The sequence below is a fragment of the Salmonella sp. SJTUF14076 genome (assembly GCF_015534835.1).
In the GTDB taxonomy this organism is placed as follows: Bacteria; Pseudomonadota; Gammaproteobacteria; order Enterobacterales; family Enterobacteriaceae; genus Salmonella; species Salmonella enterica.
Map to the genome: position 1 here is coordinate 973,511 of NZ_CP064674.1, position 57,671 is coordinate 1,031,181.

Genomic DNA, 57,671 nt, shown 5'->3' on the forward strand with positions numbered 1-57,671 from the left:
TTCATAATTCGTGTAGCTGCTTACCGATTCATCAATAATAATATGGCCGGAAAGGGATGAGTACTGGTTAGTATCATTATTTCCTCCTCCGGGTATTACCGAAACTGTAAGATTTTGCTGGTTAATGGTTATTCCGTTCTGTTTGGTAAGTAAGGTGAGGGGAAGTGAAAATGATTTATCCCATACACAAATTGCGCTGTTAGTTGCCTGATTAGCCGTACAGCTGGCATGTGCCGTCGCTTTTACCGCTTCACCAGTAAAACTATAAGTGATACCGTTATCGACAGCGGTTGTATTGATGAAAGAAGTTGATGGATCAAACTCAAGAGTGGATTCAAGTCCATCAGGCAATGTACCTGGAATACAACCCCCCCCTCCACCTGATCCACCTGACTTAGTGCACGATGAAAGGATATGAATGTTTGTTGGTAATGGGGTATGGATGGTATCGAATGTAGGATCGCCAGCCAGTGCGCTAATACTATCAAACTGTGAAATAATTTGAGAATTATATTTTATATCCGTTCTTACTTCAGCGCATTGTAGCGCAATACACCAAAAAGTGGATGTTATTAGTAGCGATGTTTTTAAAAAATTTGTACACATTTGTTTTCCTTGGTCAATAATTTTGCTAAATTTTAAGTGAGGCAGGTTTTTTAGGAGCAGTAAAGTGAACTAACCAATAATCCTGTATACAGCATTGGGATAGTGGTAAGCCGTCTGTATAACTCCTTATCCTGACTTTTCTGTACTGTTTTTTCAGCATTCTTCGCTTAACTCGCGAAAGAAATGGTAGCCGTTCATGGCTCGCCTCTTTTGTTCGACTATTATTTTGGTTAAATGATCTGATCGCGCAACTGGAGCAGAGCCCCTCACTGAAGGCCGAAAAATTTTTCGGATAAGTAATCTACTGTTTTGCGAGATTATTTAGGGTTCCGAGTATTTTTTCTAAGCATTATTCATAGGGAAGCAATACTGTAATCGCGCATATAGTGTCGACATTAACCCGGCCCCATGTCCCGAAGATCTCTGCAATTTTCCATGTTTCATCACTATCACATTGGTCATTACCTGTATTGCACATATTGGTTGTGATAGTAATATTATGATCACCACACGATGTTGAAACGTTCGCGTTAGCTAATATTTGACCACAAATACTATCTGCCGTTTGCGGCTGGCAATGCTGTAGTCCATAGTTTAGATAGATTTCTGCCAGTAGTTCATTATTACCAGAACCCGTAAATTCTTTGCCGGCAGATGTGATGGAAAATTCTGTTTTCGAAAAAGAGGCATCAAGTTGTTCAGGATATAAAGAAACTGTGGTCGCTACGTTCCCGTTCAGATTGAGGCGTCCCGGCAGGGCGCCTGTCGCCGGGCCTGTCTGTGTACCAAAGCTTGATTGGACGATATTGTATTTAGCATAAAAATTAACGTAGGCTAAGACGTCAGGAGTATATCCTTGATTATACACTGCGTAGTCAGAAGGCTGGTAGATTAAGTCGCCGCTGATATTGATTTGCTGTAGAGAAGGTGATGCATTATTCGTAGGCTCGATATGGAGAGTCAGAGATTGTCTTTCAATTGAGGAGATGTTTGTAGAAGGTGAAAAAAACAAGTTAATGTCGAAGTTACTTTCCCAAATACAATCCATCGTATTACTATTTTTCGCTGTACAGCGAGCACGCCTTTTTTCCTGAAATGCAGAAGAACTCAAATTGCCCATATTTGTCAAATTCATGAACGTATGACTGTCCGCAGATATTACAACTTCGATATCTACCCATTGACCGGCAACGCAATCAGCCTGGCTTGCACTGAATTTTCCTCCTGAACATACCATATAAAGCGTCTTTGGCATTATCCCTCCGTTAGAGCGGAGATCGCCATTTAATTCATAATCTGTGTTGGGAGTTCCTTGAAGTGCAATATTGATAGCGCTTGCTTTTACCGGGGAAGAGTCAGATACAGCATCAAACGTGCTGATTAAAAGTATGGTTAAAATGAGCATGTCAATGATGATTCCTGACAAGCGTATATTTTTTCTAACCAAGATGCTTTTTTTTATTTCCATTGCGTTGTAACTCCTTTTTATTCTGGCCAGAGCATCAATGCCTTTTTGTTAAATAACATTATTGGTATTCAAAATTAACCATTGCGCTGGCGTTAAATTCCCCAGGCATAATATTTTCCCCTGATGTTTTTTGTAGCCATGCCTGGAGATTGATAATGGTATTTCCCTCTGCCAACATAAATTCCGTACCTTGAGAAGCGTTGATAATTAACGGGTGCTGATCTGCGGTCTCAATCCCTATAGCAAAACCGTTAGCAATAGAAGACGATTCGAGCGCCAGCAGTCCGGGCAGGGTACTGTCTTCAACACCCTGAAAGGTCACCACCACGCCGTTGGCTAGCGCTGTTTTGCAATCCTGGAGGCTAAGTGTGAATGGAACAGGAGTCGTTTGCCCGCTGGCGTCGAAATTGTCACTGCCAATAGTATGAAAATCCACCGTCGCCATCGTGTCATTATCCACTACCAGGTTACAGGCTCCGGCAACCAGCTTACCGCTGTAGTGCACATTAGGCGTGGCAGCAGGTAGCGTATTGCAAACCGCCCATAACATTACGCCTCCGATCAAATGCCCGGTAGTTTGAAAAATACGGTTCATTGGTAATCCACCTGTAACGTGGCAAAAGCTTCAAAATCGCCTTCGGCAGGCTCTTTACCGGGCTGTTTTACCGGCACGGCTTTTAGTGTGGGAAGCGATGACTCATTGATGGTTAGCGACGTGCCGGGAGGAAACACCGTGCCGTTCTGCTGAAGTTCAATGCCCAGCCCAGGGACATTGGTGGTTAAGGCTTTTGCGGAGTAAGGCGTCGCCGTGCCCAGATAGCTCAACGTAAAAGTTAATGCGTCATCGCGAAAGCTGCTGTCGCAGGTAAGGGTCCACGGGATCTCGGTCAGGTAATTGACGCCGTCAATATTATCAATAATCACGCTACCAAAACTGACCTCCAGCGTTTCACCATTATTGATAGTACAGGCGGGCGGGTTTATCAGTTTGCCGTGAAAGGTTAAATTGTCGGCGCAGGCAAACTGGGTGATTAAAAGCGTCAGGATAAGCACCCTTTTCACTATGAATCTCTCCATCACTGGTAATCCACGACTAACGTCGCACTGGCGTTAAAATCGCCACCCGCTAACTGCGTGGTGGGCTCTTTAACCGGTACGGCTTCCAGCTCCGGCCCATTGCTGCCGCTCAGGGTGAAGTTCAGCCAATCCGTTATGCCAACCGGAACCAGTTGCTTATTGCCCGCCTGCTGAATACGGATGCCTAACCCCTGCACCGAAGTTTGCAGAACCTGCTCCCCGCTGATGGTGGTGGTGGTCCCCTGAATTTGTAGCTTCAGATAGTCGCTCGCTCTGCCATCGCAGTTCAGGCTGTAGCCCACAGGTTTCGTTTGAGAAACATCGCCAACTTTGGTGGTCAGGACATCGCCAAATTCTACGGAAGCGCCGCCTACCGTACAGGGCGGTGGTTGAGTGACGACCAGATGCAGCTCCAGTTGCACGGTTTTTGTGCCGGCAGCCTCGGTGCCGGCAACGAATCCACCGCACAGCAGCACCAGCATTTTCCAGCGAGTCAACATCGTCATGGATCTCTTTCGCACAGGATTACTTATTCGCTTTCTTCTCAGCGTCACGGGTTTTTTCCTCATTGACCTTGCAGGTATTCCCTGAGCAGGTAAAAACCAGCAGGCGATGGCCGCCGTAATCATCGACGTAGCCCACCACCGGCGAGCTGCCGAGCGAGGCACCTTTGATGGGAGAGGTCACTTTTTCACGCGGGGCAATCAGCAGGTTTTTAAAGCCGGAGGCGGTCTCGTTCTCTTTGCTACCGGCATTGCTGATGACGAGGTAAAATGGTGTGGGGTTGTCGAAGATCACACCATCGCCCTGGTAGGTCAGCGTGAGCTTCGTTTGCCACGGGTGCGTCTTATCCACCTGCCGGGCTACGGCTACCGGGCGGTAGAAAAACTTAATACGCGTTTGCAGCGCCAGCTGGAGCGTATTGGGCTTATCGCTTTTCGGCGGAATTTCCCGCACGTTGAAATAAAACAGACTTTCCCGGTCCTGCGGTAGGCTAGCCGCGGCTGGTAACGGCTGGACTTTAACCTGCCCGTCAGATTTTGGCTCAATACGCTGCAGTGGCGGCAGGGCGGTAAAATAGCGGGTATCTTTGGCGAACTTATCGTCTTCCAGCCACGCCTGTGCGAGGTAGGGCAGAGTGGCGTTGCCGTTTTTCAGCGTGACGGTGATTGAATTTTCATTGCCGTTAAAAATAACGCGGGTACGATCCGGCACAATCGCGCTGTGCGATACCAGCGGCGCAGCCAGTAATACCGAAGCGATAAGCGCCTGGCGCTTAAAATGGTTGGTCTTGTTCATTACGGGTTCCCTTTATTCCATATCCTTGCGATTCACCGCATGGTTGTCAGCCAGCGGTATGGGCGGGGTTTGAGTGGTTGTCGCCACCGGCGCGGCCGGTTGGCCATCGGTTTGCGTGTGTTCCTGGATTAGCGGTTGCGCAGGCAGCGGCGCGGCTTTCTGCGGTGCGGTGGGGGGCTGACCTTCCAGCATTTTGCACGGCAGCAATAGCGCGTTGGCCAATAGCTCCGGTGTAAACGTGGGCGGGAGTGATGCTTCACACTGCGCCGCGCCATCCCAGAAGACTTTCAATGTTTCCCCGGCTTTTACGCCCGCCAGCCAGGCGTTGCCGTCATCGGCCACCAGGCCCAACTGCTGCTGGCGCTCGTTTTTCACTTCGGCGCCGAACGGTGGGAAGTCGCCGTCTGCCAGCCGGAAAACCGCCATCATTTTCTCGCCGCTGACCACGTCAAAGTGACGGTAGCCGATGGCGCCTTCGGTGAGCGTGATCTGCACAACCGACTTAGTAGCTTCCGCCTTCTCCGGCAATTTGTTCAGATCGATACGCGCCAGGCTGCGCGAATAGCTTCCGACATCCGCAATCACGGCCTTGCCGAAAATGTTGGTTGAGGTTGGCGAGCCGTTACCGCTAACGGGGACGTCCGCAATGCCGTCGGTATCAACCAGCAAACGTGTGCTGCCCGCTAAACTTCCCCGGTGTAGCGCGCCGCCCTGGGTGGTTAGCGTCATGCCGCCGCGCAGCGACATGCCCAGCGAACGGTACGATCCTTCTTCATAATCCGCGCTCAGATCGATGTCCGTCAGCGCGCCCTGATGGCTGTAATAACCGTCTGCCTGCGCGCCTTGTTCATCCTGCCCGACGTGAAGCTGCCAGTTATCGCCGTTCTGGCTGTGGCCGGAATAGCCGAGCTGATTACGGTGTTGACTACCGTTAAACGTACCGTTGTAGCTGATGGAATCATTGCCCCAGGGAACAGACAGCGAGATATAGACGCCATCATCTTTATCACCGTTATATTCGCTGCGATAGCCGTTCAGCGACGCACTGAGATTTTTTATCGACCCTAAGTCGAAGTACCAGGAAAGAGACAGGTTATAGTTACTCTGATCCGGGCTGTCCCAGAAGGTACTGCGTGAGTAGCTGAAATAGGCGCTCATGCCCTGTTCACGGAAGTTCTGGTTATAGGTGACCGTATAGCGTTCTTTTTCGTGACCGGCATTGAGATGATGATAGGTTTTCGCATCCAGATAGTCGCTCATGCTCATAAAGTTCTTTTCTGAGAAGCGGTATCCGGCAAAGGTTAGTCGGCTGTCGATTTCATCAAAGTCACGGGAGTAGCTGATGCGATATGAGTTACCCTGCAGCGTTTCGCCGTCAAACCCGTCGTCTTGCGGCATGTGGGCGATGGAGTGCGTAATGTCGACCGCCACCGCGCCCACCACGCCAAGATCCTTACCGCTTCCCAGCGCCACGGCCTGATAGTTGCTTTCTCCAATTGCGCCGCCATAGAGCGACCAGCCGTTGGTGACCCCCCACGAAGCTTCCGCCGAGGCGAATGTGCCGGTAATAGGGTGATGATCCCAGTCCTGCGGGCGGCCCAGCGCCATCTTGTAGCGCACCATGCCGGGGCGCGTCAGGAAGGGAACCGATGCGGTGTTAACGTCAAACTCCTGGGTCTGACCGTTCTGCTCTTCCACGGTGACGTGCAACGTACCGGAAACGGACTGGTTGAGATCCTGAATACGGAACGGTCCTGCGGGCACCTGCGTTTCATACAGTACGCGCCCCTGCCAGGAGACTTTGACTTTTGCATTAGAGCGCGCAATGCCCACGATCTCCGGCGCATAGCCGCGCAGTTTCGGCGGCAGCATCTGATCGTCAGAAACGACGCTGGCACCGATATAGTTAAAGCTGTCGAAAACATCGGACTGGAGATAGCTTTCGCCCAGCGTAAGTTTGGCCCCGAGCGTCGGTAGTGCGCGATAGGCGTAGTAGCGGCTCCAGCTCTGATCGTGGAGGGTGGAAGTGCTCTCGTCATCGTCACGATGGTCGTAGCTGGCCTGCCAGTCGGCCCGTAGTCGCCATGCGCCCAGGTTCGCGCCTAACGTCCCGTTGCCGCTGATGCTTTGCTCTTCGCTGCCGCTTTCTTGATCGTGGCGGAGCTGATTATTAATGTTGTAATCCAGAATGATGCCGGGAATACCATTATCCCAGCGGGCGGGTGGGTCCCAGTCGACATCGCTGTATTCCATATACGCCTGGGGTAAATTCACCAGCAGCGTGGAGTGTCCCAGGTCAGCCTGAAAATCCATGCCTTTCAGTGAATCTGGCGCCAGACATTGTCGTTCACCGTGCGTTATCCAGACGAGTTTTTCCGCGAGTTCCGGCTTTATACCCAATTGCGTAACTAATTCTGGTTCTGCGCAAACCTCACTTCCTTGTGGATCATGTTCTGGAATAACCCAGTTAACAGGAAATTCCTGCGGCAGAGTCTGTCCGTTAATTTTAATTTGTAAAAGGTAGACGCCTGGCAGGATAAAACCCTTACGAGAAAACTGTGCAATGTTGACGTTATCGCGATTTTTTACATCGAGGAAATCGGTATTAAATTCGATGTCTTTGCCTGACGCGCTATAAGGGGAGGCGCTTAGAAGCATTCCCACTCCACACGCTATTGGGCAAAGAACACTTTTCCATGTGTTATTCATCAAATATATTCCGCAATAAAACTCAACAGGAATACCCTACCTAAAGCGGCAGGGTATTATCGTCGTGAATCTGTTAACTGAATTACAGGTAAGAGATAGTGACGTTGGCGGCGCTGCTGAATTCACCTGTGCCTACGGTGCCGGTTGCTGCGCCAACCAGCCAGGCGGTGAAATTCAGGCTTTGCTTCTCATCAAGAATGGTATCTCCGTCCAGGTCCGCAATGGCCTGTGTATAGGTATCGCCCAGTTTGATATTGTTTTTGCCAGCATCGCCGATTGCCAGGCTTACATTGCTAATAGCGCCGGTGCCGTCAGTCTTCATCAGCGCGAGATTATCCGTGGCGCCTGTAGCCGCTGTGGTTCCACTACCTGTAGTGAATACCACATTCATATTTTTCTCGGTAGCCCAGGTACAACCCTCAAGATCGATATGAAAGGTACGGGCATTGTTGATGGTCGTTTTACCATTACTCAGCGTGCCATTACCGATACTTGAGCCCATATTGACTGTTTGATCTTCCGTATCCAATGTGACAGAGCAGGGGGAGTCAACAATATTACCAAGGAAAGTGACCTTTGCTGTGTTGCTGCCCGCGGCTTGAGCGCCGGAGACAATTCCCATAACTAAAGATGCAGTTACTGCCAGTTTACAAAAATGAGATGACTTCATCGTGTTATCCTTAATTAACGTGTTTTATGGCAACATTTTGTACGCGTATACCAAGGGATATGCGGCATAGAGCCATGCTGCGGGCTTTGGGTAAAAAACAGGTCATAATAAAAATATTATATTTCTACATTTTTATGAGTATATTCTTATGAGCTGAATGATCGTACCTGCTCATTGAATATTATATGTAATACTTTCAATATATTTATTTCATGTATGTTCCAGAAAAAAACAAAAAAAAGCGGTCTTTTTTGAATATTAAACTGGCGTGCATGCTACTCGTTTTTCCGTAAAAGTGAAATAATTTATTTTTTTTTGAAAGGGAAGTCTCTTTGGGTGGGGTGCTTATAGTGTTTGCATAATTTTTTTACTTAATTGATGTTATTTATAATGTCTGGTGCAAATATCTGTTTTTTTAATAAATTAGTTATATGATTATTATATTGTTGTGTATCGATTAATAATTTTAAAGTTATACGGGAAAGGTAGCATTCAACACCTGTTAACAATATATTTTATTATATAGGCGTTGTCGTAGTGTCTCTGTGCGTGAATGGTTAAGAATAATACGTTACAATTGTCGCTAGTATTTACAACCGATTAAAAACCATGACAACTAACCATCAAATTGACCGTCTTCTCACCCTCATGCAGCGCCTGCGTGACCCGGAAAACGGCTGCCCGTGGGATAAAGAGCAGACCTTCGCCAGCATCGCGCCTTATACGCTGGAAGAAACCTATGAAGTACTGGATGCGATTGCGCGTGAGGATTTTGACGATTTGCGCGGCGAACTGGGCGACCTGTTGTTCCAGGTGGTGTTTTACGCGCAGATGGCGCAGGAAGAAGGCCGCTTCGATTTTAATGATATCTGCGCTGCCATCAGCGACAAGCTGGAGCGCCGCCATCCGCATGTTTTTGGCGAGCTTTCCGCGGATAATAGCGAAGAAGCATTAGTTCGCTGGGAACAAATCAAAACGGAAGAGCGCGCGCAAAAAGCGCAGCATTCCGCGCTGGACGATATTCCGCGTAGTTTACCGGCCTTAATGCGCGCGCAAAAAATCCAGAAACGGTGTTCAAACGTGGGCTTCGACTGGACGACGCTGGGGCCGGTCGTCGATAAGGTCTATGAAGAGATCGATGAGGTGATGTTCGAGGCGCGGCAGGCGGTTGTTGATCAGGCTAAACTGGAAGAGGAAATGGGCGATTTGCTCTTTGCCACGGTCAACATGGCGCGTCATTTAGGTACGAAAGCGGAGCTCGCTTTGCAAAAAGCGAACGATAAATTTGAACGTCGTTTTCGCGAAGTTGAACGTATTGTCGCAGCCAGAGGCCTGGAAATGACCGGGGTGGACCTGGAAACAATGGAAGAAGTTTGGCAGGAAGTAAAACGCCAGGAAATTGATCTCTAAAGGTTTTAGGCGGTCAAGAGCGATTTGTGTGATTTTTTAAATAACAAGCGCTTGATTTACGTCAAAAACATTTACCTCAAAGGGGCTATTTTCTCCCTCCCTGTGTGAATGTCAGCCTGACGAAGAGGAGGAATAATGAAAGTTTGTGGCGTAGGTCATGTTCGGGTATACTGCTTTCCCGTCCTGGTTATTCCATCGTCTTTTAAACCTAACTTCTCAGGTTCCGCATGACAACGAACTATATTTTTGTGACCGGCGGGGTCGTATCCTCTCTGGGTAAAGGCATTGCCGCAGCCTCCCTCGCAGCCATTCTGGAAGCCCGTGGTCTCAACGTGACCATCATGAAACTGGATCCGTACATCAACGTCGATCCGGGTACTATGAGCCCAATCCAACACGGGGAAGTGTTCGTTACTGAAGACGGCGCTGAAACCGACCTGGACCTGGGGCACTACGAGCGTTTCATCCGCACCAAGATGTCTCGCCGCAACAACTTCACGACTGGCCGCATCTACTCCGACGTTCTGCGTAAAGAACGCCGTGGCGACTATCTGGGCGCAACCGTACAGGTAATCCCTCACATCACTAACGCGATTAAAGAGCGCGTGCTGGAAGGTGGCGAAGGCCACGATGTGGTACTGGTGGAAATCGGCGGTACCGTCGGTGATATCGAATCGCTGCCGTTTCTTGAGGCGATTCGTCAATTGGCGGTAGATATCGGTCGTGAACACGCGCTGTTTATGCACCTGACGCTGGTACCTTACCTGGCGGCTGCGGGCGAAGTGAAAACTAAACCGACTCAGCACTCCGTGAAAGAGCTGCTGTCTATCGGTATTCAGCCCGATATTCTGATTTGTCGTTCCGATCGCGCGGTTCCTGCCAACGAGCGTGCAAAAATTGCATTGTTCTGTAATGTGCCGGAAAAAGCCGTTATTTCAATGAAAGATGTCGATTCCATTTATAAAATTCCAGGCCTGTTGAAATCTCAGGGGCTTGATGATTATATTTGTAAACGATTCAGCTTGAACTGTCCGGAAGCTAACCTGTCTGAATGGGAACAGGTCATTTACGAAGAAGCGAACCCGGCAGGCGAAGTGACTATCGGCATGGTCGGCAAATATATTGAACTGCCGGATGCCTATAAGTCAGTGATCGAAGCGCTGAAACACGGTGGTCTGAAAAACCGCGTTACCGTCAACATCAAATTGATCGATTCGCAAGATGTTGAAACGCGCGGCGTCGAAATTCTGAAAGATTTGGACGCTATCCTGATCCCCGGCGGCTTCGGCTATCGTGGCGTTGAAGGTAAAATCGCCACTGCGCGCTATGCGCGTGAAAACAATATTCCTTATCTGGGCATTTGCCTGGGGATGCAGGTTGCGTTGATTGAGTTCGCTCGTAACGTGGCCGGCATGGACAACGCCAACTCAACGGAATTTGTGCCAGACTGTAAGTACCCGGTTGTGGCGTTAATTACCGAGTGGCGCGATGAAGACGGTAACGTTGAAGTCCGTAGCGAGAAAAGCGATCTGGGCGGCACCATGCGCCTGGGCGCGCAGCAGTGCCAGCTTAGCGATGACAGTCTGGTACGTCAGTTGTACGGCGCGTCGACGATTGTTGAACGTCATCGCCATCGTTACGAAGTCAACAATATGTTGTTGAAACAAATTGAAGCAGCGGGTCTGCGTGTCGCAGGCCGTTCCGGTGATGATCAGTTAGTCGAGATCATTGAGGTACCGAATCATCCGTGGTTCGTGGCCTGTCAGTTCCATCCGGAATTTACTTCCACGCCGCGTGATGGACATCCGTTGTTCGCCGGCTTTGTTAAAGCCGCCAACGAGCATCAGAAACGTCAGGCGAAGTAAAAAAGTTAGAACGGCGGTGCACCCTCAGCGGTGCACCGTTTGTCTGAAGTTTTAGTTTAACTAGTGACTTGAGGAAAACCTAATGTCCAAAATCGTTAAAGTCATCGGTCGTGAAATCATCGACTCCCGTGGTAACCCGACTGTTGAAGCTGAAGTACACCTGGAAGGTGGTTTCGTAGGTATGGCGGCGGCTCCGTCAGGTGCTTCTACTGGTTCCCGCGAAGCGCTGGAACTGCGCGATGGCGACAAATCCCGTTTCCTGGGTAAAGGCGTAACCAAAGCTGTTGGCGCGGTTAACGGCCCGATCGCTCAGGCTATTCTTGGCAAAGACGCTAAAGACCAGGCTGGCATCGACAAAATCATGATCGACCTGGACGGTACTGAAAACAAATCTAACTTCGGTGCAAACGCCATTCTGGCTGTCTCTCTGGCTAACGCCAAAGCTGCTGCTGCCGCTAAAGGTATGCCGCTGTACGAGCACATTGCTGAACTGAACGGCACGCCGGGCAAATACTCCATGCCGGTTCCGATGATGAACATCATCAACGGCGGCGAGCACGCTGACAACAACGTCGACATCCAGGAATTCATGATCCAGCCGGTTGGCGCGAAAACGGTTAAAGAAGCCATCCGTATGGGTTCTGAAGTTTTCCATCACCTGGCAAAAGTGCTGAAAGGCAAAGGCATGAACACCGCTGTGGGTGACGAAGGCGGCTATGCGCCGAACCTGGGCTCCAACGCGGAAGCGCTGGCGGTAATCGCTGAAGCGGTTAAAGCGGCTGGTTACGAGCTGGGTAAAGACATCACCCTGGCGATGGACTGCGCAGCATCTGAATTCTACAAAGACGGTAAATACGTTCTGGCTGGCGAAGGCAACAAAGCGTTCACCTCCGAAGAATTCACCCACTTCCTGGAAGAACTGACCAAACAGTACCCGATCGTTTCCATCGAAGATGGTCTGGACGAGTCTGACTGGGACGGTTTTGCCTACCAGACCAAAGTACTGGGCGACAAAATCCAGCTGGTTGGTGACGACCTGTTCGTAACCAACACCAAAATCCTGAAAGAAGGCATCGAGAAAGGCATCGCTAACTCCATCCTGATCAAATTCAACCAGATCGGTTCTCTGACCGAAACTCTGGCTGCAATCAAGATGGCGAAAGACGCTGGCTACACTGCTGTCATCTCTCACCGTTCTGGCGAAACTGAAGACGCTACCATCGCTGACCTGGCTGTTGGTACCGCTGCAGGCCAGATCAAAACCGGTTCTATGAGCCGTTCTGACCGTGTTGCTAAATACAACCAGCTGATTCGTATCGAAGAAGCTCTGGGCGAAAAAGCACCGTACAACGGTCGTAAAGAGATCAAAGGCCAGGCGTAATCCTGCTTTTACCTCTTAACGTAAAAACCCGCTTCGGCGGGTTTTTTTGTATCTGTTCAATAGCGCAGCCGCTGTGCATGACCGGGCAGACGAAATCTGCAATAATTAACGATTATCCCCTTAACAGAGAACGCTATGCAGTACCCGATTAACGAGATGTTCCAGACCCTACAAGGCGAGGGTTACTTTACCGGCGTCCCCGCTATTTTTATTCGTTTACAGGGATGTCCGGTCGGCTGTGCCTGGTGCGATACCAAACACACCTGGGATAAACTTAGCGATCGGGAAGTGTCCCTGTACAGTATTCTTGCAAAAACCAAAGAGAGCGACAAATGGGGGGCTGCGAGCAGTGAAGATCTGCTGGCGGTGATTAATCGTCAGGGCTATACCGCGCGTCACGTTGTCATCACCGGTGGCGAACCCTGTATTCACGACCTCATGCCGCTCACCGATCTGCTTGAAAAGAGTGGTTTTAGTTGTCAGATTGAAACCAGCGGGACGCACGAAGTGCGCTGTACGCCTAACACCTGGGTCACGGTTTCACCAAAAGTGAATATGCGCGGAGGATATGACGTGCTTTCCCAGGCGCTGGAGCGCGCCAATGAAATCAAGCATCCCGTTGGGCGAGTTCGTGATATTGAGGCGCTGGATGAACTGTTAGCCACGTTGAGCGATGATAAACCGCGCGTGATTGCTTTGCAGCCCATTAGCCAGAAAGAAGACGCGACGCGTCTGTGTATTGAAACGTGTATTGCGCGTAACTGGCGGCTGTCTATGCAAACGCATAAATATTTAAATATTGCCTGATGCTCTATCAATTTTACGGACGGCCTGCCGATGCCGTCTGTGACTTATCCATTACCTTGCATTGTTTATTTTCTCTATGTGAATTTCGATGAGTGTATAAAAGCGCGGATAAATTTTTCCATAGCGATGCATGGATCACGCTATTTTGGTAAATTTAAAGAAAAAATCATTCTATGAACTTTTTTGCATCAAAATCAGTAAATTAGCTGTTCTTTAATAATTTAAATTGTTGCTATTATGTTGGTGGAATGTGGTGCTGATAAAAAATAGTTTATAAACAATGATATACGTTTAGTGTGTTCCCCGCGCCAGCGGGGATAAACCGTGTAACCACTGCGATATGGGCGATGACACAAAGTGTTCCCCGCGCCAGCGGGGATAAACCGCGGGAAGCGCAGCAGAACGCCCGGTCGCAGCGGTGTTCCCCGCGCCAGCGGGGATAAACCGATCACCGGCACGCGCGATAACGGGTCTGATTAGTGTTCCCCGCGCCAGCGGGGATAAACCGCCGAAAATTACCGGGCAGTCACCGTGGGGGCAGTGTTCCCCGCGCCAGCGGGGATAAACCGACGATCCAGATATTTGGCTGGATGCAATCGGTGTGTTCCCCGCGCCAGCGGGGATAAACCGCCCCATCGGTAACCTCTCACTATCGGTGTGTCGTGTTCCCCGCGCCAGCGGGGATAAACCGGCTTTTATGTCTGGTGGATATAACGCACTGAAGTGTTCCCCGCGCCAGCGGGGATAAACCGCAAAAACAGGTAAATTTGTTCGCTTCGTCAAGCGTGTTCCCCGCGCCAGCGGGGATAAACCGCGTATCCCGAAATCACGTTCAAGAAAAATCCGGTGTTCCCCGCGCCAGCGGGGATAAACCGCCGTTGATCAGAACGGCAACGAACGCACGTACGTGTTCCCCGCGCCAGCGGGGATAAACCGTCAGCGTAGGTTGTTGACGTCCCCACCAGCCCGTGTTCCCCGCGCCAGCGGGGATAAACCGCCATTTTTGATCATCTCCTCCAGCCTGCTGAGGTGTTCCCCGCGCTAGCGGGGATAAACCGCACTGGAGATATAGCTGCTGTCGTCATCGGGTGTGTTCCCCGCGCTAGCGGGGATAAACCAGTCAAATAAATATGAGTGAAGAAGCCAAAGCCGTGTTCCCCGCGCCAGCGGGGATAAACCGCCATAAGAGCATCCCCGCCATCCGGAGGGGAAGTGTTCCCCGCGCCAGCGGGGATAAACCGTGGGACATTCTCGCTAGTCACGGTCATGTCATGTGTTCCCCGCGCCAGCGGGGATAAACCGTGCGCCAACGACTGGAATTTTTGCGTGTAGCCGTGTTCCCCGCGCCAACAAGGATAGCCGTTGCATAATCATAATCTGTGTACCAGTAATGGCTGCTACAAACCTGTAAAGTAAAAAGGCCGCGTTTTCCCGGGGAGGCTTTTATACAGGAGAAGGCCATGGCGTTAAGGATCAGGGTATTGCTCGAAAATCATAAGGGAGCTGGAGCGGATAAATCGTTGAAGGCCCGGCCAGGATTAAGCTTGTTGGTCGAGGATGAGTCTACGTCTATCTTGTTCGATACCGGCCCTGATGGCAGTTTTATGCAAAACGCGTTGGCGATGGGGATCGACCTGTCCGATGTGTCTGCTGTGGTGCTTTCGCATGGTCATTACGATCATTGCGGCGGCGTGCCGTGGCTTCCTGATAACAGTCGAATCATCTGCCATCCCGATATTGCGCGCGAACGTTATGCGGCAATGACTTTTCTCGGTATTACCCGAAAAATAAAAAAATTGTCGTGTGAGGTGGACTATTCACGCTACCGAATGATGTACACGCGTGACCCCCTGCCGATTGGCGAAAACTTTATCTGGTCAGGGGAAATACCGGTGGTCGCGCCTGAAGCCTACGGTATTTTTGGCGGCCACGATGCGGAGCCGGACTCTATTTTGGATGAGGGCGTACTGATTTACCAATCGACAAAAGGATTAGTCATCATTACGGGATGCGGGCATCGGGGGATCGCAAATATTGTCCGGCACTGTCAGAATATTACTGGTATAAAGCGGATTTACGCGCTTGTCGGCGGATTTCATCTCCGCTGCGCATCACCGTTCACGCTGTGGCGAGTCAGGCGCTTTCTGCAAGAACAAAAACCTGAAAAACTATGCGGTTGTCACTGTACAGGGGCCTGGGGGCGGTTGTGGCTACCGGAAATAACCGCACCTGCAACCGGTGATGTGCTGCGCTTTTAACACCGCGCTGGACAATGTTTTCACTGATAAAACGTCGTGTGGATAGGCTGGAATCAATTTGACATCCAGCCCACGCGTTAATAAACCTTATTCGCCGCGATAGACGCAGCCGGCTGTACAGGTCTCTTTCACCATCACGGCGCTCAGTAGCGGCACGACGGGCTTAACCTGATCCCAAATCCATTTTGCCAGCACTTCGCTGGTGGGATTGGACAGCCCTGGAATATCATTCAGATAGTAGTGATCAAGACGATCGTAAGTCGGTTTAAACGCCGCTTTGAGATCCGCGAAATCCATAATCCAACCGGTATGCGGATCGACTTCACCGGTAATTTCGAGACGCACCATAAACGAGTGTCCGTGCAGGCGGCCGCACTTATGCCCTTCAGGCACGTGAGGCAGGCGGTGAGCGGCTTCAAAGGTGAAATCTTTATACAACGTGGTGGACATGATGAACTCTCAGGCAATAAAAAAACCGCCGTAGGGTACCGGAAAGCGCATTTTTTATCATTAACTAAAACCATTCTCCGCCTTGTGACGGGCAATTAATTTAAGAATTTCCAGAAAATTTAATAATTATCAATCAATTATAAAATCGATTTTGGCGTTAATAACGATAACTAAAACAGGTTAGTTCATTTGGTTATTTGTTATTTCCAACCCTTCTTTAATTGTTATTCCTCTCACCGTTAACCTTATCCTCAGTTTGGGATTTATCGCTTATACATTTCATCTTTCAAGCCGCATCTGTGTTGACTGCGTTTACTCACCCCAGTCACGTATTTATGTACGCTCCTGGGGCGCGCTCAGCTTGCGGCGAACTTGAATGATTTTGTGTATAGATCCGCTTTGCTTACTGGAACATAACGACGCATGACGACACCGGCTCCACTGACTGGGTTGCTTCCGCTTAATCCGGAGCAACTGGCGCGCCTTCAGGCCGCGACAACCGACCTTACTCCCGAACAGCTTGCCTGGGTCTCCGGCTATTTTTGGGGCGTACTGAACCCGCGCTCAGGCGCTGTTGCCGTCACGCCTGTTCCTGAGCGGAAGATGCCGGGGGTTACGCTTATCTCCGCTTCGCAAACCGGCAATGCGCGTCGTGTGGCGGAAGCGCTGCGTGATGATCTGCTGGCGGCCAACCTTAATGTGACACTGGTGAACGCCGGCGACTACAAATTCAAACAGATTGCCAGTGAAAAACTGCTGGTGATAGTGACGTCCACCCAGGGAGAAGGCGAGCCGCCGGAAGAGGCCGTCGCGCTGCATAAGTTCCTGTTCTCGAAAAAAGCGCCGAAACTGGAAAACACCGCTTTTGCCGTGTTTAGCCTCGGCGACACCTCTTATGAATTTTTCTGCCAGTCCGGAAAAGATTTCGACAGCAAACTGGCCGAACTGGGCGGTGAACGTCTGCTCGACCGTGTCGATGCTGACGTTGAATATCAGGCAGCTGCCAGCGAATGGCGCGCCCGCGTGGTTGATGTTCTGAAGTCCCGCGCACCTGTCGCGGCACCTTCGCAATCCGTCGCTACTGGCTCGGTAAACGACATCCACACCAGCCCCTATACCAAAGACGCGCCGCTGGCCGCGACCCTCTCCGTGAATCAGAAAATCACCGGTCGCAACTCGGAAAAAGATGTGCGCCATATTGAGATTGATTTAGGCGACTCCGGTCTGCGTTACCAGCCGGGCGATGCGCTGGGCGTCTGGTATCAGAACGATCCGGCTCTGGTGAAGGAGCTGGTTGAGTTGCTGTGGCTGAAAGGCGATGAGCCGGTGACGGTTGATGGTAAAACCCTGCCGCTCGCCGAAGCGCTGGAGTGGCACTTCGAGCTGACGGTGAATACCGCCAACATTGTTGAGAACTACGCGACCCTGACGCGCAGTGAGTCGCTGTTGCCATTAGTGGGCGACAAAGCGCAGCTCCAGCACTACGCCGCGACCACGCCCATTGTTGATATGGTGCGTTTCTCTCCGGCGCAGCTCGACGCTGAAGCATTAATCGGCCTGCTGCGTCCGCTGACGCCGCGTCTGTACTCCATCGCCTCCGCGCAGGCGGAAGTTGAAAGCGAAGTGCACGTGACCGTCGGCGTCGTGCGCTACGACATCGAAGGCCGTGCCCGCACCGGTGGAGCCTCCAGCTTCCTTGCCGACCGCGTGGAAGAAGAGGGCGAAGTGCGCGTGTTCATTGAGCACAACGACAACTTCCGCCTGCCGGCGAACCCGCAGACCCCGGTCATTATGATTGGCCCAGGCACCGGTATCGCGCCGTTCCGCGCCTTTATGCAGCAGCGCGCCGCCGACGGTTCGGAAGGTAAGAACTGGCTGTTCTTCGGTAACCCGCACTTCACCGAAGATTTCCTCTATCAGGTTGAATGGCAGCGCTACGTGAAAGAAGGCGTGCTGAACCGGATCGATCTGGCCTGGTCCCGCGATCAAAAAGAAAAAATCTACGTACAAGACAAACTGCGCGAACAGGGCGCGGAGCTGTGGCGCTGGATTAATGACGGTGCCCACATTTATGTCTGCGGCGACGCCAATCGCAGGCGAAAGACGTTGAGCAGGCGTTGCTGGAAGTGATTGCTGAATTCGGTGCAATGGACATCGAAGCGGCGGATGAATTTTTAAGTGAGCTGCGCGTTGAGCGCCGTTATCAGCGAGATGTCTACTAATGAGCGAAAAACACCCAGGGCCTTTAGTGGTCGAAGGCAAACTGACTGACGCCGAGCGCATGAAGCGTGAAAGTAATTTCCTGCGCGGCACCATCGCGGAAGACCTTAACGACGGCCTGACCGGCGGCTTCCACGGCGATAACTTCCTGCTGATCCGTTTTCACGGCATGTACCAACAGGATGACCGCGACATCCGCGCCGAGCGCGCCGAGCAAAAGCTGGAGCCGCGTCACGCGATGCTGCTGCGCTGCCGTCTGCCGGGCGGGGTGATCACCACTACCCAGTGGAAGGCCATCGATAAATTCGCCGCTGACAACACGATTTACGGCAGCATTCGTCTGACCAACCGTCAGACCTTCCAGTTCCACGGCATTCTGAAGAAGAACGTCAAGCCGGTGCATCAGATGTTGCACTCCGTCGGGCTGGACGCGCTGGCGACCGCCAACGACATGAACCGTAACGTGCTGTGCACCTCCAACCCGTATGAGTCCGAGCTGCACGCCGAGGCCTACGAGTGGGCGAAAAAGATCTCTGAACATCTGCTGCCGCGTACCCGCGCCTATGCGGAGATCTGGCTCGATCAGGAGAAGGTCGCGACCACCGACGAAGAACCGATCCTCGGCGCAACCTATCTGCCGCGTAAATTCAAAACCACGGTGGTGATCCCGCCGCAGAATGATATCGATCTGCACGCCAACGACATGAACTTCGTGGCGATTGCTGAAAACGGCAAGCTGGTGGGCTTTAACCTGTTGGTCGGCGGCGGTCTGTCTATTGAGCACGGTAATAAGAAAACCTATGCGCGTACGGCAAGCGAGTTCGGCTTCCTGCCGCTGGAGCATACCCTGGCCGTGGCCGAAGCGGTGGTGACGACCCAGCGTGACTGGGGTAACCGTACCGACCGTAAAAACGCGAAAACCAAATATACGCTTGAGCGCGTCGGTGTCGACACGTTCAAAGAAGAAGTTGAGCGTCGCGCAGGGATCACATTTGAACCCATTCGTCCGTATGAATTTACCGGGCGTGGCGACAGGATTGGCTGGGTGAAAGGCATTGATGATAAATGGCACCTGACGCTGTTTATCGAAAATGGCCGTATTCTGGACTATCCGGGGCGTCCGCTGAAAACCGGCCTGCTGGAGATCGCGAAGATTCATCAGGGCGAGTTCCGTATTACCGCTAACCAGAACCTGATTATTGCCAGCGTGCCGGAAAGCCAAAAAGCGAAGATCGAGACGCTGGCGCGCGACCACGGGTTGATGAATGCCGTGAGCGCGCAGCGTGAAAACTCAATGGCCTGCGTGTCGTTCCCGACCTGCCCGCTGGCGATGGCGGAAGCCGAGCGTTTCCTGCCGTCGTTCACGGACAAAGTGGAAGCGATTCTGGAAAAACACGGTATCCCGGACGAGCATATTGTGATGCGCGTGACCGGCTGCCCGAACGGCTGTGGCCGCGCGATGCTGGCGGAAATTGGCTTAGTAGGGAAAGCGCCTGGTCGTTATAACCTGCATCTGGGCGGCAACCGCATGGGGACGCGTATTCCGCGTATGTATCGCGAAAATATTACGGAATCAGAAATTCTCGATTCTGTTGACGAACTGATTGGGCGCTGGGCGAAAGAGCGTGAAGCGGGTGAAGGCTTCGGCGACTTTACGGTGCGTGCGGGCATCATTCGCCCGGTGCTCGATCCCGCGCGTGATTTCTGGGAATAACCTGAATTGCCGGATGGCGTCTGTGTAGGCCTGATAAGCACAGCGCCATCAGGCAAGGCAAACAGTGAGGAACTCATGTCCCAACTCGATCTCAACGCATTGAATGAACTGCCAAAAGTTGATCGCGTAATGGCTCTGGCGGAAACCAACGCCCAACTGGAAAAACTGAGCGCCGAAGAACGCGTGGCCTGGGCGCTGGAAAATCTGCCCGGCGAATACGTGCTCTCCTCAAGCTTTGGCATCCAGGCGGCGGTGAGCCTGCACCTGGTGAACCAGATTCGCCCGGATATCCCGGTGATCCTCACCGATACCGGCTATTTGTTCCCGGAAACCTACCAGTTTATTGATGAGCTAACGGACAAACTCAAACTCAACCTGAAAGTTTACCGCGCGGGCGAAAGTCCGGCCTGGCAGGAAGCGCGCTACGGCAAGCTGTGGGAGCAGGGCGTTGAGGGCATTGAGAAATACAATGACATCAACAAAGTCGAGCCGATGAACCGGGCGCTAAAAGAGCTGAAAGCGCAGACGTGGTTTGCGGGTCTGCGTCGCGAGCAGTCCGGCAGCCGCGCGCATTTACCCGTTCTCGCTATCCAGCGCGGCGTGTTTAAAGTGCTACCGATTATCGACTGGGATAACCGCACGGTTTACCAGTATCTGCAAAAGCACGGTCTGAAATACCATCCGCTGTGGGATCAGGGCTATCTGTCGGTGGGCGATACGCACACCACCCGCAAATGGGAGCCGGGTATGGCGGAAGAAGAGACACGCTTCTTCGGGCTGAAGCGCGAGTGCGGGCTGCATGAAGGGTGATTGTCCTTACGCGGTATGATTATACTTGCTGTTATGAAAAATCCGGCAGGCAGCCGGATTTTAAATTGGTTATATTACTGACTATCTTTATACCAGTAATATATTACGACTGCACCCATCTTTACCAATGTGCAAAGAACGTTCATGGGTTAGATATAGCTTTTCAAGAATTACATCAATAAACATTTTTTTTGCATGATAGTCGTTATAATCCTGATTAAGTTTTTTTAAAAAACCGGAATTTGTTGGTTTAAACTCTGCAAACGGTGAATAGCTATGTAGTAAATAGGAGATGCACGGATGCATCATGCTAAAAGCGACTTCACCTTGTACCTCCTGATAACCTATTTTGCAAAACTGAGTTGTAGGCTCAAAGTTACCGGCATTAATACAGGCCAGCATCGATTTTTCATCTGCAGTAAGTGAGTCCTGCCATTCGACAAGCGGGTGGTCTGGAGCCTCTGCGGGACGCATCATCTCATAAACCGCCGCTTTGATTTGTGCATTGCCCGTCACTTCTTTTCGTAGAGTAGAAATCGACTCCTGAAGTAATTCCGGGTGCCAGGTCATCTTCGCACCAATCACCTCGCATATTTGTAAAAATAACTGTCTCTCCTCTCTACTCATAGATTCTATCACTGCATCATCTGATATATTGAGGATGTCCTTAATATTGCTTTGGCTAATCACCGTGTCGCCGACCATAAGTAAAAATTGTGTCTGAGAAGCGTCCATCTTGATAGTAAACAGATCCTGATGAGCCGGGCAGGCCAGATGTTGTAGCCGTTTAAAGGCGTAAATTTTATTTATATCCTCTACGTTAACTTCCATCTCTCCAGGTTCACCACGGCCCTGCCCGTGAATGATGGAGTGTAATACTTCCAGCGCATGGTCCTTTTTTTCCGCTCTAAAATGATCCTGGACTTTATCCCAGCCCCCCATATGGATTGCTTTTTCTTTATCTGCGCTTAACAGATGAGCAAGCCGACTTTCATTAAGCGTATAATTTTGATGATTACCGAAGCTTAAAGTGACTGGCATAATATTTTCCTTCAAATTTATATTATTCAATATCCGGAGTAAAATATATCGTTCAATTCGCTCTTTTTTATTAAACAGATAAAGTTTACTACAGGAGAGAATTTGAACGACATTATTAATACAGCACATTTATGGTTGGTAATCCTTTGTGGTGACGATAATTCAGACAAAAGGTAAATGATTCGCCGCAAATGGTCGTTTTTTTTAAATTTTGGTTTGTCATGGATGGTGTTGATGCTGAGAGATAAAGTATGATGAAATGAAGTAGTTAAATTTAATTAAGGGTATTCATGGAAATGGATGTAGATAGAGAAGCTGCAAAGATTTTAGTGAATCTAATGTACTAACTTCTCTATACAACGGAGTTAGAATAATACCCGTTATCCAACCAATCCAAAATGTTTACTGTAATAGCTAGCTTCTCCGGCATCAGATACCAGCACAACCTGTCCGGAAGGGCGATGGTGGCGCTTTCTGAAACAGGCTAATGTTTCCTCATCTGGACATTGGAATGTACCAGAATTTTTTTGCCACCATGATTTTCGGACGGATAAGCGACTTTTTTCCCAGCAGAAATCTATTTCATCAACTAAAGGGCGTAGCTGTCCATCAATGTCTTTTCTGGCGAGATAAACATCAACACTCTCTTCACCCAGACGGGTAGAAAATTCTCTATCTTTATCCCATAAAAAGTCGCTGGCTTCCCGATCGTAACCGAGATCGTAACGTAATAAATTTTGCGCAGCCACTGAACGTTGGCTAAGGACTTTGCCAAAGGCAACGTCAGAGATCGTCTGCAAGCCTGCTGGCGCAGCAATTTTCTGCTCGTATACGCCGTCAACGAGTGCTCTGGCATTATCCGGCATACGGATCTCACCATGTTGACGCAGCAGCGCCTGTGTACGCCACAGGCAGGCATGATCGGCGTAAACAAAGCCGGTACCTTTTAGCTCTTGCCCCAACCAGCCCTCTTCTGCCTGCTCCTGCCAGTGAGGGGCCAGAATATGCAATACTGGTGGCTGGCGTTCATCCGGAAGCGTAGATTTTCGTTGCCCATGGGCATCGCGGATATGGCGTTGCAGGCGACCGGCGCGCTGGATCAATAAATCAATCGGCGCCAGATCGGTGATCATCCAGTCAAAGTCCAGATCGAGACTTTGTTCAACGACTTGTGTGGCGATTAATACCTTACCACGTCGTTCAGAAACGGGGGCATTGTTACCAAACCAGTTTAACGTTTTATTTTCAATAGCAATACGATCGATAAAAGCAAAACGGCTGTGGAAAAGCAAAAGATCCTGCTGTGGAACGATTCCCTCGTGTAGCAACTGCTGGTAAGTATCCAGCGCATCATCAACCGTGTTGCGGATCCAACAAATGCACTGTCCGGTTGCCACAACGCGATAAATAATGTCCAGTGCTTCCTGGCGCTGCTGTATCCAATTAACGGCTACAGTCCTTTGGACTTCGGGACGTGTGGCCAGTGGTTGCTCTAACAGACCGGAGGAAGTGAGGTGGCTTAACCATGGATAACCCGCGTTATCGCTACCACCAGCGCTCATAAATCCCGCGCCATCGCTAAACGCATTAAGTAATTTTTCCCGTAAAGCGGCGGGAAGAGTAGCGCTCAGAATAATAGCGCTACCGCCCTGGGCGGCATGGAAGCGCAATAAACCTTCCAGCAATTTAACCATATAACCATCATAGGCGTGCACTTCATCCAGCAGCAGGACTTTGTCGCGCATCCCTAGCAATCGGAGCGATTGATGGCGAAAAGGCATCACCGCCATTAAGAGTTGATCCAGCGTACCTACGCCGACTTCCGCCAGCAGCGCTTTTTTGCGTGAATCTGCAAACCAGGTATGGCACTCAGTAGTCGCGTTGCCATCATCACGGGCATAATCTTCAGCTATATTTTCTGTTGGCTGCCAGATGGATTGTCGGAAAGAGTCCGACATTTCTCGCCCACCGTGTGCCAGGATGAGCGATGGCCTGGACTCATCGGTAAATAGCGCATGATAAGCCGATGCCAGGCGCTGATACATGGCGTTTGCGGTGGCCATTGTCGGCAACCCAACGTAGAGACCGTGGCCTTTATTGGCTGACATTAAACGGTGAGTCAGAATCAGCGCGGCCTCTGTTTTGCCCGCTCCGGTAACGTCTTCCAGGACAATCAGCTGTGCACCGGGTGCTGAAATATCGAGTTCGCTTGCCCGTTGCTGAAGAGGGGTGAGCGTCTGAATGAACGGAAATAATGCCCGGTGATCTTGATAATGGCTGTGCTGAGATAACGGCGGCATTCGGAGGATGGCCTGTTGGGCTTTTTCACAAGCGAGAGGCCAATAATCTTTCAATGGCATGGCGCTGCTGAGCAGTGGAAACTGGCTTTCATCCGAGCCCATCCAGTCGGCAAGGGTGACAAGCCCAGCGAAAAACCAACTGTGCTGTTTTAAACATTTTCTCCCTGCTTTGGTTTTCCACTCCTGAGGTAGAGTGAAAGGAAATAATTCACTTAATGCTTCCAGATAATGCGTTGCTGCGACAATGTCTTCATCGGTGAATGCCAGCGAGCTTCTGTTTTTCATGGTGTCCGGCGGGATGCCATGGTGCCCGGTGCTAATAAGCATCCAGCTATTTAAAGCGCTTTCAAACCTGGCGCGATTTTCTGGTTCAATGCCTGCGATAATTTCATTACTGCCTGAACTCCACGCTTCAAATAATTTACCCCATAAATAGAAGCCTAAGGAATCATGTCTCTCAAACGCGGAAACACCGCTAACGGGAGAGACTAAGGGAGAGTCTGGGAATTCGGCGTATTTTTGAAATCCTCTGGCGAATTTTCCGATATCGTGGCTGGCAAGAAACCAGACTATCCAGTTTTCTGCATTTGTACCTGAGATATTACATTCCTTTAATATATTACATGAATTGAATATATTGTTTTTTATTATGTATTTCCCGCATGCAGCAACGTCCAGGCAATGGTATGCCAGTAAATGATAATTACAGATTATGTTTTTTGTTGATTTATCAGTTTTCCCCCAATAGCAGAGGTAGTCCAGATATTCTATCTGTGTCATCTTTTTCCTGTAGGAGGGGGATTACAATGAAATCGATAATAAATTGGGATACGGGTAATTGGCCAGTTTTTTTGTCTGGATTAGGTTATCCCCGCTGGCGCGGGGAACGCTGCGCTATTAAGACTGCATCTACGGTTTATCCCATAATTTTAGGGAACGTATTAAAGATAACAGATAACTATAAAAAATACATAGTCTGATTCAAGACTGTATCTACTTTTTATTTATATTTTCGTCTTCGAGAAAATGTAGTATAACTCCGATGACAGTATTTAAGAGATACCTCAAGACGGAACCTACCTATAGGTAGGTAATATTCCAAATTGGCTTAATAAATAGCCCTGCAGGAGTAAAGGTATGGATTTAACCAAAGAGAAATGGCTTCCCGTCATATTCTCAAACGGCGATAAAAAGAAAATATCATTACGCGATCTTCTGGATAACCGCATTCAGGATCTTGCCTATCCTCGGGCTGACTTTCAGGGGGCGGCATGGCAAATGCTGATTGGTATTTTACAATGTACCGTCGCGCCGGAAGATAAAGAAGAATGGGCAGATATCTGGCATGAAAGTATCGAATTCGAACAATGGGAGAAGGCGTTAAATACGATTTCTCTGGCTCTACAGTTCGGCGAGCAAAAACCTTCCTTCCTGCAAAGTTTTGATCCTCTCGATAGTGAATATGGTTCTATTGCCGGGCTGCTGGTGGATGCGCCGGGCGGGAATGCGCTCAAGCTCAATAAAGATCATTTTGTAAAACGTGGCAACGTAGAACAAATATGTCCTCACTGCGCGGCGATAGCGCTATTTGCGATTCAAACCAATTCACCTGCCGGCGGGGCGGGTTACCGGGTAGGGATGCGCGGCGGTGGTCCGCTGACTACGCTGGTGGTACCGCAGGAAGAAGATAAATATCCACTATGGAAAAAACTTTGGCTTAACGTTTTGCCGCAGGAAGAGCCGCCGAATGTTACACAGCATCCACTCATTTTTCCCTGGCTTGCGCCGACGAAAACCAGCGAAAAAGCGGGGAATGTGGTCACACCGGATAATGCGCACCCCTTGCAAGCCTACTGGGGGATGCCGCGGCGCATAGAACTGGATTTCACCCACACTGTGGCAGGTATCTGCGATTTGTGCGGGGAGCATCACGAATCACTGCTACTGCAAATGCGTAGTAAAAATTATGGCGTTCAGTACGACAGTTGGCTACATCCCTTCTCCCCATATCGGCAGGCATTGAAAGATCCATCCGCACCCTGGCTGGCGTTTAAAGGGCAGCCGGGCGGGTTAAGTTATAAAGACTGGTTGGGGCTGATGCTCAATCGTGAGGATAAGTTCAACAAAATGCAGCCTGCAAAGGTCGTTCGTGCCGCTGGTCAGCGGAACAAAATGAGCCTGTGGTGCTTTGCCTGGGATATGGATAAGGCCAAGGTCCGCTGCTGGTATCAGCACCGAATTCCGCTCATTAGCGTTTCCCATGAAGAGCAATTTCTCGCTGCGCTTAACATTGTGCTGGTGCTGGCTAGTGAGTCGCTGTCGCTGTTACGGAACGCGTTAAAGAGCGCCAAATTCGATTGTCCGAAAGAAGCCAAAATGGATTTTAGTATGGTGGATATCGCCTTCTGGCAGGAAACCGAACCCGCTTTTCGGACGTTGCAAGAGGCGCTGGCTGTCGATCCGCTTCGGCAGGATACACAGACTCGTCACGCAGTAAGTCAGTGGGAGGCGGAATTAGCACACTATCTATTTCACGTTTTTGACCGTGATGCCCTGACCAACCCCGACTGCCCGGACGATATCCTGCAGCGCCAGCTGACGGCCCGACAGGATTTAGCCAGCAGCTATCGTAAACATAAAGCGCGCAAGGATGTGTTGGCGCTGGTCGAATAACAGAAGGAAGCCAAATATGCTGAATAGCAATACAGCAGTGTTATGCAGAATTCTCCACCCCGATGCGCAGAAGGCACTACTTGACTGGTTTGCTACGCTGTCTGAGCGTTATGAGCGCAAGGATGGTAAACGAGTCAACGGTCGCGCCTGGCGGGCTGAGTTGAAAAGAATGGCGCCGCCATATGGCGTAATGATATGTGAAGGGCATGACGCTCTCCGCCAGGCTCTGCTTAAACATATGCGACTGCAACCTCTTGATGAGATGGCTCTGGCTCTGTTTGTCAGCGTCGCTGTGCATATTAAGAGTCATAAGGCGAATATTAGTTTCGCTGCGCAGTTAGGGGAAAAGCTTAAAGGTTCCACGTCGTGCGTTTCTGGTCTGCGTTTTGAACGTTTGCAAAAAGCGTCCGACCCGGAAACATTTTGCCAGTTGTTGATTCAGGCAGTGAAGATTCGCGGTACGGAGGGGGTGAATGTTCTTTCACTTGCCGATGGCATTTTCCTGTGGATGGAAGAGTGGCAACGACGCGAAAACCATCAGCCGGAATTCCGTAACCCCTTTGAACGAAATCGCATCCGTTGGGCGAACGAATATCTTTCCACGTCGCGTGGCAAATAATCATTTTTAGAAGGATTTGATAATGACAACTTTTATTCAACTGCATTTATTGACTGCTTATGCGCCCGCTAACCTGAACCGTGATGAGTCTGGCAGACCGAAGACCGCGTTTATGGGAGGAGTTGAGCGTTTACGCGTATCGTCGCAAAGTCTGAAGCGTGCCTGGCGGGTGTCGGAAACTTTTGAAGCGGCACTGGATGGCTTTATGGGTAAGCGTACTCGTCGAATTGGCGTGGATTATGTTTATCGTCCGATGAAAGATGCCGGAATTGAAGAAAAAATTGCTAAGAGTTCGTCTGAGTTAATCGCTAAGCAATTTGGCAAGCTTAAAAGTGATAAAGATGCGAAACCGGAAAAAAATCTCGAAATTGAGCAGATCGTTCACGTCAGTAACCATGAAATTAGTTTGATTAAACAACTGGTTGATACGCTAATTGCCGACAAACGCGAACCTAACGATGAAGAAGTGAAGCTTCTGCGCAAAGAGCAGCGTAGCGTAGATATGGCGCTGTTTGGCCGTATGCTGGCGTCATCGCCTGAGTTCAACGTCGAGGCTGCTTGTCAGGTATCCCATGCGTTGGGCGTAAGTGCCGTGACCGTTGAGTCTGATTTTTTCACCGCCGTTGACGATCTGAATAATAAAGAGGAAGACGCAGGTTCCGGGCATATGGGCGAGCAGGGTTTTGCCTCGGCGCTTTTCTACACCTATGTCTGTATCAGCCGCGATCTGCTGGTGGAAAACCTGGGTGGTAACGAAGAACTGGCGAAGCGTACTATCGCGGCACTCACTGAAACAGCGTTAACCGTCTCGCCAACCGGTAAACAAAACAGCTTCGCTTCTCGTGCCTATGCCACCTATGCGTTGGCCGAAGTCGGGCAAAAACAACCGCGTTCTCTGGCGGCGGCATTTTTCCAGCCGGTACGCGATACCGATCAAATTCCTGCGGCAATAACCCGTTTAAAACAGCAGCGCGCCAGCTTCGATAGCGTATACGGAAACTGTGCAGACGATTATCGCGAGTTGAACGTTCAGGAAGGTACGGGATCTCTGGCGGAATTACTGGCCTTTGTTAGCCAGTAAGGATGAATAATGAAGGAATATCTGGTTTTTCAGCTCTATGCGCCGCTGGCGTCGTGGGGGGAAGAAGCGTCTGGCGAGATTCGCCACTCAGCTACGGTTCCCACGCGCTCTGCGCTATTGGGTCTGCTTGCCGCAGCGTTAGGAATTCGTCGCGACGAAGAAGCGCGGCTGAATAACTTTAACCGGCACTATCATCTGGCGGTGCACGCGTTGGCTTCACAAGATCGCTGGTTGCGAGATTATCACACCGTTGGCGCGCCGCGAGAAAACAAAAAGTATCGTTATTACACGCGCCGGGATGAACTGACTCTTGCGCCGGATGAAGTGGGGACGCTTATCTCGCAGCGAGAATATCGCTGCGACGGCTACTGGCATGTGGCAATAAGCGCCACGCCTGATGCACCACATTCGCTTAGCGAATTGCGAGAGGCGCTGCTGACACCGCATTTTCCGCTCTATCTGGGGAGAAAATCCTGCCCGCTGGCGTTACCGTTAGCGGCGCGTTTAATGACCGGCACCTTAAAAGAGGTATTCACCCATGCTGTGGAGGAGATTTCCGCAGCGGAATTAAGTGGATTTACCCTGCGTGAGGGTATTTGTTATTGGGATGATCCTGATGAGGAGAGTCTGGTCTGGCAACAAAAGCAGCATAGCAATAACCAGCCAGTTAGCCGCCAACGCTGGCAGTTTGGCGGCTACACCCGCTTCAATGGGCCGTTGCAGGAGAGAACATAATGTATCTTTCTCGTATTCAACTCCGGTTTAATAATTTGCGACCGGAGATGTTGGCAAAGTGGAATTCAGCCAGGCCTTATGCCAGCCACCAGTGGTTATGGCAGCTCTTTCCGGAACAGGAATTGCGTCAGTTTCTGTTTCGCGAAGAGGCGCATGGCGGCTTTTTTATGCTCTCGGCAATACCGCCGTTATTGCAGCACTCCCTGTTTCTTATTGAAACCAAACCATTTAATCCGCAACTGACAAATGGTCTTGAGCTTGATTTTCAACTACGAGCTAACCCGGTGATAACCCGTAACGGTAAGCGCAGTGACGTGATGATGAACGCGAAACATCAGGCGAAGGCGAATGGTGTGGAGAAAGAGCGGTGGTGGGAGCTTCAACAGCAGGCCGCGCAGGCGTGGCTGGAACAACAAGGGCAGCAGCATGGTTTCCGGTTGATTGCACCGGAACCTGATGATTTCGCTATGTGGGCTGGTGACGAGTACAGTGAATTGCAGGCGCATTGTGGATGCGTGCAAGCGTATCAGCAGCATCGTTTTGTCCGTAAAGACCAGCAAAAACCGATCACTTTCAGTAGCGTTGATTTTAACGGTGCGCTCTGTATCACCGATGCAGCACTGTTTAAACAGGCTTTATTTTCCGGATTAGGTAAAAGTAAAGCGCTGGGCTGCGGAATGCTGATGGTAAAAAGGAAACGCTGATGAGCTGGCTGCCGCTGAATCCCATCCCGTTGAAAGACCGTGTTTCGATGATATTTCTCCAGTACGGACAAATAGATGTGATCGACGGTGCGTTTGTGCTTATCGATAAAACGGGTGTACGTACCCATATTCCTGTTGGATCGGTGGCCTGCATCATGCTGGAACCGGGGACGCGGGTTTCCCATGCCGCCGTGCGACTTGCGGCAACGGTGGGTACGTTACTGGTGTGGGTGGGGGAAGCGGGCGTACGCGTTTACGCTTCGGGGCAGCCTGGTGGTGCCCGTTCCGACAAATTGCTTTATCAGGCGAAACTTGCACTGGATGAAGATTTGCGGCTGAAGGTCGTGCGTAAAATGTTTGAATTACGTTTTGGCGAACCCGCGCCGAGCCGTCGTTCTGTAGATCAATTGCGTGGTATTGAGGGGAGCCGTGTGCGGGCAACCTATGCACTACTTGCTAAGCAGTATGGCGTGAAATGGCAGGGACGTCGCTACGATCCGAAAGACTGGGAGAAAGGCGATGTCATTAATCAGTGTATCAGCTCGGCAACCTCCTGCCTCTATGGCGTAACGGAGGCGGCAATACTGGCTGCCGGATATGCGCCCGCGATTGGATTTGTGCACACCGGCAAGCCGCTTTCTTTTGTCTATGATATTGCCGATATCATTAAATTTGAGACCGTTGTACCGAAAGCATTTGAAATTGCGCGACGTAATCCTGCCGAGCCTGATCGTGATGTCCGTATTGCCTGCCGGGATATCTTCCGCAGTGGAAAAACATTGGCGAAATTGATTCCTCTTATTGAAGATGTTCTCGCGGCAGGGGAAATTCAACCGCCGTTACCTCCTGAAGATTCACAACCCATAGCGATCCCTCTTCCTGTTGCGTTGGGAGATTCCGGTCATCGGAGTACCTAACGATGAGTATGCTGGTTGTCGTTACCGAAAATGTTCCTCCTCGTCTGCGGGGGAGGCTGGCCGTCTGGTTACTGGAAATTCGAGCTGGTGTGTATGTTGGTGATGTTTCCACAAAGATCCGCGAGATGATATGGCAACAGGTTTCCGTTCTGGCAGATGAGGGAAATGTTGTTATGGCGTGGGCGACAAATACAGAATCAAGTTTTGAGTTTCAGACTTTTGGTGTAAATCGACGTATTCCGGTAGATCTTGATGGACTGCGATTGGTGTCGTTTCTACCTGTTGAAAATCAATAAGTTATAGATCTTTAAAAATTAGGAAAAGTTGGTGGGTTTTTTGTGCGCTAAAAAAGTATTTAAATTCAATTGGGTAGATTTAGAGTGTTCCCCGCGCCAGCGGGGATAAACCGAGCACACATTGTGTGACGGTCGCCGTCTGGTTGTGTTCCCCGCGCCAGCGGGGATAAACCGCCGGTTGTCCTTGTAATGGGGGGGGGCATTTGGTGTTCCCCGCGCCAGCGGGGATAAACCGGGCGACGGGTTCGTCCGACCGCATCCGGGCCAGTGTTCCCCGCGCCAGCGGGGATAAACCGCTTGGAACCATAAAAGATGGGCAAATAGTGCAGTGTTCCCCGCGCCAGCGGGGATAAACCGATTTTATTAGCGACTATCCAGGAATAAATTACGTGTTCCCCGCGCCAGCGGGGATAAACCGGGTGTTACTGATGGTGGGGCGCTGGATGAGGCGTGTTCCCCGCGCCAGCGGGGATAAACCGAGCGCGTCAGGAACGTTTCTGGGGTGGCCTGAGTGTTCCCCGCGCCAGCGGGGATAAACCGAGTGTCCACACTGCGGCGCTGAAAAATGCAACGTGTTCCCCGCGCCAGCGGGGATAAACCGTTCGTTTGATCTCCACTCACAACGGTATTGAAGTGTTCCCCGCGCCAGCGGGGATAAACCGTTCGGAGTCCGGATCATCATTCAGGATAACGAGTGTTCCCCGCGCCAGCGGGGATAAACCGAAATCGCGCGGCGATCGACTCAAGGCGGCGACGTGTTCCCCGCGCCAGCGGGGATAAACCGAAAATCGTGAGTGACTATCGTTCTGTTATTGCGTGTTCCCCGCGCCAGCGGGGATAAACCGTCTCTGTGATTACCCCGGAGCATGGCGGTGCGGTGTTCCCCGCGCCAGCGGGGATAAACCGTGGCCGGGGAAACAAGGAAAGTCCTGGTTTTTGTGTTCCCCGCGCCAGCGGGGATAAACCGTTTGAAATCGCTATTCTTATTGCTGTAGCAGTGTGTTCCCCGCGCCAGCGGGGATAAACCGCGTTAACTAAAACGAACAAAACAGGGAAATCAGTGTTCCCCGCGCCAGCGGGGATAAACCGAAGACAACTCCTGTCTTTCCATCACTCGAAGCGTGTTCCCCGCGCCAGCGGGGATAAACACGTTTCAACAGCATATCAGGACGTTTTTTCCGCCTTCGCCAGCTCTTTTACCAACGGCAGCATTATCCGCACTACATCGCGGCTACGGCGCTCAATCCGCCCTGGCAGCGCCTTGTCAATATGCTGTTGATTATCAAGCCGTACGTCGTGCCAGCTATTGCCGTTCGGGAAGGATGCATTTTTCACGCGTTGCTGGTATCCGTCTTTTTTACCCAGATTCCAGTTCGTCGCCTCAACAGAAAGCACCGATATTCCTGCTTTATCGAAAACCTCCGCATCATTACAGCAACCCGTTCCTTTGGGGTAGGATGGATTGCGTCCCGGATTGGTGTTGGCGGCGATACCATAACGGCGCGCAATCGCTAATGCCCGATCGCGGGTCAGTGTACGCACCGCTTCCGGCGTATTTTTCCCGCTATTAAAATAGAGCTTGTCGCCAACAATCAGGTTATCGAGATTAATCACCAGCAGCGTATTTTTCTTCTCAGCGTCACTCATTCGTTTGAGTAAATTTTCCGCGCCTAGCTTTCCCTCTTCTTCCCCGCTGGTGGCGATAAAACGAATCCCGTAATGGGTCGGTATATCTTTCAGACGCGCCGCCAGTTCCAGCATAACGCCTAATCCCGCGGCATTATCATCCATTCCCTGTAACGTTAAACCGCCCAGATTGGCATCGACATCAGCGTCGCTCTGCGGAGCGTACGTATCCAGATGCGCCATAATGATGATCTGTTGCGGCACGCGCCCTTCATGGGCGGCGATGACCGTACTGCCCGTCACGTTATGCCAGTTTTTGCGATTATCCTTCGTGGTATAAATAAATCGGCTATTAAACGTTCGAATATCGCTTTGGTATCCCATCTGGGTAAATTGTTGGCGTAAATAATCGGCAGACAACATCTCGGCGGGGGAGCCCGTCATTCTCCCGGGAAAAAAGGTGGCGATATGTCGTGCCTGAGTATTCGCTATTTCACCAGGCCCTGGTGATGCTGCTTGTGCAGGAAGGATAAAGCCTACGCCGAGCGCCAGAATGATGGCAAAGCGGCGCGTTGCGGAAAACATAATGAGTCCTTAAATACAGAACAAAATTTTACGTGGCTAGTATGAAACCGCGATCGTGTTAATACAATTTCATTTGCTCCTAAATGCTGGCAAGCCGGTACGTTAAGCATTTTTTGATATTGGTTTTTGGGCCGCGTTATTCCTTTGAGGAACTACTCATTCCAATTCGTCATTTCATTCACTCTCCTGCGCTCCCTATAGTCGTGTAATCGAAATGTTTAGCAAAAAACGGTATTGCAAAGGAACGGTTATGGATCAAAAACGACTCACCCACCTGCGGCAACTGGAGGCGGAAAGTATCCACATTATCCGTGAAGTGGCAGCGGAATTCGCTAATCCGGTCATGCTGTACTCCATTGGTAAAGACTCCAGCGTCATGCTGCATCTGGCGCGTAAGGCGTTTTATCCGGGTACGTTACCGTTCCCGCTATTGCACGTTGATACCGGTTGGAAATTCCGTGAGATGTACGCCTTTCGCGATCGTACCGCCAACGCATATGGCTGCGAGTTGCTGGTACATAAAAATCCGGAAGGCGTGGCGATGGGCATCAATCCGTTCGTTCACGGTAGCGCTAAACACACCGACATTATGAAAACCGAAGGGTTAAAGCAGGCGCTGAATAAGTACGGTTTTGATGCCGCGTTCGGCGGCGCACGGCGCGATGAGGAAAAATCCCGTGCGAAAGAACGTATTTACTCCTTTCGTGACCGTTTCCATCGCTGGGACCCGAAAAATCAGCGTCCAGAGTTGTGGCGTAACTATAACGGTCAGATTAATAAAGGCGAAAGTATACGCGTCTTCCCGCTCTCCAACTGGACAGAGCAGGATATCTGGCAATACATCTGGCTGGAAAACATCGACATCGTGCCGCTGTATTTGGCTGCTGAACGCCCGGTTCTGGAACGTGATGGCATGTTGATGATGGTGGATGACGATCGTATCGACCTCCAACCTGGCGAAGTCATCAAAAAAAGGATGGTGCGCTTCCGTACACTTGGCTGTTGGCCGCTCACCGGGGCGGTGGAATCCCACGCGCAAACGCTGCCGGAAATTATCGAAGAGATGCTGGTTTCTACCACCAGCGAGCGCCAGGGGAGGATGATTGACCGCGATCAGGCGGGGTCGATGGAGCTTAAAAAACGTCAGGGGTATTTCTAAGGAGCCGCCATGAACACCATACTTGCACAACAAATCGCCAGTGAAGGCGGCGTCGAAGCCTGGATGATTGCCCAACAACACAAAAGCCTGCTGCGTTTTTTAACCTGTGGCAGCGTTGATGACGGTAAAAGTACGCTGATAGGTCGTTTGCTGCACGATACCCTGCAAATTTATGAAGATCAGCTCTCTTCTCTGCATAATGACAGTAAACGTCATGGCACGCAGGGAGAAAAACTCGATCTGGCGCTGCTGGTAGATGGGCTGCAGGCCGAGCGTGAGCAGGGCATTACTATTGACGTCGCGTACCGCTATTTCTCCACGGAAAAACGAAAATTTATTATCGCCGACACGCCGGGCCATGAACAATATACCCGTAATATGGCGACCGGAGCGTCCACCTGCGATCTGGCGATCCTACTGATCGACGCGCGTAAAGGCGTGCTGGATCAGACGCGTCGCCATAGCTTTATCTCCACTCTGTTGGGGATCAAACACCTGGTGGTGGCAATCAACAAAATGGATCTCGTTGACTACCGCGAAGAGACCTTCGCCCGTATTCGTGAAGATTACCTGACCTTTGCTGAGCAGTTGCCGGGCGATCTGGATATTCGCTTTGTCCCGCTTTCGGCGCTGGAAGGGGATAATGTCGCCGCGCAGAGCGCGAATATGCGCTGGTACAGCGGCCCGACGCTGCTGGAAGTCCTGGAAACGGTAGACATACAGCGTGCGGTAGACCGTCAGCCGATGCGCTTTCCGGTACAATACGTCAATCGCCCGAACCTTGATTTTCGGGGGTATGCCGGCACTCTGGCGTCTGGTAGCGTCAAAGTCGGAGAGCGCATTAAAGTGCTGCCGTCTGGCGTGGAATCCAGCGTGGCGCGTATCGTCACTTTTGATGGCGACAAAGAAGAAGCCTGTGCGGGCGAAGCCATTACCCTGGTACTCAACGACGACATTGATATTAGCCGCGGCGATCTGCTGCTGGCGGCAAACGAGACGCTGGCACCTGCGCGGCACGCTGCGATCGATGTGGTATGGATGGCGGAACAGCCGCTGGCGCCGGGCCAAAGCTACGATGTTAAACTTGCGGGTAAGAAAACCCGCGCGCGTATCGAGGCTATTCGCTATCAGATTGATATCAACAATCTGACCCAACGAGACGTCGAGAGCCTGCCGTTAAACGGTATTGGTCTGGTAGAGATGACATTCGATGAGCCGCTCGCGCTGGATATTTATCAGCAAAATCCGGTGACGGGCGGACTGATTTTTATCGACCGGCTTTCTAACGTTACCGTGGGCGCTGGCATGGTGCGGGAACTGGACGAACGCGGAGCGACGCCGCCCGTGGAATACAGTGCGTTTGAGCTGGAGCTGAATGCGCTGGTACGCCGTCATTTTCCGCACTGGGACGCCCGCGATTTGCTGGGAGATAAACATGGCGCTGCATGATGAGAACGTGGTCTGGCACTCTCATCCCGTTACTGTCGCCGCCCGTGAACAGCTCCACGGCCACCGTGGCGTGGTGCTGTGGTTTACCGGACTCTCCGGTTCGGGAAAATCAACGGTGGCCGGCGCGCTGGAAGAGGCGTTACATCATCGTGGCGTCAGTACCTACCTGTTGGATGGCGATAATGTGCGCCACGGTTTGTGCCGTGATTTAGGCTTTAGCGATGCCGATCGCCAGGAAAATATCCGGCGGGTAGGCGAAGTGGCCAGTCTGATGGCGGACGCCGGCCTGATTGTTTTGACGGCATTTATTTCTCCGCACCGCGCCGAGCGGCAACTGGTAAAAGAGCGCGTCGGCCACGATCGTTTTATCGAGATTTATGTCAATACGCCGCTGGCTATCTGTGAACAGCGCGATCCTAAAGGGTTGTATAAAAAAGCGCGCGCGGGTGAGTTGCGTAACTTTACCGGTATCGACGCCATTTACGAAGCGCCTGACTCGCCCCAGGTTCATCTTAATGGTGAACAATTAGTAACAAATTTGGTTTCCCAATTATTAGACCTGCTGAGACGGCGCGATATTATCAGATCCTGAGACACCACCGGGCTTGTATGCCCGGTATGGTCAAGGTTACAGGATTTAATATGCGTAATAGCCATAACATTACTTTCACAAGGTCAGACGCCTTCATGGTCGACGATGACGCCACCAGTGCATTTCCGGGGGCGGTGGTCGGCTTTGTGTCATGGCTGCTGGCGTTGGGGATCCCTTTTCTGCTTTATGGCCCTAACACGCTGTTTTTTTTCCTCTATACCTGGCCCTTTTTCCTCGCGTTAATGCCGGTATCGGTGATTATCGGCATTGCGTTGCATCTGCTGGTAAAGGGCAAAATACTTTTTAGCATTATGTTTACTCTACTGGCGGTAGGCGCGCTGTTCGGCGCGTTATTTATATGGCTATTAGGGTAGATGGGTTATCACTGCGCCTCCGGTCATAATTCAAACCGTAACCAACAATGAGATTATGTTCTCCTTACTCGGGTATACGTAACATCCGGCAAATGTGGTACATTTGCCGGCGTTGTCGCGGCAATCCCGTCCTGAATGTGGAGTCACAGAGGACGTTATGGGATGATGATGCCGTTTTTCAGGGGGCAGGATGGGTAAACTAACGCTGCTGTTGCTGGCTTTACTGGTCTGGCTACAGTACTCGCTGTGGTTCGGTAAGAACGGCATACATGACTATAGCCGCGTCAACGATGATGTGGTCGCGCAGCAGGCGACAAACGCCAAACTTAAAGCGCGTAACGATCAGCTTTTTGCCGAAATTGACGATCTCAATGGCGGCCAGGAAGCGATAGAGGAGCGCGCGCGCAACGAACTTAGCATGACCAAACCGGGCGAAACCTTCTATCGTCTGGTGCCTGACGCCTCAAAACGCGCGGCAACGGCGGGGCAAACTCATCGATAAACCATCCAGGGATTTAACATGGCAGCCACTTTATTGGACGTTTGCGCCGTGGTGCCGGCGGCCGGATTTGGCCGCCGAATGCAAACAGAATGTCCTAAGCAGTATCTCTCAATCGGTAATAAAACCATTCTGGAGCACTCAGTTCATGCGCTGCTGGCGCATCCTCGGGTGACACGCGTTGTTATTGCTATCAGCCCTGGCGATCATCGCTTTGCCCAACTTCCGCTGGCGAATCATCCGCAAATCACCGTTGTGGATGGCGGCAACGAACGCGCTGATTCCGTTTTGGCCGGGTTGCAGGCCGTTGCAAAGGCGCAGTGGGTGCTGGTGCACGACGCGGCAAGACCCTGTTTGCATCAGGATGACCTTGCGCGGTTGCTGGCTATCAGCGAAAACAGCCGGGTCGGCGGTATCCTCGCCAGTCCGGTGCGCGACACCATGAAACGCGGCGAACCGGGGAAAAACGCTATTGCCCATACCGTAGAGCGCGCCGATTTATGGCACGCGCTCACCCCGCAGTTTTTCCCCCGCGAACTCTTGCACGATTGTCTGACGCGTGCGCTGAATGAAGGCGCGACCATCACCGACGAAGCGTCAGCGCTGGAGTATTGTGGTTTTCATCCGGCGCTGGTAGAAGGTCGCGCGGATAACATCAAGGTCACCCGTCCGGAAGATCTGGCGCTGGCGGAATTTTATCTGACCCGAACCATCCACCAGGAGAAAGCATAATGCGAATTGGACACGGTTTTGACGTACACGCGTTTGGCGGAGAAGGGCCGATTATTATTGGCGGCGTGCGTATCCCTTATGAAAAAGGGCTATTGGCGCATTCCGATGGCGATGTGGCGTTACATGCGCTGACCGATGCGCTGCTGGGCGCGGCGGCGCTTGGCGATATCGGCAAGCTCTTCCCGGATACCGATCCGGCATTTAAGGGAGCGGATAGCCGCGAACTACTGCGTGAAGCCTGGCGTCGTATTCAGGCGAAGGGGTACACCCTCGGCAACGTAGATGTCACCATTATTGCGCAGGCACCGAAAATGCTGCCGCATATTCCGCAAATGCGCGTCTTTATCGCCGAAGATCTCGGCTGCCATATGGATGACGTTAACGTGAAGGCGACGACGACGGAAAAGCTCGGATTTACCGGACGCGGAGAAGGTATTGCCTGCGAAGCGGTCGCGTTGCTGATGAAGGCGGCGAAATGACAGAGTTTGACAATCTCACCTGGCTGCACGGAAAACCACAAGGTAGCGGATTGCTGAAAGCGAATCCGGAAGATTTTGTGGTGGTTGAAGATTTAGGCTTTACGCCGGATGGTGAAGGCGAGCACATTCTGCTGCGTATTTTGAAAAACGGTTGCAATACCCGTTTTGTCGCTGACGCGCTGGCGAAATTCCTGAAAATTCACGCTCGCGAAGTGAGCTTTGCCGGGCAAAAAGATAAACATGCCGTTACCGAGCAGTGGCTGTGCGCGCGCGTGCCGGGGAAAGAGATGCCCGATTTCAGCGCCTTTCAGCTGGAAGGTTGTAAAGTGCTGGAATACGCGCGTCACAAGCGTAAGCTGCGTTTAGGCGCGCTGAAAGGCAATGCCTTTACGCTGGTGTTGCGTGAAATAAGCGATCGCCGCGATGTCGAAACACGATTGCAGGCGATTCGCGATGGCGGCGTGCCGAACTATTTCGGCGCACAGCGATTCGGCATTGGCGGCAGCAACTTGCAGGGCGCGCTGCGCTGGGCGCAAAGTAACGCGCCGGTGCGCGATCGCAATAAACGCAGTTTTTGGTTGTCGGCGGCGCGTAGCGCGTTGTTTAATCAAATTGTTCACCAGCGGCTGAAGAAACCAGACTTTAATCAAGTTGTTGACGGCGATGCGCTACAATTAGCGGGGCGTGGAAGCTGGTTCGTCGCGACATCTGAAGAACTGCCTGAATTGCAGCGCCGGGTAGACGAAAAAGAGCTGATGATTACAGCGTCGTTGCCGGGCAGCGGAGAGTGGGGAACACAGCGTGCGGCGCTGGCGTTTGAGCAAGATGCCATTGCCCAGGAAACGGTGTTGCAATCGCTGTTGCTGCGCGAAAAAGTAGAGGCGTCGCGCAGAGCGATGCTGCTTTATCCGCAACAATTAAGCTGGAACTGGTGGGATGACGTTACCGTCGAGTTACGTTTCTGGCTGCCCGCAGGCAGTTTTGCCACCAGCGTAGTAAGGGAACTGATCAACACAATGGGTGATTATGCGCATATTGCTGAGTAACGATGACGGGGTTCACGCGCCCGGTATACAAACGCTGGCGAAAGCGCTGCGTGAGTTTGCTGATGTACAGGTCGTAGCCCCGGATCGTAACCGCAGCGGCGCGTCTAATTCCCTCACGCTGGAATCTTCGCTTCGTACTTTTACCTTTGATAATGGCGATATCGCCGTACAGATGGGGACGCCGACCGATTGCGTCTATCTGGGCGTTAATGCCTTAATGCGTCCGCGTCCGGATATTGTCGTTTCCGGTATTAACGCGGGTCCGAATCTGGGCGATGATGTGATCTATTCCGGTACAGTCGCCGCGGCGATGGAAGGTCGTCATCTCGGCTTTCCGGCATTAGCGGTCTCCCTTAACGGCTATCAGCATTATGATACGGCTGCAGCCGTGACTTGCGCGCTTTTGCGAGGGTTAAGCCGGGAGCCGTTGCGTACCGGGCGTATTCTCAACGTGAATGTCCCGGATCTACCGTTAGCGCAGGTTAAAGGCATCCGCGTGACTCGCTGTGGTAGCCGCCATCCAGCGGATAAAGTAATCCCGCAGGAAGATCCGCGCGGTAATACATTGTACTGGATTGGCCCGCCGGGCGATAAATACGATGCCGGGCCGGATACCGATTTCGCGGCGGTGGATGAAGGCTACGTCTCCGTCACGCCGTTGCATGTGGATTTAACCGCGCACAGCGCGCATGATGTGGTTTCAGACTGGTTAGACAGCGTGGGAGTTGGCACGCAATGGTAAGTGGACGTGTACAGGCTCTTCTTGAACAATTGCGCGCGCAGGGCATCAGAGATGAGCAGGTGCTTAATGCGCTTGCTGCAGTGCCGCGCGAGAAATTTATTGATGAAGCGTTTGAACATAAGGCCTGGGAAAATATCGCTTTGCCGATAGGCCAGGGTCAGACGATTTCGCAGCCCTATATGGTGGCGCGAATGACGGAACTGCTCGAACTGACGCCGCAATCCAGGGTGCTGGAAATTGGCACCGGTTCCGGCTATCAGACGGCGATTCTGGCGCATCTGGTACATCACGTTTGCTCCGTTGAGCGGATTAAGGGGCTGCAATGGCAGGCGCGTCGCCGCCTGAAGCAGCTCGATTTACATAATGTTTCTACCCGTCATGGCGATGGCTGGCAAGGCTGGCAGGCGCGTGCGCCGTTTGACGCTATCATTGTGACGGCCGCGCCGCCGGAAATTCCTACCGCGCTCATGGCACAGTTGGATGAAGGCGGCATTCTTGTTCTGCCCGTGGGCGATGAGCAGCAGTTTTTGAAACGCGTGCGTCGCCGGGGCGGCGAATTTATTATCGATACCGTGGAGGCCGTTCGCTTCGTCCCGTTAGTCAAGGGAGAGCTGGCCTAGTTTGCCCTGCAAACACCCACTCTTACGCCTGATGAAGCCGAAACGAATACCTGGAGTTTTCCTGGTTATTCCCGGTGGGTTAAGCGTATCGTGAACACATTTTCCCGTGTTCACTTAATGCGTTGCACGGTTCTTACGTCACTGGTTGTTAACCAAATTTTTCCTGGGGGATAAATGAGCGCGGGAAGCCCAAAATTCACCGTTAGTCGCATTGCGGCACTATCACTGGTTTCACTATGGCTGGCAGGTTGTACCAGTTCGTCAAACCCTCCGGCGCCGGTCACGTCTGTGGACAGTGGGTCGTCATCAAATACCAATTCCGGGATGTTGATCACACCGCCGCCAAAAATGGGCGCGACGACGCAACAAACGCCGCAACAAGCGCCGCAAATTCAACCCGTTCAGCGTCCTGTAACGCAGCCCATGCAAACTCAACCGGTCACGGAACAACCCGTGCAGATGGAAAATGGGCGAATTGTATACAATCGCCAGTATGGGAATATTCCGAAAGGTAGCTATACGGGTGGCAGTACTTACACCGTGAAAAAGGGTGATACGCTTTTTTACATCGCCTGGATTACCGGGAACGATTTCCGCGATCTGGCCCAGAGAAACAGTATTTCTGCCCCGTATAGCCTGAATGTGGGGCAAACTTTGCAAGTTGGTAACGCATCCGGTACGCCAATTACTGGCGGAAATGCGATCACCCAGGCGGATGCAGCACAGCAAGGAGTTGTGACCAGGTCTGCACAAAATTCCACCGTTGCAGTTGCGTCTCAACCAACAATTACGTATTCTGAGGGCTCAGGTGAACAAAGTGCTAACAAAATGTTGCCAAACAACAAGCCTGCTGGGACGGTTGTCACAGCGCCTGTAACGGCACCAACGGTAAGCACGACCGAACCAAATGCAAGCAGTACGTCAACCAGCGCGCCGATTTCCGCATGGCGCTGGCCGACGGATGGCAAAGTGATCGAAAACTTTGGCGCTTCCGAAGGGGGCAATAAAGGGATCGACATTGCAGGCAGTAAGGGACAGGCTATCGTCGCAACCGCTGATGGGCGCGTCGTATATGCCGGTAACGCACTGCGTGGTTACGGTAATCTTATTATCATCAAACATAACGATGATTACCTGAGTGCCTACGCCCATAATGATACGATGCTGGTCCGGGAACAACAGGAAGTTAAGGCGGGGCAAAAAATCGCTACTATGGGTAGCACCGGCACCAGCTCTACACGCTTGCATTTTGAAATTCGTTACAAGGGGAAATCCGTAAACCCGCTGCGTTATTTACCGCAGCGATAAAGCGGCGGAACCAGGCTTTGACTTGCTAGTTCCGTCAAGGGATCACGGGTAGGAGCCACCTTATGAGTCAGAATACGCTGAAAGTTCATGATTTAAATGAAGACGCGGAATTTGATGAGAACGGAGTAGAGGCTTTTGACGAAAAAGCCTTGAGTGAAGAGGAACCCAGTGATAACGACCTGGCTGAAGAAGAGCTGTTATCGCAAGGGGCCACACAGCGTGTGTTGGACGCGACTCAGCTTTACCTTGGTGAGATTGGGTATTCACCACTGTTAACAGCCGAAGAAGAAGTCTATTTTGCGCGTCGCGCACTGCGTGGAGATGTCGCTTCTCGCCGTCGCATGATTGAGAGTAACCTGCGTCTGGTGGTAAAAATTGCCCGCCGTTATGGCAATCGTGGACTGGCGTTGCTGGACCTGATTGAAGAGGGCAACCTGGGGCTTATCCGTGCAGTCGAGAAGTTTGACCCGGAACGCGGGTTCCGCTTCTCAACATACGCAACCTGGTGGATTCGCCAGACAATCGAACGGGCGATTATGAACCAAACCCGTACGATTCGCTTGCCGATTCACATTGTTAAAGAGCTGAACGTATACCTGCGCACCGCACGTGAGTTGTCGCATAAACTGGACCACGAACCGAGTGCGGAAGAAATTGCAGAGCAACTGGATAAACCGGTTGATGACGTCAGCCGTATGCTTCGTCTCAACGAGCGCATTACCTCGGTAGACACCCCGCTGGGCGGTGATTCCGAAAAAGCGTTGCTGGACATCCTGGCCGATGAAAAAGAGAACGGTCCGGAAGACACCACGCAAGATGACGATATGAAACAGAGCATCGTCAAATGGTTGTTCGAACTGAACGCCAAACAGCGTGAAGTGCTGGCGCGCCGTTTCGGTCTGCTGGGATATGAAGCTGCGACACTGGAAGATGTAGGCCGTGAAATCGGTCTTACGCGTGAACGTGTTCGTCAGATTCAGGTTGAAGGCCTGCGCCGTCTGCGCGAAATTCTGCAGACGCAGGGGCTGAATATCGAAGCGCTGTTCCGCGAGTAAGTACCCTTGTCAAAAAAAGGCCAGTCTGTCGACTGGCCTTTTTTTTACCGTTTGTCTTCTGCCAGCAGCGGCGGGATACTCGGCACCATTGGCGCGTCATCAATATCTTTTTGCGTCATGCGAAACGCTTGTGGATAGTGTTCGCGGCTGGTACGGCGTAACGGTTCGGTATCGCGCCAGGTATACAGACAATGCTGACACTGATATACCGTCCAGACTCCTTTTACCGGCGAAGTCGCCATGAGTTCAATATGTGCATCGGCACAGCGTGGACAAATCATCGGTTACTCCTTATTTACGGTTGGCCAGCATGGCGGTCAGCTTTTCAGCCCAGGCTTTAGTTTCCGGTAAATCAACAACCGGCTGGCTATAGTGACCACGGTTATCTGGCGCAACCGGCGTGGTGGCGTCAATGATCAGCTTGTCGGTAATCCCCGCCGGGCTTGAGCCCGGGTCCAGTTCCAGGACGGACATATTCGGTAGCTGTACCAGATCGCCTGCCGGATTCACTTTCGACGATAACGCCCACATCACCTGTGGCAGATTGAATGGATCGACATCTTCATCGACCATGATCACCATCTTCACATATCCCAGACCGTGCGGCGTCGTCATCGCTCGCAGGCCCACCGCGCGGGCAAAGCCGCCGTAGCGTTTTTTGGTTGAGATGATGGCCAGCAGGCCGTGGGTGTACATGGCGTTTACCGCCTGCACTTCCGGAAATTCGGCTTTCAGCTGTTGATACAGTGGCACGCAGGTCGCCGGCCCCATCAGGTAGTCGATTTCTGTCCACGGCATACCTAAATAGAGCGATTCAAAAATGGGTTTGCTGCGGTAAGAGACCTTATCGATACGCACCACGGTCATGTTGCGACCACCGGAATAGTGGCCGGTAAATTCGCCGAACGGTCCTTCAATTTCACGTTTACGGCTTTCGATGACCCCTTCAAGAATGACTTCAGATCCCCACGGTACATCAAAACCGGTCAGCGGCGCGGTGGCGATAGGATAGGGGCTTTCACGCAGCGCGCCTGCCATTTCATACTCCGACTGATCGTATTTCAGCGGCGTTGCGCCCATCAGGGTAATGATCGGATCGTTACCCAACGTGATCGCAATCGGCAGATCTTCCCCGCGCTCTTCAGCTTTGTGCAGGTGCAATGCGATATCATGCATCGGCACTGGTTGCAGACCCAGCTTACGCTTGCCTTTAACTTCCATACGGTAGATGCCGACATTCTGCTTGCCGAAGTTATCGGGATCGAGCGGATCGCGTGATACCACACAGGCTTTATCCAGATAGAATCCACCGTCGCCGTCGTTCAGACGAAACAGCGGCAGGATATCAAACAGGTTGATCGCGTCGCCGTCGACGGTATTTTCCGCCCAGCCCGGATTCGCCCGTCGTTCCGGCGCTACCGGAAAATTGTCCCAGCGGCGAATAAATTCATCGATCTGTTTTTTAACCGGCGTGTTAGGCGGCAAACCCAGTGAGATGGCATGGTTCTGCCAGGAACCGATGGTATTCATCGCCACGCGGGCGTCGGTAAAACCACGAATATTGTCAAACCACAGCGCGGGCGCGCCATCGCCGATGCGTCCCGTTGCGTTGGCAGCGGCGGCGAGATCCGGCTCCGCATTCACTTCCTCGCTGATTTTCAGCAGTTGTCCCTGCTGATCCAGCGCATGTAAAAAACTGCGCAAATCATCAAATGCCATTATCCATTCTCCTGTGAAAAATTTGCTGCCTGTCGCAGTCCTTGCCAGCGGCGCGTGCGCGTATGCTCCAGACCAAACTGGTCGAGAACGCGCGCTACGATGTGCTGGATAATATCGTCAACGGTTTGCGGCAGGTTGTAGAACGCGGGCATGGGCGGCACTATCGCCACCCCCATACGAGAAAGCGCAAGCATGTTTTCCAGATGAATCGTGCTGAGCGGCATTTCCCGCGGCACAAGCACCAGCTTGCGACCCTCTTTCAACACGACATCGGCAGCGCGTCCTACCAGCCCCTCGGCATAGCCGGCGCGAACCCCCGCCAGTGTTTTCATACTGCAGGGGATAATAATCATGCCGTCGGTACGAAATGAGCCGGAGGAAATGGTCGCCGCCTGATCGGCCGGGCTATGACAATAATCTGCCAGGGCGGCTACCTCAGCGGGCGTGTAGGGCGTCTCCAGTTCAATAGTGGTTTTGGCCCACTTTGACATTACCAGATGCGTTTCAACATCAGGTATCGCCCGCAATGCCTGGAGTAGCTCGACGCCAAGCGGCGCGCCGGTCGCACCGGTCATCCCCACAATCAATCTCATTTCTTACCTCAAATATCGTTCGTATACGAACATTTTGATCAAAATACGCCCACACGGCCTTTGCGACAAGATCGCTCCCGACGCCTGCGCACGTTTAGCTAAAGCATTCGTCATTAAAAAACCGTGCATAAGTCGTTATGATAGAAAAAGTTAATTTATCCGGAGCGCTCATGGAGTTACGAAACACCGCGTTTCATCTGTTACGCCAACTTTTTCAGCAACATACCGCACGCTGGCAGCATGAACTACCGGAGCTCACCAAACCTCAATATGCGGTGATGCGCGTTATTGCTGAACATCCGGGTATTGAACAGGTCGATCTGACCGAAGCGGCGGTCAGCACTAAAGCGACGCTGGCGGAGATGTTAAGCCGGATGGAAAATCGTGGGCTGGTAAAGCGAGAAAACGATCCGCTGGATAAACGTCGGCGTTTTGTCTATCTCACCGTTCAGGGCCAAACGTTGCTCGCCGCCGCGATACCACTGGGGGATCGCGTTGACGATGAGTTTTTGGGGCGACTGAGCGCTGAAGAACGCGAACAGTTTACGCAACTGGTACGCAAGATGATGACGTAAGCGGCTTGCGCCGCTTTGCTATTTTTTGGCCATCAGCAGTGAGATATCCACTTTGGCCAGCGCCCGAATTGCGCTTTCCGGCAGGCCGTCATCGGTGACGATTTGGTTGAATTCCGCCAGCGGTAACGCCAGCCACGTCGCGACCTGGCCGTATTTGGTCGCGTCGCACACCAGAATTTTTTGGCGGCTGGCGCTGGCGACGGCCCGTTTCACCGTGACTTTATCTTCTGCCGGCGTTGAAATACCGCGCACGCTCCAGGACGAGGCGGAAATAAAGGCCTGGTCAATCATCAGCCCGCGCAAAAGCGTCGCCGCGGCTTCACCGACGCACGACCGGTTTTCCCGGCATACCGCCCCGCCAGTGTGAATAATTGTGCAATCGCTATTGTCCATCAGGTAATCGGCGATAACGAAATCATTCGTCACCACCGTAAGTTTATTCATCGTAACCAGCTGCCTGGCGATCGCCAGCGTGGTCGTACCTGCATCAAGGTAGATACAGCTTTCTGGCTGTACCAGGCTGGCGGCCAGTTTGCCAATCGCCGCTTTCTGCGGCGTCGCCAGTTCGGTTTTGATCTGATGCGAGGGTTCGTGCGCCACGCGAGTCGATGATTGCACGCCGCCAGAGACCTGGATTACCGCGCCTTGCTGCTCCAGTTTTTGTAAATCACGGCGGATAGTCATGTGGGATACATGCATGCGCTCGGTCAGTTCAGCGATACTGACGATGCCTTTCTCCGCCACCATATCAAGAATGATTTGTCGACGCTCAGTAGGTATCAACGTCTGCTCCTTTCTTTAGTCCTGTCGCGATTTTACGCGATTTCTCGTCACAGCGTGTGAAGTTCTATGAGGATTGCCTTCACAAAAAATAACATATTTTGTTATTTTTTGTGAAACAACTCACCGCAATTGTTTACAAAAACGCCTATATTCACATAACAAAACATAATATCACGTAAATTAACATGGGGTGATAATGACAACAGGAACTGATTTTCATGTCGGCATTGTGGGGCTTGGCTCAATGGGAATGGGCGCTGCGCGTTCATGCCTGCGCGCCGGGCTTTCCACATGGGGGGCCGATCTTAACCCGCAATCGTGCGCGAATCTTCTCGCTGAAGGAGCTTGTGGGGCTGCCGCCAGCGCCAGGGAGTTCGCCGGCGTCGTGGATGCGTTAGTCATTCTGGTCGTCAATGCCGCCCAGGTCAGACAGGTGTTATTCGGTGAGGATGGCGTCGCCCATCTGATGAAACCCGGAAGCGCGGTGATGGTTTCGTCCACGATCTCAAGCGCCGACGCGCAAGAGATCGCCGCGGCGTTGACGGCATTGAATCTTAACATGCTGGATGCGCCGGTTTCCGGCGGCGCGGTAAAAGCGGCGCAGGGCGAAATGACGGTGATGGCCTCCGGGAGCGAGGCGGCGTTTACCCGCCTGAAGCCTGTGCTGGACGCCGTTGCCAGCAACGTTTATCGCATCAGCGATACGCCGGGCGCAGCCTCAACCGTCAAAATCATTCATCAACTGCTGGCTGGAGTGCATATTGCGGCGGCGGCCGAAGCGATGGCGCTGGCCGCGCGGGCCGGTATTCCTCTGGACGTGATGTATGACGTCGTGACCCATGCCGCCGGAAACTCCTGGATGTTCGAAAACCGTATGCAGCATGTCGTTGACGGCGACTATACCCCGCGTTCGGCCGTCGACATTTTTGTCAAAGATTTGGGGCTGGTTGCCGATACGGCGAAAGCGCTGCGCTTCCCCTTACCGCTGGCCTCTACGGCGTTAAATATGTTCACCAGCGCCAGTAACGCCGGTTATGGCAAAGAGGATGACAGCGCTGTGATCAAAATTTTCTCAGGGATTACTCTGCCTGGCGTTACGCCTGAGGAGTCGTCATGTTAAAAATTGGCGTCATTGCCGACGATTTTACCGGCGCGACTGACATCGCCAGTTTTCTGGTCGAAAACGGGATGCCGACAGTGCAGATCAATGATGTCCCAACCGGGACGCAACCGGAAGGGTGCGACGCGGTGGTTATCAGCCTGAAAACCCGCTCATGCCCGGCGCAAGAGGCGATAAAACAATCGCTGGCGGCGCTGGTATGGCTGAAAAAACAGGGCTGCCAGCAAGTCTATTTCAAATATTGCTCGACTTTCGATAGTACCGCCGAAGGCAATATCGGCCCGGTCACCGATGCGCTGATGGTGGCGCTGGATACCTCATTTACCGTGATTTCTCCCGCGCTGCCGGTTAACGGACGCACGGTTTATCAGGGCTATCTGTTTGTCATGAACCACTTGCTGGCGGAGTCCGGTATGCGCCACCACCCTATCAATCCGATGACCGACAGCTACCTGCCGCGTCTGATGGAAGCGCAGGCGCAAGGACGCTGCGGCGTTATTCCGGCTCAGACGCTTGATGAAGGCGTTGCCGCGACCCGTGCGGCGCTGTCGCGTTTACAGCAGGAAGGATATCGCTACGCGGTACTTGACGCGCTCAATGAGCGGCACCTGGAAATCCAGGGCGAGGTTTTGCGTGATGCCCCGCTGGTGACCGGCGGTTCCGGGCTGGCAATGGGGCTGGCGCGTCAGTGGGCGAAGCACGGCGTTTCTCAGGCCCGTTCCGCAGGCTATCCGCTGAGCGGTCGCGCGGTGGTGCTTTCCGGTTCCTGTTCGCAAATGACGAATCAGCAGGTGGCTTTCTATCGACAACATGCTCCCACACACGACGTTGACGTGGCGCGCTGCCTGTCATCCGAGGCGCGCGAGGTCTACGCCGAAGCGCTGGCGCAGTGGGTGCTCAGTCAGGACAGCGAACTGGCGCCAATGATTAGCGCCACCGCCTCCACGCAGGCGCTGGCCGCCATCCAGCAGCAATATGGCGCTACCGAAGCCAGCCATGCGGTAGAGGCGCTCTTTTCCCTGCTGGCTGCTCGCTTAGCGGAAGGCGGTATCACCCGGTTTATTGTGGCGGGCGGCGAAACCTCGGGCGTGGTGACGCAAAGCCTCGGTATTACCGGTTTTCACATCGGACCGTGCATTTCACCCGGCGTGCCGTGGGTCAACGCGCTCCATGCGCCAGTCTCGCTGGCGCTAAAGTCAGGCAATTTTGGCGATGAATCCTTTTTCATCCGCGCTCAAAGGGAGTTTCAGGTATGACGATACTGGCAAAAGAAGAGCACGCTTTGCGAGAAGAGATGGTCAGGATAGCCGCCTCGTTTTTCCAGCGCGGCTATGCCACCGGCTCGGCAGGCAACCTCTCGCTGTTACTGCCGGACGGCAATATTCTGGCGACGCCCACCGGTTCGTGTCTGGGTAATCTCGACCCGCAGCGGCTATCCAAAGTGGACCCGCAGGGCGAATGGCTCAGCGGCGATAAACCGTCTAAAGAGGTGCGTTTTCATCTGGCGTTGTATCGCAATAACCCTTGCTGCAAGGCCGTGGTACATCTGCACAGCACCTGGTCAACGGCGCTTTCCTGTCTCGAAGGGCTGGACCCGCAAAATGTGATTCGCCCGTTTACCCCCTATGTGGTGATGCGGATGGGAGACATTCCGCTGGTTCCCTACTATCGCCCGGGGGATGACCGAATTGCTCGCGATTTGGCTGCGCTGGCGGCCCGGCATCAGGCCTTTTTACTGGCTAATCATGGGCCGGTCGTGTGCGGGGAGAATTTGCAGGAAGCCGCTAATAATACCGAGGAGCTGGAAGAGACGGCAAAGCTGATTTTTATCCTTGGCGAACGCCCGATTCGTTATTTAACCACCGAAGAAATTGCGCAGTTAAGGAGATAACCCGATGCCGCGTTTTGCCGCCAATTTGTCGATGATGTTTACCGAAGTGCCGTTTATCGAGCGTTTTGCCGCCGCTGCCGAAGCCGGTTTTCAGGCCGTTGAGTTTCTGTTCCCCTACGGCTTTGCCGCCAGCGAGATTAAAGCCCAGCTATCGCGTCATGATCTGACGCTGGCGCTGTTTAATACTTCGGCGGGCGATACCGCGGCGGGCGAGTGGGGACGTGCCGCGCTACCGGGGCGCGAACACGACGCGCGCGCCGATATCGATCTGGCTCTGGAATACGCTTTGGCGCTGGAATGCGAGCAGGTTCACATCATGGCGGGCGTAGTGCCGGATGGCGCTGATGGCGCACGTTATCGCGCCACGTTTATCGATAATTTGCGTTATGCCGCCGACCGGTTTGCCGCCCACGATAAACGTATTTTGATCGAAGCGCTGAGTCCCGGCGTTAAACCCGGCTACCTCTTTTCCAGCCAATATCAGGCGCTGGGCATCGCAGAAGAGGTTGACCGCCCGAATGTGTTCATCCAGCTCGACACTTTCCACGCGCAAAAAGTGGATGGCAATTTGAGTCACCTGATTCGCGAGTACGCGGGCCGCTATGCCCATGTACAAATCGCCTCGCTACCGGACAGACATGAACCGGATGATGGCGAGATCAACTACCCGTGGCTGTTCCGGCTGTTCGATGACGTAGGTTATCGCGGCTGGATAGGCTGCGAATACCAACCACGGAATACCACTCAGGACGGGCTTGGCTGGTTTAACGCCTGGCGCTAACCCTGAACTACCCTACACAACAATAAAGAGGACATCCGGATGCAGATTATCATTACCGGCGGGGGCGGCTTTTTAGGCCAGAAACTCGCAAGCGCCTTATTAAACTCATCGCTGGCGTTTAACGAACTGCTTCTTGTTGATTTAAAAATGCCTGCACGGTTATCAGATTCCCCTCGTTTACGCTGCCTGGAGGCTGACTTAACCCAGCCGGGCGTGCTGGAGAATGTGATTACCGCTAATACCTCTGTTGTTTATCATCTCGCTGCGATTGTCAGCAGTCATGCGGAAGACGATTTCGATCTGGGATGGAAAGTTAACCTGGATCTTACCCGCCAGTTACTTGAGGCGTGTCGTCGACAACCGCAGAAAATTCGTTTTGTCTTCTCCAGCTCGCTTGCCGTTTATGGCGGTACGCTGCCGGAATGCGTCACCGATACCACCGCGCTCACGCCGCGCTCGTCTTATGGCGCGCAGAAGGCCGCCTGTGAACTGTTGGTCAACGACTATACCCGCAAAGGCTATGTGGATGGGCTGGCGCTGCGTTTGCCGACGATCTGTGTTCGCCCGGGTAAACCAAACCGCGCCGCCTCTTCTTTTGTCAGCGCGATTATTCGTGAACCGTTGCAGGGCGAGACGACCGTCTGCCCGGTGTCGGAAAGTTTGCGGCTGTGGATTTCCAGCCCAGCGACGGTGATCCATAACCTGTCGCTGGCCGCAACGTTACCCGCGCCTGGCGAGGCGAGCAGCATCAACTTACCGGGGATCAGCGTAACCGTGGGCGAGATGCTGGAAACGTTGCGTCAGGCGGGCGGCCAGGCGGCGCGCGATCGGGTTACGCATCAGCGCGACGAAGGCGTCGAGAAAATTGTCGCCTCCTGGCCGGGACGTATCGATAACCAGCGTGCGCTGGCGTTAGGTTTTGTCGCCGATAAACGCTTCGATGACATTATCGAACGCTTTCGACAAGATGATATGGAGGGGAGGTCATGACAAGTTTACCGACCCCAATTATCGGCCTGATCGTTGCCGTTTTCGTGCTGGTATGGCTGGTGTTACGCACCCGTGTTCATGCGCTGATCGCGATGCTGGCGGCGGCCTGTATCGCCGGTCTGTTGGGGGGAATGGGCATTGATAAAACGCTCTCTGTCATCACCAGCGGATTCGGTACGACGCTGGGCAGCATTGGCCTGGTGATTGGTCTCGGCGTAATGATGGGGCGCTTGCTGGAGGTTTCCGGCGCGGCGGAGCGTATCGCCTGGAGCTTTATCAAATGGCTGGGGAAACGCCGTGAAGAGTGGGCGCTGGCGATCACGGGTTATATTGTCAGCATCCCCATTTTCGTCGATTCCGCTTTTGTCATTCTTTATCCGGTGGCGAAAGCGCTGGCGAAAAGCGGTAAACGTTCGCTACTGACGCTGGGCGTCGCGCTGGCGGGCGGGCTGGTGGTCACTCACCATACGGTACCTCCGACGCCCGGTCCGCTGGGGGTAGCCGGGATTTTTAACGTCGACATCGGCGCAATGTTATTGACCGGGATGGCGCTGGCGGTGCCCTGTGTGATCGGCATTGTGTTCTATGCGCAGTGGCTGGATAAACGCTACCCTGATTTCGTGCCGCGTACGCTGAACGCCGATGAAGTTAATGCCGCGCTGGAGCAGTACAATAAAGAGAAAGAGCAAAAGGATCTGCCGAGCCTGACGCTCTCTCTGCTGCCTATTGTGGTGCCGATCGTGCTGATCTTCCTGAAGGCTATCTGCTCCACTCTCGCCACCATAGAAGGATGGTCCGGCCTGGCGACGCATCCGGTGGTACAGGCAATCAACTTTGTGGGAAGTCCGGTGATCGCGTTGGCCATCAGCGTTCTGCTGGCGGTGTATACGCTGGTGCCGCGCATGGATAAACATACCACTGCAGAGCGTCTGGAAGAGGGCTTGCAAAGCGCCGGGATTATCTTACTGGTCACGGGCGCTGGCGGCGCGTTGGGCGCGATCCTGCGCGACAGCGGCGCGGGGCAACAGCTGGCGGAGCAGGTTGCCAACCTGCCGATCTCGCCGATCCTGATCCCGTTTATCGTGGCGACGCTGGTACGCCTGATTCAGGGATCGGGGACGGTGGCGATGATCACTGCCGCCTCGATTTCCGCGCCGATCCTGGCGCAGATCCCCGGCATCAATATGTTGCTTGCCGCTCAGGCCGCAACGATGGGGTCGCTGTTCTTCGGCTACTTCAACGATAGCCTGTTCTGGGTGGTTAACCGCATGATGGGCGTCTCTGATGTCAAACAGCAGATGGTGGTTTGGTCTGTACCGACGACCATTGCCTGGGCGATTGGCGGCACCGGCGTGGCGCTGATTAACCTGCTGTTTGGTTCCGGCGGCAGTTGGCTCGATCCGTTACTGCCGATTGTCGTTCTGGCGGCAATTATGCTGTGGGTGCGTTGGCAGGCGCAGGGGATCAAAGACAAGCTGGTAGTTAAGGATTAAGACGGTATTATCCGTCCGGGAGCGCAATGCTCCCGGGCTGGCTACAATGATGGGGCGTGCTCCCCGCAATCCCATTGCGAACGTAAAAAATCAATAAATGCGCGTACTTTTGTCGATACATGGCGGGCGTCCGGATAAACGGCATAAATGCCCTGACGGGGAAAATGATAGTCGGGTAACACGTGAATTAACGTTCCATCCTCCAGTGCGGTGTTGACTAACCATTGCGGCAGTAATGCGACGCCGCTTCCCGCGAGAGCGAAGGCCATCAGCGAGCGCGCGCTGTCGACAGAAATTTTTCCGGCTTTGCTTATCTCCAGGCGTGAGTGTTGGCCATGATTATTCGTTACTGTCCACCGTAGCGGCGTAGGTAATCGCTCATGAATAATCCATTCCGCCTGGGCCAACGACTCCAGTGATGAAACAGGGTTGCGGGCGAGCCACTGCGGCGCGGCGACCGGCAGAATGGTAAAGCGGGATATCAGCGCGGCGCGATAGCGGGAGTCCGCCAGCGAGCCAAGCCGAATCGCCACATCAAAGCGCTCGGCAATTAAATCGGCATGATGTGATGAGGACATATGCCGAATACGGAGATCGGGATGGCGCTGACTAAACTGCGCCAGTACCGGAATGACCACCTGTTCGCCAAACTCGGGCGTAGTGGTAATACGTAACTCGCCGCCCAGCCCACTATGGCTGGCACGCACTTCATCCTGCAAATTTTTCGCGGCATTGAGTAAATTCACGCCTTTTTGGTAAAAGAGGACGCCGGCGTCTGTGAGCGTCAATCGTCGGGTGGAACGTAGCAGTAACGTTACGCCAAGCTCTTTTTCAAGCTGCCGAATATTAAAACTCACTACCGCTTTTGTTTGGCCCGATGCGGCCGCCGCCGCCGTGAAGCTGCCGCTATCTACCACGGCGATAAACAGCGACATACGCTGCAAATTGAGCATGGCGAGCTCCTTTACTGTCAAAATTATTTTGACAGTATATCGTTGAAGCGCGGACTTATCTGGCTTTCTCCGGACGGCTACATTAGCGCCTCTGACGGAGGATGCATAATGACGTATCGCAGTAAAGTGGCAGTGGTTTACCTGCTCGGCTTCTTTCTTGATCTGATTAATCTGTTTATTGCCAGCGTGGCTTTTCCTGCGATGTCCGTGGAGCTGCATACGTCCATATCGGCGCTGGCATGGGTGAGTAACGGTTATATCGCAGGATTAACGCTGATCGTTCCGTTTAGCGCGTTTCTTTCGCGTTATCTCGGCGCACGACGGCTGATTATATTTTCGCTCATTCTGTTTAGCGTTGCCGCCGCTGCCGCAGGTTTTGCCGATTCCTTACACAGCCTTGTTTTCTGGCGTATTGTGCAGGGGGCGGGCGGTGGCTTATTGATCCCGGTTGGTCAGGCGTTAACCTGGCAACAGTTTGAACCGCATGAACGCGCTGGCGTGTCATCGGTTGTCATGATGGTGGCGCTACTGGCGCCGGCATGTTCGCCTGCGATTGGCGGGCTGCTGGTGGAAACGTGCGGCTGGCGCTGGATATTCTTTGCCACGCTGCCGGTGGCCGTTCTCACTTTATTGCTCGCTTATCGTTGGCTGAACGCCGCGTCGACGACAATGGCGTCAGCAAGATTGCTCCATCTGCCGTTGTTGATGGACAGGCTGCTGCGTTTTGCCATGATCGTCTATCTGTGCGTACCGGGTATGTTCATTGGTATCAGCGTGGTCGGGATGTTTTATCTACAGAACGTCGCGCAGCTATCGCCTGCGGCGGCGGGGTCGCTGATGCTCCCCTGGTCGATCGCTTCATTTGTCGCCATTATGCTTACCGGACGTTACTTCAATCGGCTTGGGCCGCGTCCGCTGATTATCGTCGGCTGTCTTCTTCAGGCCGCAGGGATACTGCTTTTAACTAACGTTACGCCTGCGACATCGCACCGTGTACTGATGATGATATTCGCCTTAATGGGCGCTGGCGGCAGTTTGTGCAGCAGTACCGCGCAGAGTGGCGCTTTCCTGACTATTGCTCGCCGGGACATGCCTGACGCCAGCGCGCTATGGAATCTTAATCGTCAGATCAGCTTTTTCCTTGGCGCGACGCTGTTGACGCTGCTGTTAAATGCGCTCCAGCGCGTTATGTCGCTTGAGGTTGCTTATCGCTGGACCTTTATTGCCGCCGCCGGTATCACCCTGCTGCCCCTTATTTACGCTGTCTGTCTGAACAATAGACAGGCGCTTCTGTGCCTGAAAAAGGAAAGACCATGAATCCATATAAAGATGAAATTATTCACGCCCATGCGGCGATTGAGAACTGGCTTAGCAAGGGGATGGGTAATCTAGAGGCGTTGATAGCGCGTTTCGCTGCTGATTTTACGATGATAACGCCAGGCGGCGTTTGTCTGGATTATCCGGCGCTGGGCGCTTTTTTCCAGGCGCAGCGCGCGTGTCGCCTGGGTCTGGTTATCGTGGTTGAGCACATTGACCTTGTGGCGGAGTGGCCGGAAGGTGCCGCGCTGCGTTATCGTGAGCGCCAGCAACTGCCGGGTCAGGCTGAGACGGTACGCTGGTCGACGGTCATTTTAAAAAGGGAAAGAGGACGGATAGTCTGGCGTCATTTACACGAAACGACAGCCACAGCCTGAAAAGCCTGTGCTGGCGCGTGGGCCCGATAACGCGGCGCTATCGGGCCCGACACGTTTACACCAGACTTTTCAGCCGATAGATCCACTCCAGCGCCTGGCGTGGCGTCAGGGAGTCCGGATCGAGATTCTCCAGCGCTTCAACGGCGGGCGATGTCTCCTCCGGGGCGGCAAGCAACGACATTTGCGTGCCGTCCACCTGCGTTGCCGCCGCATTGGGCGAGATGCTTTCCAGCTCGCGGAGTTTTTGGCGCGCGCGTTTGATGACTTCTTTAGGGACGCCCGCAAGCGCCGCGACCGCCAGGCCATAGCTCTTACTTGCCGCGCCGTCCTGCACGCTGTGCATAAACGCGATAGTATCGCCGTGTTCCAGCGCATCCAGGTGGACGTTCGCCACGCCTTCCATTTTCTCCGGTAATTGGGTCAGCTCGAAGTAGTGGGTAGCGAACAGCGTTAACGCTTTAATCTTATTCGCGAGATTCTCCGCGCAGGCCCAGGCCAACGACAGCCCGTCATACGTGGAGGTACCGCGCCCGATTTCATCCATCAATACCAGACTGTTTTCCGTGGCATTATGCAGAATGTTCGCGGTTTCGGTCATCTCCACCATAAAGGTCGAACGCCCGGAGGCCAGGTCGTCCGCTGCGCCGACGCGGGTAAAAATACGGTCGATGGGGCCGATTTCCACGTTTTGCGCCGGAACGTAACTGCCGATATAGGCCAGCAGGGCGATCAATGCCGTTTGCCGCATATAGGTACTTTTACCGCCCATATTGGGGCCGGTAATGATCAACATCCGGCGCTGCGGCGACAGATTGAGCGGGTTAGCGATAAACGGCTCATTCAGTACCTGCTCAACCACCGGGTGGCGACCTTCGGTAATACGGATACCGGGTTTATCGGTAAATGTCGGGCAGGTGTAATTCAGCGTCCAGGCGCGTTCGGCCAGGTTAACCAGCACATCCAGCTCCGCCAGCGCGTTGGCGCTCTGCTGTAAATCGGCCAGATGCGGCAACAGCAGATCAAACAATTCGTCATATAGCTGTTTTTCCAGCGCCAGCGCTTTGCCTTTCGAGGTCAGAACTTTATCTTCGTACTCTTTAAGCTCAGGAATAATGTAGCGTTCGGCATTTTTCAGCGTCTGGCGACGCACATAATTGATGGGCGCCAGATGGCTTTGACCACGGCTAATCTGAATGTAATAACCATGTACCGCGTTATAGCCGACTTTCAGCGTATCCAGCCCGGTACGCTCGCGCTCGCGAATTTCCAGACGATCGAGATAATCGGTGGCGCCGTCCGCCAGCGCGCGCCATTCGTCCAGCTCTTCATGGTAGCCGGGCGCAATAACGCCGCCGTCGCGGACCAGTACCGGCGGCGCGTCAATAATGGCGCGTTCCAGGAGGTCGCGCAGCTCGGCGAAATCGCCCATTTTTTTACGCAACGCCTGTACCGGCGCGCTGTCAACGGTTTCAAGCTGAGCGTGCAATTCCGGCAACTGCTGGAAGGCGTGACGCATTCGGGCGAGATCGCGCGGACGCGCGGTGCGCAGCGCCAGACGCGCAAGGATACGCTCCAAATCGCCGACCTGACGCAGCACCGGTTGCAGTTCGCTGACGGTGTCCTGCAAGGCGCCGATGGTCTGCTGGCGTTCACGCAATATGTCGGTATTTCGTACCGGCATATGCAGCCAGCGTTTAAGCATT

At 52.7% G+C, this 57,671-nt stretch carries 54 protein-coding genes, 1 pseudogene and 2 CRISPR repeat arrays (2 of these 57 running past the window's edge); of the genes and pseudogenes, 36 read left to right on the forward strand and 19 right to left on the reverse strand.

The window, feature by feature from the left end; all coding sequences use genetic code 11:
- From HU143_RS04770 to HU143_RS04805, 8 genes are all read right to left on the reverse strand, one after another.
- On the reverse strand, nt 1-606 hold the 5' portion of the coding sequence (locus HU143_RS04770; RefSeq protein WP_031622610.1) for a hypothetical protein. The gene continues 480 nt to the left of window position 1, outside the view; only the first 606 of its 1,086 coding nucleotides appear in the window; its start codon is at nt 604-606; the stop codon falls past the left edge of the window.
- A gap of 349 nt (nt 607-955) precedes the next feature.
- A complete protein-coding gene (locus tag HU143_RS04775; RefSeq protein WP_023227752.1) occupies nt 956-2,074 on the reverse strand; it encodes a hypothetical protein in 1,119 nt (372 codons plus the stop codon).
- 58 nt (nt 2,075-2,132) lie between these two features.
- Entirely contained in the window at nt 2,133-2,669 is a 537-nt protein-coding gene (locus HU143_RS04780; protein WP_001079652.1) for a fimbrial protein, read from the reverse strand.
- Nucleotides 2,666-3,136, reverse strand: coding sequence for a fimbrial protein (locus HU143_RS04785; RefSeq protein WP_023227753.1), 471 nt, complete (start codon nt 3,134-3,136; stop codon nt 2,666-2,668). The genes HU143_RS04780 and HU143_RS04785 overlap by 4 nt, the downstream gene beginning before the upstream one ends.
- 14 nt (nt 3,137-3,150) lie before the next feature.
- Entirely contained in the window at nt 3,151-3,657 is a 507-nt protein-coding gene (locus HU143_RS04790) for a fimbrial protein (RefSeq protein ID WP_023202651.1), read from the reverse strand.
- Between the two features lie 19 nt (nt 3,658-3,676).
- The gene (locus HU143_RS04795; protein WP_001044459.1) at nt 3,677-4,450 is read right to left on the reverse strand and encodes a fimbria/pilus periplasmic chaperone; all 774 of its coding nucleotides are present in this window, start codon (nt 4,448-4,450) and stop codon (nt 3,677-3,679) included.
- A 12-nt stretch (nt 4,451-4,462) separates the two neighbouring features.
- On the reverse strand, nt 4,463-7,159 hold the full coding sequence (locus HU143_RS04800; protein ID WP_071787806.1) for a fimbrial biogenesis outer membrane usher protein: 2,697 nt from the start codon (nt 7,157-7,159) through the stop codon (nt 4,463-4,465).
- Nucleotides 7,160-7,241: 82 nt separating this feature from the next.
- The gene (locus HU143_RS04805; protein WP_000842512.1) at nt 7,242-7,829 is read right to left on the reverse strand and encodes a fimbrial protein; all 588 of its coding nucleotides are present in this window, start codon (nt 7,827-7,829) and stop codon (nt 7,242-7,244) included.
- Between the two features lie 609 nt (nt 7,830-8,438).
- Between HU143_RS04805 and mazG the strand changes: the two genes are divergently transcribed.
- The 5 genes from mazG (at nt 8,439) to HU143_RS04830 (ending at nt 15,550) form a co-directional block, all read left to right on the forward strand.
- Nucleotides 8,439-9,239, forward strand: coding sequence for a nucleoside triphosphate pyrophosphohydrolase (gene mazG / locus HU143_RS04810; protein WP_000210451.1), 801 nt, complete (start codon nt 8,439-8,441; stop codon nt 9,237-9,239).
- Between the two features lie 227 nt (nt 9,240-9,466).
- Entirely contained in the window at nt 9,467-11,104 is a 1,638-nt protein-coding gene (gene pyrG, locus HU143_RS04815) for a glutamine hydrolyzing CTP synthase (protein WP_000210863.1), read from the forward strand.
- A gap of 82 nt (nt 11,105-11,186) precedes the next feature.
- Nucleotides 11,187-12,485 carry a phosphopyruvate hydratase gene (gene eno / locus HU143_RS04820; protein ID WP_000036734.1) on the forward strand — a complete coding sequence of 433 codons (1,299 nt, stop codon included), beginning with the start codon at nt 11,187-11,189 and terminating at the stop codon, nt 12,483-12,485.
- Nucleotides 12,486-12,620: 135 nt separating this feature from the next.
- Complete coding sequence (gene queE / locus HU143_RS04825) at nt 12,621-13,292, forward strand: 7-carboxy-7-deazaguanine synthase QueE (protein ID WP_001199963.1); 672 nt, start codon at nt 12,621-12,623, stop codon at nt 13,290-13,292.
- A gap of 296 nt (nt 13,293-13,588) precedes the next feature.
- Nucleotides 13,589-14,594: direct repeats of the CRISPR family, unit length 29 nt; unit sequence GTGTTCCCCGCGCCAGCGGGGATAAACCG.
- Between the two features lie 158 nt (nt 14,595-14,752).
- On the forward strand, nt 14,753-15,550 hold the full coding sequence (locus HU143_RS04830; protein ID WP_001207997.1) for an MBL fold metallo-hydrolase: 798 nt from the start codon (nt 14,753-14,755) through the stop codon (nt 15,548-15,550).
- An 87-nt stretch (nt 15,551-15,637) separates the two neighbouring features.
- On the opposite strand, the gene queD is transcribed toward HU143_RS04830, so the two are convergent.
- Nucleotides 15,638-16,000, reverse strand: a complete 363-nt coding sequence (gene queD, locus HU143_RS04835; RefSeq protein ID WP_000108313.1) for a 6-carboxytetrahydropterin synthase QueD — start codon at nt 15,998-16,000, stop codon at nt 15,638-15,640.
- Nucleotides 16,001-16,423: 423 nt separating this feature from the next.
- Between queD and cysJ the strand changes: the two are divergent.
- The 3 genes and pseudogenes from cysJ (at nt 16,424) to cysH (ending at nt 20,744) form a co-directional block, all read left to right on the forward strand.
- Nucleotides 16,424-18,222: pseudogene (cysJ, locus tag HU143_RS04840) on the forward strand (NADPH-dependent assimilatory sulfite reductase flavoprotein subunit).
- The gene (gene cysI, locus HU143_RS04845) at nt 18,222-19,934 is read left to right on the forward strand and encodes an assimilatory sulfite reductase (NADPH) hemoprotein subunit (RefSeq protein ID WP_023227130.1); all 1,713 of its coding nucleotides are present in this window, start codon (nt 18,222-18,224) and stop codon (nt 19,932-19,934) included. The pseudogene cysJ and the gene cysI overlap by 1 nt, the downstream one beginning before the upstream one ends.
- A gap of 75 nt (nt 19,935-20,009) precedes the next feature.
- Entirely contained in the window at nt 20,010-20,744 is a 735-nt protein-coding gene (gene cysH / locus HU143_RS04850; protein WP_001650537.1) for a phosphoadenosine phosphosulfate reductase, read from the forward strand.
- Nucleotides 20,745-20,831: 87 nt separating this feature from the next.
- Here the strand turns inward: cysH and sopD are convergent, their stop codons facing one another.
- Both sopD and HU143_RS04860 read right to left on the reverse strand, forming a co-directional pair.
- The gene (gene sopD, locus HU143_RS04855; RefSeq protein ID WP_023227129.1) at nt 20,832-21,785 is read right to left on the reverse strand and encodes an SPI-1 type III secretion system effector SopD; all 954 of its coding nucleotides are present in this window, start codon (nt 21,783-21,785) and stop codon (nt 20,832-20,834) included.
- A gap of 380 nt (nt 21,786-22,165) precedes the next feature.
- Entirely contained in the window at nt 22,166-24,865 is a 2,700-nt protein-coding gene (locus HU143_RS04860) for a CRISPR-associated helicase/endonuclease Cas3 (RefSeq protein WP_023227128.1), read from the reverse strand.
- Nucleotides 24,866-25,222: 357 nt separating this feature from the next.
- On the opposite strand from HU143_RS04860, the gene casA reads away from it, so the two are divergent.
- The 7 genes from casA to cas2e are packed head-to-tail and all read left to right on the forward strand — an operon-like array spanning nt 25,223 to nt 31,110.
- Nucleotides 25,223-26,758: a type I-E CRISPR-associated protein Cse1/CasA gene (casA, locus tag HU143_RS04865; RefSeq protein ID WP_023227127.1), complete on the forward strand. Its 1,536-nt coding sequence runs from the start codon at nt 25,223-25,225 to the stop codon at nt 26,756-26,758.
- A 16-nt stretch (nt 26,759-26,774) separates the two neighbouring features.
- On the forward strand, nt 26,775-27,377 hold the full coding sequence (casB, locus tag HU143_RS04870; protein ID WP_000935106.1) for a type I-E CRISPR-associated protein Cse2/CasB: 603 nt from the start codon (nt 26,775-26,777) through the stop codon (nt 27,375-27,377).
- Nucleotides 27,378-27,399: 22 nt separating this feature from the next.
- Nucleotides 27,400-28,458 (forward strand): type I-E CRISPR-associated protein Cas7/Cse4/CasC, encoded by a 1,059-nt coding sequence (gene cas7e, locus HU143_RS04875; RefSeq protein WP_023227126.1) that lies wholly within the window; start codon nt 27,400-27,402, stop codon nt 28,456-28,458.
- A 9-nt stretch (nt 28,459-28,467) separates the two neighbouring features.
- Complete coding sequence (gene cas5e, locus HU143_RS04880) at nt 28,468-29,193, forward strand: type I-E CRISPR-associated protein Cas5/CasD (RefSeq protein ID WP_023227125.1); 726 nt, start codon at nt 28,468-28,470, stop codon at nt 29,191-29,193.
- Complete coding sequence (gene cas6e, locus HU143_RS04885) at nt 29,193-29,897, forward strand: type I-E CRISPR-associated protein Cas6/Cse3/CasE (protein WP_000281414.1); 705 nt, start codon at nt 29,193-29,195, stop codon at nt 29,895-29,897. The genes cas5e and cas6e overlap by 1 nt, the downstream gene beginning before the upstream one ends.
- Complete coding sequence (gene cas1e, locus HU143_RS04890) at nt 29,897-30,814, forward strand: type I-E CRISPR-associated endonuclease Cas1e (RefSeq protein ID WP_000118674.1); 918 nt, start codon at nt 29,897-29,899, stop codon at nt 30,812-30,814. The genes cas6e and cas1e overlap by 1 nt, the downstream gene beginning before the upstream one ends.
- Before the next feature lie 2 nt (nt 30,815-30,816).
- A complete protein-coding gene (gene cas2e / locus HU143_RS04895; protein WP_000062284.1) occupies nt 30,817-31,110 on the forward strand; it encodes a type I-E CRISPR-associated endoribonuclease Cas2e in 294 nt (97 codons plus the stop codon).
- 84 nt (nt 31,111-31,194) lie between these two features.
- Nucleotides 31,195-32,260: direct repeats of the CRISPR family, unit length 29 nt; unit sequence GTGTTCCCCGCGCCAGCGGGGATAAACCG.
- Nucleotides 32,261-32,274: 14 nt separating this feature from the next.
- Here cas2e and HU143_RS04900 read toward each other — a convergent pair.
- The gene (locus tag HU143_RS04900) at nt 32,275-33,321 is read right to left on the reverse strand and encodes an aminopeptidase (RefSeq protein ID WP_023227572.1); all 1,047 of its coding nucleotides are present in this window, start codon (nt 33,319-33,321) and stop codon (nt 32,275-32,277) included.
- A 250-nt stretch (nt 33,322-33,571) separates the two neighbouring features.
- Here HU143_RS04900 and cysD point away from each other — a divergent pair, with 250 nt between their 5' ends.
- From cysD to HU143_RS04950, 10 genes are all read left to right on the forward strand, one after another.
- Nucleotides 33,572-34,480 carry a sulfate adenylyltransferase subunit CysD gene (cysD, locus tag HU143_RS04905; RefSeq protein ID WP_000372384.1) on the forward strand — a complete coding sequence of 303 codons (909 nt, stop codon included), beginning with the start codon at nt 33,572-33,574 and terminating at the stop codon, nt 34,478-34,480.
- A gap of 9 nt (nt 34,481-34,489) precedes the next feature.
- Nucleotides 34,490-35,929, forward strand: a complete 1,440-nt coding sequence (gene cysN, locus HU143_RS04910) for a sulfate adenylyltransferase subunit CysN (RefSeq protein ID WP_023227571.1) — start codon at nt 34,490-34,492, stop codon at nt 35,927-35,929.
- Nucleotides 35,916-36,521, forward strand: coding sequence for an adenylyl-sulfate kinase (gene cysC / locus HU143_RS04915; protein WP_001173659.1), 606 nt, complete (start codon nt 35,916-35,918; stop codon nt 36,519-36,521). Before cysN ends, cysC begins: the two co-directional genes overlap by 14 nt.
- Nucleotides 36,522-36,571: 50 nt before the next feature.
- A complete protein-coding gene (locus tag HU143_RS04920; RefSeq protein ID WP_001537530.1) occupies nt 36,572-36,895 on the forward strand; it encodes a DUF3561 family protein in 324 nt (107 codons plus the stop codon).
- Between the two features lie 190 nt (nt 36,896-37,085).
- Nucleotides 37,086-37,397, forward strand: a complete 312-nt coding sequence (ftsB, locus tag HU143_RS04925) for a cell division protein FtsB (RefSeq protein WP_000517480.1) — start codon at nt 37,086-37,088, stop codon at nt 37,395-37,397.
- Nucleotides 37,398-37,415: 18 nt separating this feature from the next.
- Complete coding sequence (gene ispD, locus HU143_RS04930) at nt 37,416-38,126, forward strand: 2-C-methyl-D-erythritol 4-phosphate cytidylyltransferase (RefSeq protein ID WP_000741649.1); 711 nt, start codon at nt 37,416-37,418, stop codon at nt 38,124-38,126.
- Complete coding sequence (gene ispF, locus HU143_RS04935; protein ID WP_001219244.1) at nt 38,126-38,605, forward strand: 2-C-methyl-D-erythritol 2,4-cyclodiphosphate synthase; 480 nt, start codon at nt 38,126-38,128, stop codon at nt 38,603-38,605. The genes ispD and ispF overlap by 1 nt, the downstream gene beginning before the upstream one ends.
- Nucleotides 38,602-39,651: a tRNA pseudouridine(13) synthase TruD gene (truD, locus tag HU143_RS04940; protein ID WP_000134246.1), complete on the forward strand. Its 1,050-nt coding sequence runs from the start codon at nt 38,602-38,604 to the stop codon at nt 39,649-39,651. Before ispF ends, truD begins: the two co-directional genes overlap by 4 nt.
- The gene (surE, locus tag HU143_RS04945) at nt 39,632-40,393 is read left to right on the forward strand and encodes a 5'/3'-nucleotidase SurE (protein ID WP_001221538.1); all 762 of its coding nucleotides are present in this window, start codon (nt 39,632-39,634) and stop codon (nt 40,391-40,393) included. Before truD ends, surE begins: the two co-directional genes overlap by 20 nt.
- Nucleotides 40,387-41,013 carry a protein-L-isoaspartate(D-aspartate) O-methyltransferase gene (locus tag HU143_RS04950; protein ID WP_000253545.1) on the forward strand — a complete coding sequence of 209 codons (627 nt, stop codon included), beginning with the start codon at nt 40,387-40,389 and terminating at the stop codon, nt 41,011-41,013. The genes surE and HU143_RS04950 overlap by 7 nt, the downstream gene beginning before the upstream one ends.
- A gap of 110 nt (nt 41,014-41,123) precedes the next feature.
- On the opposite strand, the gene HU143_RS24425 is transcribed toward HU143_RS04950, so the two are convergent.
- Nucleotides 41,124-41,339 carry a peptidase gene (locus HU143_RS24425; RefSeq protein WP_371061741.1) on the reverse strand — a complete coding sequence of 72 codons (216 nt, stop codon included), beginning with the start codon at nt 41,337-41,339 and terminating at the stop codon, nt 41,124-41,126.
- Between HU143_RS24425 and nlpD the strand changes: the two genes are divergently transcribed.
- Complete coding sequence (gene nlpD / locus HU143_RS04955; RefSeq protein WP_223149274.1) at nt 41,239-42,321, forward strand: murein hydrolase activator NlpD; 1,083 nt, start codon at nt 41,239-41,241, stop codon at nt 42,319-42,321. The genes HU143_RS24425 and nlpD overlap by 101 nt on opposite strands.
- Before the next feature lie 62 nt (nt 42,322-42,383).
- Nucleotides 42,384-43,376, forward strand: coding sequence for an RNA polymerase sigma factor RpoS (gene rpoS / locus HU143_RS04960; protein WP_000081498.1), 993 nt, complete (start codon nt 42,384-42,386; stop codon nt 43,374-43,376).
- 44 nt (nt 43,377-43,420) lie between these two features.
- On the opposite strand, the gene HU143_RS04965 is transcribed toward rpoS, so the two are convergent.
- The 3 genes from HU143_RS04965 to HU143_RS04975 are packed head-to-tail and all read right to left on the reverse strand — an operon-like array spanning nt 43,421 to nt 45,688.
- Nucleotides 43,421-43,657, reverse strand: a complete 237-nt coding sequence (locus HU143_RS04965) for a non-oxidative hydroxyarylic acid decarboxylases subunit D (protein ID WP_000562964.1) — start codon at nt 43,655-43,657, stop codon at nt 43,421-43,423.
- A gap of 10 nt (nt 43,658-43,667) precedes the next feature.
- Nucleotides 43,668-45,095, reverse strand: coding sequence for a non-oxidative hydroxyarylic acid decarboxylases subunit C (locus tag HU143_RS04970; protein WP_000863168.1), 1,428 nt, complete (start codon nt 45,093-45,095; stop codon nt 43,668-43,670).
- Nucleotides 45,095-45,688, reverse strand: a complete 594-nt coding sequence (locus HU143_RS04975; protein WP_001237181.1) for a non-oxidative hydroxyarylic acid decarboxylases subunit B — start codon at nt 45,686-45,688, stop codon at nt 45,095-45,097. Before HU143_RS04975 ends, HU143_RS04970 begins: the two co-directional genes overlap by 1 nt.
- A 170-nt stretch (nt 45,689-45,858) precedes the next feature.
- Between HU143_RS04975 and HU143_RS04980 the strand changes: the two genes are divergently transcribed.
- A complete protein-coding gene (locus tag HU143_RS04980) occupies nt 45,859-46,263 on the forward strand; it encodes a MarR family winged helix-turn-helix transcriptional regulator (protein WP_000423338.1) in 405 nt (134 codons plus the stop codon).
- A gap of 18 nt (nt 46,264-46,281) precedes the next feature.
- On the opposite strand, the gene ygbI is transcribed toward HU143_RS04980, so the two are convergent.
- Nucleotides 46,282-47,046, reverse strand: a complete 765-nt coding sequence (gene ygbI / locus HU143_RS04985) for a DNA-binding transcriptional repressor YgbI (RefSeq protein WP_000613178.1) — start codon at nt 47,044-47,046, stop codon at nt 46,282-46,284.
- Nucleotides 47,047-47,242: 196 nt separating this feature from the next.
- On the opposite strand from ygbI, the gene ltnD reads away from it, so the two are divergent.
- Genes ltnD through HU143_RS05015 form a run of 6 tightly spaced genes read left to right on the forward strand, consistent with a single transcriptional unit; the run spans nt 47,243 to nt 53,321 of the window.
- Nucleotides 47,243-48,166, forward strand: a complete 924-nt coding sequence (gene ltnD, locus HU143_RS04990; protein WP_023227570.1) for an L-threonate dehydrogenase — start codon at nt 47,243-47,245, stop codon at nt 48,164-48,166.
- Nucleotides 48,160-49,422 carry a 3-oxo-tetronate kinase gene (otnK, locus tag HU143_RS04995; RefSeq protein WP_023227569.1) on the forward strand — a complete coding sequence of 421 codons (1,263 nt, stop codon included), beginning with the start codon at nt 48,160-48,162 and terminating at the stop codon, nt 49,420-49,422. Before ltnD ends, otnK begins: the two co-directional genes overlap by 7 nt.
- Nucleotides 49,419-50,057, forward strand: a complete 639-nt coding sequence (locus HU143_RS05000; protein ID WP_000153636.1) for an aldolase — start codon at nt 49,419-49,421, stop codon at nt 50,055-50,057. Before otnK ends, HU143_RS05000 begins: the two co-directional genes overlap by 4 nt.
- A gap of 4 nt (nt 50,058-50,061) precedes the next feature.
- Nucleotides 50,062-50,838: an HPr family phosphocarrier protein gene (locus HU143_RS05005; RefSeq protein WP_001136899.1), complete on the forward strand. Its 777-nt coding sequence runs from the start codon at nt 50,062-50,064 to the stop codon at nt 50,836-50,838.
- A 39-nt stretch (nt 50,839-50,877) separates the two neighbouring features.
- Nucleotides 50,878-51,828 (forward strand): D-erythronate dehydrogenase, encoded by a 951-nt coding sequence (denD, locus tag HU143_RS05010; RefSeq protein ID WP_001165731.1) that lies wholly within the window; start codon nt 50,878-50,880, stop codon nt 51,826-51,828.
- Entirely contained in the window at nt 51,825-53,321 is a 1,497-nt protein-coding gene (locus HU143_RS05015) for a GntP family permease (RefSeq protein WP_000202719.1), read from the forward strand. The genes denD and HU143_RS05015 overlap by 4 nt, the downstream gene beginning before the upstream one ends.
- A 41-nt stretch (nt 53,322-53,362) precedes the next feature.
- On the opposite strand, the gene HU143_RS05020 is transcribed toward HU143_RS05015, so the two are convergent.
- On the reverse strand, nt 53,363-54,295 hold the full coding sequence (locus HU143_RS05020) for a LysR family transcriptional regulator (protein ID WP_072162153.1): 933 nt from the start codon (nt 54,293-54,295) through the stop codon (nt 53,363-53,365).
- Nucleotides 54,296-54,382: 87 nt separating this feature from the next.
- On the opposite strand from HU143_RS05020, the gene HU143_RS05025 reads away from it, so the two are divergent.
- Entirely contained in the window at nt 54,383-55,591 is a 1,209-nt protein-coding gene (locus HU143_RS05025; RefSeq protein WP_023227567.1) for an MFS transporter, read from the forward strand.
- The gene (locus HU143_RS05030; protein ID WP_023227566.1) at nt 55,588-55,968 is read left to right on the forward strand and encodes a DUF4440 domain-containing protein; all 381 of its coding nucleotides are present in this window, start codon (nt 55,588-55,590) and stop codon (nt 55,966-55,968) included. Before HU143_RS05025 ends, HU143_RS05030 begins: the two co-directional genes overlap by 4 nt.
- 55 nt (nt 55,969-56,023) lie before the next feature.
- On the opposite strand, the gene mutS is transcribed toward HU143_RS05030, so the two are convergent.
- On the reverse strand, nt 56,024-57,671 hold the 3' portion of the coding sequence (gene mutS / locus HU143_RS05035) for a DNA mismatch repair protein MutS (protein WP_001005802.1). It continues 920 nt past the right edge of the window; only the last 1,648 of its 2,568 coding nucleotides appear in the window; the start codon falls outside the window, past its right edge; its stop codon occupies nt 56,024-56,026.

Bases quoted from the DNA above. Each gene is read 5' to 3' on its own strand.
- HU143_RS04775 (WP_023227752.1), bottom strand. From the start codon at position 2,074: ATGGAAATAAAAAAAAGCATCTTGGTTAGAAAAAATATACGCTTGTCA.
- HU143_RS04780 (WP_001079652.1), bottom strand. From the start codon at position 2,669: ATGAACCGTATTTTTCAAACTACCGGGCATTTGATCGGAGGCGTAATG.
- HU143_RS04790 (WP_023202651.1), bottom strand. From the start codon at position 3,657: ATGACGATGTTGACTCGCTGGAAAATGCTGGTGCTGCTGTGCGGTGGA.
- HU143_RS04795 (WP_001044459.1), bottom strand. From the start codon at position 4,450: ATGAACAAGACCAACCATTTTAAGCGCCAGGCGCTTATCGCTTCGGTA.
- HU143_RS04800 (WP_071787806.1), bottom strand. From the start codon at position 7,159: ATGAATAACACATGGAAAAGTGTTCTTTGCCCAATAGCGTGTGGAGTG.
- HU143_RS04805 (WP_000842512.1), bottom strand. From the start codon at position 7,829: ATGAAGTCATCTCATTTTTGTAAACTGGCAGTAACTGCATCTTTAGTT.
- mazG (WP_000210451.1), top strand. From the start codon at position 8,439: ATGACAACTAACCATCAAATTGACCGTCTTCTCACCCTCATGCAGCGC.
- pyrG (WP_000210863.1), top strand. From the start codon at position 9,467: ATGACAACGAACTATATTTTTGTGACCGGCGGGGTCGTATCCTCTCTG.
- eno (WP_000036734.1), top strand. From the start codon at position 11,187: ATGTCCAAAATCGTTAAAGTCATCGGTCGTGAAATCATCGACTCCCGT.
- queE (WP_001199963.1), top strand. From the start codon at position 12,621: ATGCAGTACCCGATTAACGAGATGTTCCAGACCCTACAAGGCGAGGGT.
- HU143_RS04830 (WP_001207997.1), top strand. From the start codon at position 14,753: ATGGCGTTAAGGATCAGGGTATTGCTCGAAAATCATAAGGGAGCTGGA.
- queD (WP_000108313.1), bottom strand. From the start codon at position 16,000: ATGTCCACCACGTTGTATAAAGATTTCACCTTTGAAGCCGCTCACCGC.
- cysI (WP_023227130.1), top strand. From the start codon at position 18,222: ATGAGCGAAAAACACCCAGGGCCTTTAGTGGTCGAAGGCAAACTGACT.
- cysH (WP_001650537.1), top strand. From the start codon at position 20,010: ATGTCCCAACTCGATCTCAACGCATTGAATGAACTGCCAAAAGTTGAT.
- sopD (WP_023227129.1), bottom strand. From the start codon at position 21,785: ATGCCAGTCACTTTAAGCTTCGGTAATCATCAAAATTATACGCTTAAT.
- HU143_RS04860 (WP_023227128.1), bottom strand. From the start codon at position 24,865: ATGACACAGATAGAATATCTGGACTACCTCTGCTATTGGGGGAAAACT.
- casA (WP_023227127.1), top strand. From the start codon at position 25,223: ATGGATTTAACCAAAGAGAAATGGCTTCCCGTCATATTCTCAAACGGC.
- casB (WP_000935106.1), top strand. From the start codon at position 26,775: ATGCTGAATAGCAATACAGCAGTGTTATGCAGAATTCTCCACCCCGAT.
- cas7e (WP_023227126.1), top strand. From the start codon at position 27,400: ATGACAACTTTTATTCAACTGCATTTATTGACTGCTTATGCGCCCGCT.
- cas5e (WP_023227125.1), top strand. From the start codon at position 28,468: ATGAAGGAATATCTGGTTTTTCAGCTCTATGCGCCGCTGGCGTCGTGG.
- cas6e (WP_000281414.1), top strand. From the start codon at position 29,193: ATGTATCTTTCTCGTATTCAACTCCGGTTTAATAATTTGCGACCGGAG.
- cas1e (WP_000118674.1), top strand. From the start codon at position 29,897: ATGAGCTGGCTGCCGCTGAATCCCATCCCGTTGAAAGACCGTGTTTCG.
- cas2e (WP_000062284.1), top strand. From the start codon at position 30,817: ATGAGTATGCTGGTTGTCGTTACCGAAAATGTTCCTCCTCGTCTGCGG.
- HU143_RS04900 (WP_023227572.1), bottom strand. From the start codon at position 33,321: ATGTTTTCCGCAACGCGCCGCTTTGCCATCATTCTGGCGCTCGGCGTA.
- cysD (WP_000372384.1), top strand. From the start codon at position 33,572: ATGGATCAAAAACGACTCACCCACCTGCGGCAACTGGAGGCGGAAAGT.
- cysN (WP_023227571.1), top strand. From the start codon at position 34,490: ATGAACACCATACTTGCACAACAAATCGCCAGTGAAGGCGGCGTCGAA.
- cysC (WP_001173659.1), top strand. From the start codon at position 35,916: ATGGCGCTGCATGATGAGAACGTGGTCTGGCACTCTCATCCCGTTACT.
- HU143_RS04920 (WP_001537530.1), top strand. From the start codon at position 36,572: ATGCGTAATAGCCATAACATTACTTTCACAAGGTCAGACGCCTTCATG.
- ftsB (WP_000517480.1), top strand. From the start codon at position 37,086: ATGGGTAAACTAACGCTGCTGTTGCTGGCTTTACTGGTCTGGCTACAG.
- ispD (WP_000741649.1), top strand. From the start codon at position 37,416: ATGGCAGCCACTTTATTGGACGTTTGCGCCGTGGTGCCGGCGGCCGGA.
- ispF (WP_001219244.1), top strand. From the start codon at position 38,126: ATGCGAATTGGACACGGTTTTGACGTACACGCGTTTGGCGGAGAAGGG.
- truD (WP_000134246.1), top strand. From the start codon at position 38,602: ATGACAGAGTTTGACAATCTCACCTGGCTGCACGGAAAACCACAAGGT.
- surE (WP_001221538.1), top strand. From the start codon at position 39,632: ATGCGCATATTGCTGAGTAACGATGACGGGGTTCACGCGCCCGGTATA.
- HU143_RS04950 (WP_000253545.1), top strand. From the start codon at position 40,387: ATGGTAAGTGGACGTGTACAGGCTCTTCTTGAACAATTGCGCGCGCAG.
- rpoS (WP_000081498.1), top strand. From the start codon at position 42,384: ATGAGTCAGAATACGCTGAAAGTTCATGATTTAAATGAAGACGCGGAA.
- HU143_RS04965 (WP_000562964.1), bottom strand. From the start codon at position 43,657: ATGATTTGTCCACGCTGTGCCGATGCACATATTGAACTCATGGCGACT.
- HU143_RS04970 (WP_000863168.1), bottom strand. From the start codon at position 45,095: ATGGCATTTGATGATTTGCGCAGTTTTTTACATGCGCTGGATCAGCAG.
- HU143_RS04975 (WP_001237181.1), bottom strand. From the start codon at position 45,688: ATGAGATTGATTGTGGGGATGACCGGTGCGACCGGCGCGCCGCTTGGC.
- HU143_RS04980 (WP_000423338.1), top strand. From the start codon at position 45,859: ATGGAGTTACGAAACACCGCGTTTCATCTGTTACGCCAACTTTTTCAG.
- ltnD (WP_023227570.1), top strand. From the start codon at position 47,243: ATGACAACAGGAACTGATTTTCATGTCGGCATTGTGGGGCTTGGCTCA.
- otnK (WP_023227569.1), top strand. From the start codon at position 48,160: ATGTTAAAAATTGGCGTCATTGCCGACGATTTTACCGGCGCGACTGAC.
- HU143_RS05000 (WP_000153636.1), top strand. From the start codon at position 49,419: ATGACGATACTGGCAAAAGAAGAGCACGCTTTGCGAGAAGAGATGGTC.
- HU143_RS05005 (WP_001136899.1), top strand. From the start codon at position 50,062: ATGCCGCGTTTTGCCGCCAATTTGTCGATGATGTTTACCGAAGTGCCG.
- denD (WP_001165731.1), top strand. From the start codon at position 50,878: ATGCAGATTATCATTACCGGCGGGGGCGGCTTTTTAGGCCAGAAACTC.
- HU143_RS05015 (WP_000202719.1), top strand. From the start codon at position 51,825: ATGACAAGTTTACCGACCCCAATTATCGGCCTGATCGTTGCCGTTTTC.
- HU143_RS05025 (WP_023227567.1), top strand. From the start codon at position 54,383: ATGACGTATCGCAGTAAAGTGGCAGTGGTTTACCTGCTCGGCTTCTTT.
- HU143_RS05030 (WP_023227566.1), top strand. From the start codon at position 55,588: ATGAATCCATATAAAGATGAAATTATTCACGCCCATGCGGCGATTGAG.